A 50,503-nucleotide genomic window follows, 5' to 3' on the forward strand; every position below is an offset into this window, starting at 1 on the left:
GCTCTGGCGGCCATGGCCGCCCGCGCGGAAATCATTCTGGCCGCCAATTCCGAGCTGAGTTGGCAGCAGCCCTATGTCTCGGAATTCCACCGCGTGGACCCGGCGGACGCCGCCGCTCTGGAGGAGCTGGTCCGCAAGGTGGCCCCGGACGGTCTGCTCACCTATGACGAGACCCTGGTGGAGCCGGTGGCGCTGGTCGCCGCCGCGGCCGGGGTGCCGTACACCGACGTCGAGGCCGTCCGCCGCTGCAAGGACAAGAGCGCCATGCGCGCCGCGCTCGCCGAGGGCGGTCTGAGCCCGGTCCGCTTCGCGGTGGCCCGCACCCCGGAGGAGGCCGTCCGCGCGGCAGGGGAGATCGGCTATCCCGTGGTGCTCAAGCCGCGGGCGCTCGGCGGCAGCATAGGCGTGCTCCGGGTGGCCGACGAGAAGGAGCTGCTGGAGTCGTTCGAGGTGGCCTCCGAGGCCAATGTCGACGGCCTCACCTCCGCCCACCCGGGCGTGCTCATCGAGGAGTACCTGGACGGCCCCGAGTTCAGCGTGGACTGCGCCACCTGGCAGGGGGTGACGACCCCGCTGGTGGTCGCCGAGAAGGCGCTCGCCTTCCCCCCGTACTTCGAGGAGTTCGGCCACATCGTGCCGGCCGCCCCGCAACCCGACCTGGACGCCGCCGTCGAGCTGGTGGTCCAGGCGCACCGCGTGGTGGGCCTGGACCGGCTGGTGAGCCACAGCGAGGTCAAGCTGACCAGCCGCGGCCCCCGGATCGTGGAGATCAACGTCAGGCTCGGCGGCGACCTCATTCCCTATCTGGGGCATCTCGCCACCGGGGTCGACGTGGCCGGAGCGGCGGCGGACATCGCGGTGGGACAGGAGCCCGACCTGGGCACCGACCGCGAGCGGTTCGCGGCGGTCGCCATGATCTACCCCGAGTACGACATCCGGCTGGAGGAGGTCCGCCTGAACGGCGACCACCCCGGACTGGAGCAGTTCACCACCTTCCTGCCGGCCGGCACCGAGGTCCGGCTGCCCCCCGAGGGCTTCCTCTCCAGGATCGCCTTCGCCGTGGTCACCGCCGACACCCGGGAGGGGTGCCAGGCCCGGGTCGAGGCGGTCCGCGCCGGAGTGGAGATCTCCGGCACGCCGCTGGCAGCACGGTGAGCGCGACCCACGAGGCCGAGTCGGAGGAGGCGGGGGAGCAGCACCGGTCGGTGCTGAAGGTGGTGCTCTCCGCGCCGCGCCCGGTCTGGGTGCTGGTGGCGGGCGTCTTCATCAACCGCACCGGGTCGTTCTTCTCCACCTTCCTGGTGCTCTTCCTCAAGCAACTCGGCTTCACCGTCAAGGAGATGCCGCTGGTGCTGCTCTGCGTCGGCGCCGCGATACCGGTGGGCTCGCTGGTCGGCGGCTGGGCCGCCGACCGCTTCTCCCGCCGGGCCTCCCTGGTCGGCTCCACCGCGCTGGCGACCGGCGGGCTGGCGCTGATCGGCTTCTCGCCGAACCGGGACGTCGCCCTGGCCGGTGTCTTCGTCGCGGCGCTCTTCGCGCAGGCGTATCTGCCGGCCGCGTCCGCGCTGCTGGTGGACCACACCCAGGAGCGCGACCGGGTGCCGATCTTCGCCTTCTTCCGGCTGGCCCTCAACCTGGGCGCCGCGCTGGGCCCGGTGGTCGCCGCCCTGCTCTCCTCACACGGCCTCAAACTGCTCTTCCTGGTGAGCGCCTGCTGCTACGCCGTCTTCTCGGCGGTGCTGTGGACGGGCCTGCGGACGGGGCCGGTCAAGGACGCCGAGGGCCCGGCGAGCGCCAAGGAGGCAGAGCGGGCGGTACGCGGCCACCAGCGCACCCCGGCGGTCATGCTGGCCTTCTATGCCGCGGTCCTGGGCATCACGGTGGTCTACGTCCAGTACTCCTCCACCGTCTCCCTGGCCGTCTCCGCGGCCCACAGCACCGAGATCTACGCCACCCTGCTCACCCTCAACGGCCTGCTGGTGATCGCCGCCGAGGTGCCGCTGAGCTCCTGGACCCGCCGGCTGCCCTGGTGGATCCCGGTGACCCTGGGCACCGCCTGCATGGCGGTGGGCATCGCGGTCTCCGGGGCCTTCAAGCCCTATGCGCTGGTGGCCGTGGGCGTGGTGGTCTGGTCGGTCGGCGAGATGCTCTTCTCGCCGGTGGTCAGCAGCGCGGTCGCGGAACTCTCCCCACCCGACCGGATCGGTCGGTACCAGGGCTATCTGGCCACCGTCCAGGCGACCGCCTTCGCGCTGGGCCCTGCCCTGGGCACCTTCGTCTACGGGTACTCCACGGGAGTGCTCTGGGCCGGCTGCCTGGCCGTGGGTGCGCTGGCCTGCGGGGCCGTCGTCTTCGCCGGCCGTACGGCGCACCGGCCCGAGGAGAAGCCGATCGCTGTCGGCGCGTGATCGCGCCGTCTCTTCCGAGTCCGCCTCAGACGGCCCGCGACGCCGTCCCTCAGGAGTACGACGTGCAGACAGAGCAGCAGACCCCCGCCGTGCCCGCCCCGGGGGAGTCACCCGGAATCGTCGCCGAGTGGCTCCGGGAGGCACGGACCGGCGGGGTGCACCTGCCGGAACGCGGCGAGGTGCGGTACGTCCCCTGGTCCCAGGTCCACGACGACGTGGAGCAGCTCCACGGCCGGCTGGCCGAGCGTGGGGTACGGCCCGGTTCCCGGATCGGCATCCGGGGCCACAACAGCTATCAGTGGCTGGTGCTGGACCTGGCGCTGCTGCGGCTGGGAGCGGTACCGGTCGCGGTTCCCGTGCCGGACTTCAAGGGCACCTCCAACGCGGAGCTGACCACCCGTTACGGACTGGCCGCGGTCTTCGCCGGACCGGAGTCCCGGTCCGCCGGGGACGGGGAGTCGGTGGCCCCGCTGGAGCGGGTCCTGGAGGGGACGGACGTCACCCCGCTGAGCGACCCGCCGCCGCCGGAGGGCAAGCAGGTCCTGGTCGACCAGCGCGAGGTGTTCACCCTCGCCTTCTCCTCCGGCACCGCGGGCCGGGTCAAGTGCCTGCTGCTGGCCTGGCGCGGGGTGGAGGCGCTGGTTCAGGCGCAGAGCGCGGCGCATCCGATGCGGCCGGAGGACCGCATCATGATCGCGCTGCCGCTCTCCACCTTCCAGCAGCGGTACCTGTGCTACCTGGCGATCCGCAACGGCTGCGACATCGTCCTCACCACCGCCGCCCGCTTCGTGCAGGCGCTGCCCGCGACCCGGCCGACCTTCCTGCTGGGCCCGCCGAACTTCTACGAGTTCGTGGAGACCCGCTACCGCAACCTGGGCGCCCGGCAGCGTCTCCTGCGGGACGCCGCGGCCGGGCTGGCCGTGCTGCTGCCGCGGGAGTCCTGGCGGCGCGGCTGGCGCCGCCGGGTCTTCCGCTCCTTCCACGAGATGTACGGCGGTTCCATGCGGCTGATGATGGTGGGCTCCGCCCCCGTCCGGCCGGGGATGCTGGAGTTCTTCGCCCGTGCCGGATTCGAGCTCTACCAGATCTACGGCATGACCGAGATCGGCTATCTCACCTGGAACCGCCCGGGCGCCAACCGCATGGGCTCGGTGGGCCGGCAGGTCTACCCGGGGACCGTGGAGGTCAACGAGGCCGGCGAGGTCCTGGTGCGCCACGCCTGGCATCTGTGCATCGGCTACGAGGGCGAGTCGCCGGACGACGTGGCGCAGGTGTTCCGCGCCTCCGACACCGTCGCCACCGGGGACCTCGGCGCCTTCGACCAGGACGGCTTCCTGCACCTGAAGGGCCGTAAGAAGAACCTCATCATCACCACCGGCGGCCAGAAGCTCCAGATGGAGGATCTGGAGGCCGAACTGTGCCGGGTCAGGGGCGTCGACCAGGCCGCGCTGTTCACCGTCGACGGCGGGGGCATGGCCGTGGCAGCCTGGGTCCAGGGGGACGAGGGGGAGGCGCGCAGCGGTCTGCTGGCGCGTGTCGGCCAGATCAACTCCCGTCTGGTGGGCGACCTCAAGATCCGTGCCTTCACCCTGGTCGAGGGCACTCTGTCGGCGGACAGCCCGCTGCTCAACCGCAATCTCAAGATCAACCGTGAGGCGGTGCGGGCCGCAGTGGCCGACCGCCTGGAACCACTCGACTGACGAGGAGTCCGATTCCATGTCCCAGGGACAGCTGTCGAACAGCGCGGAACGGCCGGTGGAGGAGGTCGCCGAGCTGTGGACGGCGCTGCTGCACCGCAAGAGCGTGCCCCATGACGTCTCCTTCATCGAACTGGGTGGGGACTCCCTGCTGATCATCGCCCTGCTGGAGGAGATCGAGGGCCGCTTCGGGGTGTACCTGGAGGCCGAGGAGGTCCTGGAGGACCTCACGGTCACCGGTATCGCCACCGCGATAGCCGGCGCCCGCCAGGCCGGCTGAGCGCAGAACGCCCGAGGGCCCCTCCCCGCAGCGGGGAGGGGCCCTCGGGCGTCTGCGGAAGCGCTCCGTGGAAGCGCGTGCGGTCAGACCGGGACGCCGGCCGGTGCGGCCGGCGTCCGGGAGGCGGCCCGCAGCAGCACGGCGCACTGCTCGTCCAGGGAACGGCGGGTCGCCACCGCCTCCGGCGCCGCGGCGTCGAACCCGTGGAAGGTCCCCGGGAACTGGTGCAGCTCCACCGCGACATCGGCGGCCAGCAGCCGTACGGCGTACTGGATGCCCTCGTCGCGCAGCGGGTCGAACTCCGCGGTGAGCACATAGGCGGGCGGCAGCCCCGTGAGGTCCTCGGCGCGCGCGGGCGCGGCGTACGGGGACACCGGCTCCCGGTCGTCCGCCCCCAGGTAGTGGTTCCACATGTGCACGCTGTTCGGCTGGTTCCAGCCCGGCGTGGTGCCGAACTCCCGCATGGAGACGGTGTCCAGGGCGTCGTCGATCACCGGGTAGAGCAGCATCTGCAGCATGATCTCCGGGCCGCCCAGATCGCGTGCGGCCAGCGACACCGCGGCCGCCAGGGCGCCGCCCGCGCTGCTGCCGCCCACCGCGATCCTGCGCGGGTCCACACCCAGCTCCCCGGCGTGCTCCGCCGTCCACACCAGGGCGTCGTAGCAGTCGTGGAAGCCGTGCGGGAAGGGGTGCTCGGGGGCCAGCCGGTAGTCCACCGAGACCACCAGGACCCCGGTGCGCCGGGCGATCTCGGCGCACCGCGCGTCCTCGGTCTCCAGGTCGCCGGCCACGAAGGCGCCGCCGTGGAAGAAGACCAGCGCGGGGGAGGACGCCGCCCGGCCCACCGGGTCGTAGACCCGGACCGGGATGTCCGGTGCGCCCTCCCTGGCCGGGATCAGCCGCTCGCCGACCGTGAGGTCCTGCGGGCCGGCCTGCTTGGGACGCAGCGCCCGGGAGAGCTTGAACGCCCGCTTCAGCGAGGCGCGCACCGCCGGCGGGTCGACATAGTCGAGGTCGGGCTGGAGCGTGGCTGCCCGGACCAGGTCCGGGTCCATCCCCGGCGGAACGATGATCGTCAAGGGTCAGGCCCCTTCAGTGCCATGAGTGGTGACAGCGGAGACAGCGGTGACGGCTGCGAGACGGCGGTCCGACAGGACCGGGAACGCCTTGCGGGCCGCGGCGGTCTCCGCGGGATCGAAGTCGACCGACAGCGTCTGCGGGACGCTGCCGGCCGCGGCGAGCACCTGGCCGCGCGGGTCCACGACCATGCTGTGGCCGCCGACGGCGACACCCGCCTGCACCCCGGCGGCGTTGGCCGCGACCACCAGGGCCTGGTTCTCCACGGCCCGGGCCCGCACCAGCAGCCGCCAGTGGTCGATCCGGGCCAGCGGCCAGGCCGCGGTCAGCACGATCAGCTCGGCGCCCTGCTCCACCATGCTGCGGAACAGCTCGGGGAAGCGCAGGTCGTAGCAGGTGGCCAGGCCGACGGCGCCGAACGGCGCCGGGCTCACCACGACGGCCTCGCCCGCGGTGAGCAGTGCGGACTCCCGCGAGTCATGGCCGAAGAGGTGCATCTTGCGGTACGAGGACGCCAGCTCCCCGTCCGGGGTGAACAGCAGGCTGGTGTTGTACAGCCGCCCGGAGCCGTCCCGCTCCACGAAGGAGCCGGCGTGCAGATGCGCCCCCGCCGAGCGGGCCGCCTCGGCGAGCGCCCCGCGCAGCCTCCCGTCGAGCGGCTCGGCGGTCCCCGGGTAGTCGTCGAAGTGGAAGTAGCCGGTTGGCCAGAGCTCCGGCAGCACCACCAGGTCGGCGCCCCGGCAGGCGGCGATCTGCTCGCACACCGTCTCCACGCGCTCCCGGAGCGGAAGCGCGGGATCGGTGCCGATCTGCAGCAGGTCGATGCGCATGGTGTGCAGCCCCTTCGGGGATCCGGGTCAGCGGACGCGGCCCACGAGCAGGAACGCGTCCAGCGGCCCCAACTGGCCGCGGAAGAGCTTGTCCAGTTCGGGGTCCCCGGTCGTGGGCAGCTCCCCGTACAGCTCGTCCAGCGCGTCGTAGGCCCCGCGGACGGTCAGCGCCGGGGCGTCCAGGATGTCCTGCTGCCCCAGCCACCTGGCCAGGTGCCGGGCCGCCTCCACCACGTCGCCGGGGGCGGCGGTGGCCGGCTGCGGGTACAGCGCGTCGGGGGCGGGCAGCAGCCGGCGCATCAGCCGGTAGAAGATCGGGCTCTCGGTGCGGGCGGTGAGGTAGACCGGCTTGCCGGCCGGGCAGCCCGCCACCGACCCGCTGACCCGGGCCTGCATCAGCTGCCGCATCACCCCGCCGGACTGGCGGGTGGGGACCATCCCGGTGGAGTCCAGGTAGACCAGGGTGAAGCCGTCGTACGGGAGGACGTGGAAGCCGGTCCAGCCGACCATCCGGCCGTCCTCGTCGGCGATCAGGACGAACTCGGCAAGGCGCTCCAGATAGCCCTCCTTGCTGCGCTGCGCCCAGTACGGCGTCATGTCGGCGCCGAAGCTGCTGGTCGTCACCGGGATGAGCGCCGCGTACACCCGCTCCTGGGCCGAGTGGTTCAGTACGGCCCCGGGGCGGACGATGACGGTGGCGGTGAGGCCTGCTCCGAGATCCAGGGTCTCGCAGCCCTCGGCGGCCGAGCCGAGGATGTCCGCCACCGCCGGGAGGACGGGCTGCTGCTGGGTGGTTGTCATGGTGGGGGTTGTCCTCTCTGGCCCTGCTGCTCTGTTCCGTTCACTGATCCTGGCTGCCGAAGACGACGCCGTGCGAGGAGGCCGTGCCGCCGGCCAGCTCACCGCCGTCCACGATCAGCTGCTGGCCGGTGATGAACCGGGCCTGCGGCGACGCCAGGAAGTGGAAGGCCTCGGCGATCTCGGCCGGGTCCGCGTGCCGGCCCGCCGGAATTCTGGCGTTGACCTCCGCCAGCATCTCGTCGGTGTACTCGGCGCGCTGCATCGGCGTCATCACATAGCCGGGGCTGACACAGGCGGTGCGCACATGCGGTGAGAGCTCCAGGGCCAGGGTCCGCGCCAGGGCGAGCACGGCGGCCTTGGAGGCGTTGTAGTCCGCGTAGTAGGGGTACCCGGCGCTGCCGTTGGTGGAGGCCGTGGCGAGCAGCACCCCGCTGCGGGCCGCGACCATGTGCCGGGCGGCGGCCTGCCAGAGGCCGATGACCCCCATCAGGTTGATGTCCAGCAGTGCCCGGACGTCCTTCTCGGTCATCTCCAGGAACGTCCTGCGCAGGCTGATACCGGCGTTGGCGATGGCCACGTCGACGGAGCCGTGGGTCTCGGCCACCCGGTCGACCGCGGCGCCCACCGCGGCCCAGTCGGTGACGTCCACCTCGACCCACTCCCCCGCGCCGGCGTCCCCGGCCGGGGGACGCAGGTCGAAGTTGACGACCTGGTCCCCCGCCGAGGCGAACCGCTGCGCGGTGGCCAGACCGATTCCGGAGGAGGCGCCGGTGACCACTACGGTGCGCTTGTGCATGAATCCTTACCCGAAGATGTAGTCGAGATCTGTGGGGATCAGCTGGAAGAGCTCGGTGAGGTCCTCCCGGAAGGAGACCCCCACCGCGAGTGCGGCCCTGAGTGCGTCGAGGTGGGCGGGATCGGCGTCCCACAGCGCCCCGTGCAGACAGTCTGCCAGTTCCTCCAGCCGTGGCTCGGCCTTGTCGAGCCAATGCGCGTCGGTGGGCGGGAGGCTGATGCCCGATTCGATCAGCCAGCCTGCCGCCAGCGCCGCCGCGCCGCTGTCGGCGAAGTGGTGGTGGCGCCGTGAGAGGTAGCGCAGCAGCTCCGCGATGAACGCCTTCCCCAGCGACGGCGTGGGGAAGAAGGAGACCGCCGACAGCAGCCCCAGCACGTCCGCGTAGGTCTCCTCCAGCGTCATCTGCTCGAAGGGGGTGAGACCGGGGGCGGGACGCCCGCTGCCGTCCACCACCGACCGCCGCCAGAAGTGCGCCAGGTCGTGGCAGCGGAACCAGCGCAGCGAGGCCCGCAGGACCTCGTCGAGGTCCCCCTGGCCGGCTGCGGACGGCTGCAGCCGGCCCAGCAGCTTCAGCGAGCAGCGCTCCAGCCGGCTGGTGTGCACATTGGCGAACACCACGGTGAACTCGCTGCCGTCCACGGTGGAGCCCGGAGCCTCCAGCGGGAAGAAGTGCGCGAAGTTCTTGTGGCCGACCCGGGACTCGCCGCCCGCCAGCAGCAGATCGGCGATCTGCATGGTCGGGTTGACCTGCTGGACGGACTTCACCCCGCTGCCGAGCACCCTGGCGACGACCGGCTGGATCTCCGGCAGCCGGGCGTCGACCGCCTCGATCTCGCTCTGGAGGTCCGCCCGGGGGAGGACCACCAGCAGGGCGAGCGGCGAGTGGACGGTGTGCATCGCCCAGGTGCTGAGCGGGCCGCAGTACAGCCACGGCCGGTCCGGCTCGGGCTGGCGCAGCACGACCGGCTTCCACTCCTGGGTGAAGGCGTAGTGCAGCAGCCGGTCGGCGGCGATCCTGGCCTGGGCCACCGCCTCACGGGAGTGCTCGGCCTGCTCGGCCTCGGCGAACTGCAGCAGTTCGTGGGCCGCGGCGGTGAGCAGCGGGGAGATGCGCTGCAGGTGCAGCGCGGGGCCGACCGCCGCCGGGGCCTCCAGGGCGGCGATGCCGTCGATCAGTCCCTTGAGCCGGACCAGGTGGTGCCAGCTCCGGGGGAACTGCTCGCGCAGCCCGGCGTGGTCGGGGTCGACGTGGGTGACGGCGACCAGGGGCTGTTCCCGGTGCCAGTAGGGGCTCGCGGTCGTCGGCTGCCGGACGGGGACGCCGAGGACCGGAGTGCGGGTCAGGACTGCCTGCGGCTCGGTGGTGTTCATCAGACAGTCCGGGGAGCCTTCGCGATCGACGCTGCGGTGCCCACAGGGGCCGGCCGGGCACTGCTGCTCTCCTCGGGTGCGGACGCGGGCCGGGCGGCCGGCTCGACCGGCACCAGGCTCGCGGACCACTTGCCGCGGTTGGCGAGGAAGGCGAAGACATGGCCCAGGTACTGCACGGTGAACCAGAGCGGCAGGAAGGCGGTGAAGGCCGGTGCCGAGCCGGTCTGGACCCAGCCGACGACGCCCCAGGTGACCACGCCCACCGCGGCGGACAGCGCGACCGTGGTGGAGAGGTCGGTCTGCTGCTGGCCCCACTCGTCGGAGTCGGGCTTGCTGACGGTGCCGATGATCAGTCCGGAGAGCACCGCGCCGAGCAGACCGGCGCCGCCGGCCTTGAGCATGCCCATCGGGGTGTCGGCGGTGGCGCCGATCAGGAAGTGGTACATCGCTCCCAGGCCGAGGCCGACGACCAGGCCGGGCAGGTGCATCAGCGGCTTCCGCCAGTGCACCGGCGCGGGCATGGTGAGGTCGCTCGCGCCGCGCGGGACGCGGTAGACCGGCGGCCAGATCAGACCGGTGACGTCGACGTACGGCTGGTACGAGGCCCGGGCCAGGGTGAGCAGGCGCTTGTCGTAGAGGATGCTGCCGATGACGTTGTAGATGTTGACCACGACGGCCAGCACCAGCAGGTCGGCGGTCATCGTCGGCAGGCAGAAGAACATGCCGAAGAACGCGGTGTGCACCGGGAAGCGGATCCAGCGCCGGCTGCCGACCTTCCAGGGGATGAGCTTGGGCCCCTGGGCCCCGGCGATCTGGGCCACCAGCGTGGTCGACCCGAAGGCCAGACCGCAGTCGTACTCGAACAGGTGGAGCTGCCAGTACCAGAGCCAGGAGGCGACGGCCAGCACGAACATGACGACCATGGGGGCACCCGAGAGGTGCCAGACCACGTGGTCACCGGTGTGCTGCCACAGGGCGCCAGCGCCCAGGATGTAGGCCACGTTGCACAGCGACTCCACGGAGCGCCAGGCCAGCGCCTCCATGCCGGTCCGCGCTCTGACGACGCGCTTGACGCGCAGGGTCGCCAGCAGCGAGTGCTGCACGCCGAATCCCATGACCAGAAGACTGTCTATGACGAGTTTTGCTGTGGTTCCCATGCTGCGAAGCCCCTCATGATTAGTCCGCAGACACACAAGAAATCAGCTCGCCACGTATTGCCGTCGGCAATGCAGGCCAGCTGTACAGAACTCACTGAGACGATTTGCGGCGCCGATTACGAATATCGGACGCCCTTCCCCCGTGGGTGCCTACCCTCCGAGCACCTATGTGACCGTATCGAGACAGTGATTGACTGTCAATGGTCAACCGGTGCGCCGATCGCCCTGCACCACAGCATTCATGACCACTCATCAGCAGTCCAAACCTCGGAGTATCCCCGGTACAGTCCTCCTATGACTTCCGAGACCGATCACACGGCGCGGTTGGACCCAGAGCTCTCCCGCGCGGCGCAACTCCAGCCTTATGTGGCCTTCGGGGACCCCCTCGCCTCCCGCCGGAATTTCGCCAGGTCGGTCAAGATCTCCCGGGCCCTGCGCGGGCCGTCGCCGGTCCAGGAGCGGGTGGCCACCGAGGACCGCACCTTCACCGTCCCGGGCGAGGGGCATGAGCTCACGGTCCGGCTCTACCGGCCGGAGGGCCTGCAGACCCCCGCCCCGGTGCTGGTGTACTTCCACGGCGGGGCCTTTGTCGCCGGCGACCTGGACACCGAGCACGACCGCTGCCTGGCGCTGGCGCTGGCCGCGGACTGCCTGGTGGTCTCGGTGGACTACCGCAGGCCCCCCGAGCACCCCTTCCCGGTGCCGGGCGAGGACTGCCTGGCCGCCGTGCGCTGGGTGGCCGCCGAGGCCGCGGAGCTGGGCGCGGACGCCGCGCGGATCGCGGTGGGCGGCAGCAGCGCCGGCGGGACGCTGGCCGCGGCGGTGGCGCTGATGTGCCGCGACCGCGGCGGCCCCGACCTGGTGCTGCAGATGCTGCTGTACCCGGCGCTGGACGACCGGCTGGACAGCGGCTCCATGCGGCGCTACCCGCGCACCTCCGCCTGGCACACCGAGGACAGCCTGTACATGTGGCAGCACTACCTGGGGGCGGACCCCGCCCACCGGGAGTCCCCGTACGCGGTCCCGGCCCGCTGCACCGACCTCTCCGGTCTGGCCCCCGCCTATCTGCTGGTGGCCGAGGTGGACGCGCTGCGCGACGAGGCGGTCGCCCTGGCCGCCCGGATGCTGGAGGCGGGCGTCTCGGTGGAGCTGCACCTGTACGCGGGGACGTTCCACGGCTTCGAGGCCGCCGTGCCCCTGGCCCAGGCCTCGCAGCGGGCCCTGGCCGAGCAGGGCGCGGCGCTGCGCAGGGCCTTCGCCCGGGGGTGAGCGGCGGCCGCGCCACCGGGGGCACCGGCCGGTGCCCCCGGTGGCGCGAACCGGCCGGCGGCCCGTCAGTGGGCGGTCCAGCCCCCGTCGACGCCCAGCGCCTGGCCGGTGATGTACGACGCCTCCTCGGATGCCAGGAAGAGCACCGCGGAGGCGACCTCCTCGGGCCGGCACAACCGGCCCATCGGGATGTTGCGCAGATAGAACTCGTCCGCCGAGGGCCCGCGGTCCCGGCGGGCCTGCTCCAGCATCGGGGTGAGCACCGGCCCCGGGCAGACCGCGTTGACCCGGACGCCCCGGGCGCCGTAGTCGATCGCCGCGTTGCGGGTCAGGCCGACCACGCCGTGCTTGGCCGCGGTGTACGGGGTGGCGTTGAGGTACCCGGTGAGCCCGGCGATCGACGCCACGTTGACCACCGCCCCGGACCCCTGCCGGAGCATCACCGGGATCTGGTGCTTCATGGACAGCCAGGTGCCCTGGAGGTTGGTGTCCACGATCCGCCGCCAGTCGTCCGCGCCGAACTCGTGCAGCAGCCGCCCGGAACCGGGCACCCCGGCGTTGTTGCAGGCCACGTCCAGCCGGCCGTGGCGGGCCAGCACCGCCTCCACCAGCGCCGCCACCTCCTCCTCCGCCGTGACGTCGGCCTGCACCGCGGCCGCCTCGCCGCCGGCCGCCTCGATCAGCTTCACCGTCTCCGCGAGCGGCTCCGCCCGCCGCCCGGCGACCGTCACCAGCGCACCCTCCGCGGCGAAGGCGCAGGCCACCGCCTGCCCGATGCCGGTACCGCCACCGGTCACCAGGACCGCCCTGCCGGCGAAGCGCGCACCATTGACCATCTCTGTCCTCCGCTCGCTCACCGGGCGCTCTTGACCAGGTCTTCCACGGCCCGCCGCAGGGTGTCCGCGTCGGGCAGCACCGTGGGCTCCAGTGCGGGGCTCGCGGGGTACGGGACGCCCAGCGATCCGACCCGGACGACCGGTGCCCGCAGCTCGGCGAAGGCCGCCTCGGTGACCGCCGCCGCGATCTCCGCCGTGGGCCCGTACCGGACCCAGGCCTCCCCGGCGACCACCACCCGCCCGGTCCGCCGGGCCGAGGCCGCCAGGGTGGCCACGTCCAGCGGGCGCAGCGACCGGACGTCGATCACCTCGACGTCCAGCTGCTGCTCCGCCAGCTGCTCCGCCGCGACCAGGGCCTCGCCGACCATCCGGGAGAGCGCGATCACGGTGGCGTCCCGGCCGGGCCTGACCACCTGGGCGCGTTCCAGAGGCACCAGGTGCTCCCCCTCGGGGACCTCGCCCTCGGTGCCGTAGAGCAGCTTGTGCTCCACCAGGACCACCGGCTCGGAGGACCGCAGGGCCGAGGTGAGCAGCCCCTTGGCGTCGGCCGGGTTGCTCGGCAGCACGGTGTGGACGCCCGGCAGGTGCGCCGTCCAGGCCTCCAGCGACTTGGAGTGCTGGGGCCCGGCGTTGGCCCCCGCGCCGCCCTGGGTCCGGATCACCAGCGGCATCGACACCTGGCCGCCGTAGGCGAACGGGAACACGGCCGCGCCGTTGGCGATGGAGTCCAGCGCCAGGCAGAGGAAGTCGGTGTACATGATCTCCACGACCGGGCGCAGCCCGCTCATGGCCATGCCCACCGCCGCACCCACGATGCCGTTCTCCGAGATGGGGGTGTCCAGCACCCGGTCCGGACCGAACTGCTCCAGCAGTCCGGAGGTCACCGAGAACACCCCGCCGTAGACGCCGATGTCCTCTCCCAGCAGGACGATCCGCTCGTCCCTGAGCATCTCCCCGCGCAGTGCGTCGTTGAGCGCCTGTGCATACGTCAACCGGGTCATCGCCCGCCCTCTCCGTCCCACCGGGCGGCCAGTGCCACCAGGTCCGCCGCCTCCGGCCACGGGCTGGCCTCCGCGAAGGCCACCGCTTGGGCGATCTCCCGGGCCGCCCGTCCGTCCGCCTCGGCCAGCTCCTCGGGCCGCCGTCCACGCGCCAGCAGCCGCTCGGCGGCGAGCCGCAGCGGATCGGTGAGACCCTCGGCCTCCGCCGGGTCCTGGTAGCCGCCGCGGTCGGAGCCGGAGAAGGGGCAGTTGCGGTAGGTCACGGCCTCCACCAGGGTGGGGCCGCCCGCGGAGCGGGCCCGGCCCACGGCGCCCTGCACGGCCTCCCGGACCGCCTCCACGTCGTTGCCGTCCACCTGCACCGCGGGGATCCCGTAGCCGCCCGCCCTGCGGTGGAGCGCCGTCTGGTGCACATGGCGGTCCAGCCGCACGCTCAGCCCGTAGCGGTTGTTCTCCACCAGCACCACCACCGGCAGCCGCCACAGCGCCACCATGTTGAGGGCCTCGTTGAAGGCCCCGGAGTTGACCGCGCCGTCACCGGTGACACAGAGGGTGACCCGGCCCAGGCCCGCCCGGCGCTGCGCCAGGCCGTGGCCGACCGCGAGCAGCAGCGAGTGGCCCACGATGCCGGAGGGGCCGAGCAGTCCGTGCGCGCGGTCGGCGATCAGCATGTGGCCGCCGCGGCCCCCGCACTGGCCGTCGGCCCGGCCCATCATCTCGGCGAGGGTGCGTCCCAGGGGGAGGCCCAGGCCCACGTACTGGGCGTGCGGGCGGTGGGTGGCGGTGACCAGGTCGCCGTCCTCCAGTGCCGCGGTCGCCCCGATGCCGGCCGCCTCCTGGCCGATGCCCAGATGCATGGGCCCGCGCACCAGGCCCTGTTCCACCAGGTCCGCCAGTGCCTCGTCCAGGCAGCGCAGCAGCCGCATCCGCCGGTAGAGCTCCATGAGATCCACCGCAGGGGCCGGCCGGACGCCGGCCGGGGGCTGGATCACCGCGGTCACAGTGCCTCCTCGAGAAGACGGGTCGGTACGTGCGGAGCGGCCCTGCGCCGCAGGGGGGCCGTCAGGGCGAGACCGCCCACGGCCCCCAGCAGCCCGAGTGCCGCGCAGGTCCACCACAGGGCCCAGGGGGCCAGGGCGTACAGGGAGGCCCCCGCCAGCGGGCCGGCCAGCTGGGCGGCGGCGTACGACCAGCCGAAGGCGGCCTGGTACCGGCCCTGGGCGCGGGGAGGTGCCAGGTCGGCGACGATCGCGCCGACGAAGCTGGCCGCGCCGATCTCGCCCAGCGTCCAGACGGCGACGGTGGCCAGATACTGCGGCAGGGTGCCGGCCAGCCCGGTGGCGGCCATGCCGGCACCGAAGACCAGCCAGGACAGGGAGAGCACGGTGATCCGGTCGAAGCGCTCCAGCCAGGCCGCCAGCAGCGGCTGCGCCACCGCGATCAGCACCCCGGCGGTGAGCAGCACGGCACCGTAGGCGGTGGGGTCCAGGCCGCTGTCCCGGACGGCCAGCGGCACCCCCAGCACGATCTGCGCCGCCACCACGCCGTTCAGCAGGTTCAGCGCGATCAGGGCCAGCAGCACCCGGTCGCGCAGCACCGCCGGCGGCTGCCGCCCGGCCGTCCCGTCGGGCGCGGGCGCCTCCCCGGGGGGCCGCCGGGGCGGCAGGGCGACGGCGATCAGCAGCGCGAACGCGGCCCCGGTGGCGGCCTGGACGAGGAAGAGCGGCCGATAGCCGTGTCTCGCCAGCAGGCCCGCCAGCAGGCCCGCGAGGGCCACCCCGAGATTGACCGCCCAGTAGATCAGGCTGAAGGCCCGGGCCCGCGAGGCCGAGGGCACCACCTCGGCCACCAGCGCCGCGGCCGCCGGACGGTAGACGTCCGCCAGGACCCCCACCAGTGCGGCGGTGGCCAGCAGCATCGGCAGCCCGTCGGCCGCCCCCAGCGCCAGGATGCCCAGGGCGGCGGCGGAGGGGCCGGCCACCAGTGTGAACCGCGGTCCGCAGCGGTCGGAGAGGGCCCCGCCGAGGGGCTGGGAGAGCAGGCCGCCGAGGCCCATGGCCGCCAGCACCGTCCCGGCGTCGGCGGCGGACAGGCCCTGGTCGCGCAGGTAGAGCACCAGGAAGGGCACGGCCAGGGCGCCGATGCGGTTGACGAACTGGCCGGCGAAGACGATCCAGAAGCTCCGCGGTAAGCCGGTGAAGTACCGGACAGCGGTGGCGTGAATGCGACCCATGGTCGAAAAACTTCCCTCCGCCGGTGCCGGGGCCACCGATTTTCGGACGGCTTCCATTCCTGATCGGGACTGGTTCCTGATCGAGGCTGCTGCGCGGCCACAGGTTACAAGTGGAAGAGTTCCGGTTGAAGACCCGGGCCGGAATTGTCGCATTTGTGACGGTTGACCAACGGCCTTTCAATTGCGGACAGTTGACCATCGGTCAGTCGCATGGTGGACTCTCGGCGGACCGCCGGATTCCCTTTGGGTGATGATTTCATCGGCCATTGGCCGGGTTTTCGGACAGCGTCCCCCCGGTGTTGACCGCCGGCCCCGCCGCCAATGGAGAGGTATTAGGGTCAGTGACCGCCAGGCATGTGGTTCTCGTGGACACCTATGCGCTGTCCCAGCGGCTCGCGGCGGGCTTCATCGCCGCCGGACTGCTCCCGGTACGGGTCCAGAGCACCCCCGAGGTGCCACGCCTCTACCAGGGGAAGCCGGACCCCAACCGCTATGCGGCCGACCTGGTGTACGACGGCGACCTCGAGGCCCTGGCACGCGATGTGGCGCGGTTCGAGCCGATCGCCGTCCTGGCCGGCGGGGAGCTCGGGGTGGAGCTCGCGGACGCCCTGAGCGAGCGGCTGTCCGCCACCCTGGGGACACCCACCAACGGCACCGCGCTCAGCACGGCCCGCCGCGACAAGTACGCCATGATCGAGCGCATCAAGGCCTGCGGGCTGCGCGGCGCCGAACAGCTCCTGGTCCAGGACGAGGACCAGCTGGTGGAGTGGCACCGCAAGCTCGGCGGCCGGGCGATCCTCAAACCGCTGCGCAGCGCCGCCAACGACGGGGTCCGCTGGTGCGACACCCCCGAGGACTCGGTACGCGCCTACCGCGCCCTCGCCGGGCGCGAGAACATCTTCTCCGAGCCCGGGGACGGCGTCGTCGCCCAGGAGTACCTGGTGGGCGCCGAGTACCTGCTCAACACCGTCAGCCGGGACGGCCGCCACCATGTCTGCGACCTCTGGAAGACCCACCGGATCAGCGCCAACGGCGTCCGCGACCTGGTGGTGGCCTGCCATCTGCTGCCGCGCCGCGGCGAGGTGCAGCAGCAGCTGGTGGACTACGGCTTCCAGGTCCTGGACGCGCTGGGCATCCTGCACGGCCCCGCCCATGTGGAGATCAAGCTGACCCCGCAGGGCCCCTGTGTGGTCGAGGTCGGAGCCCGGGTCTCCGGGCTGGACCTGCCGGGCCTCACCCACCAGGCCACCGGCGAGTCCCAGGTGGAGTGGACCGTCGACGCCTACGGCGACCCCGAGCGCTTCCTCGCCCGCCACGAGGAGGACTACCGGATCGGGCGCAGCGTGGCCTGGGCCGGCATGGTCTCCTCCGCCCGCGGCACGCTCCGCGGCTACCGGGGGCTGGAGGAGGTCCGGGCGCTGGAGAGCGTCCAGGAGGTACGGCTGCTGGTCGGGCCCGGCGAACGGCTGGAACCCACCGTCGACGACTCCACCTACCCGGTCGCGCTCACCCTGGCCCACGAGGTGGACGAGGTGCTGCTGCGCGACCTGGGAACCCTGCGGTACCTGGACGGCGCGGGCTTCTACGACCTGCACCCCGACGGCCCTCCCGCTCCGCAGCAGCGGTAGCCGGGCGCGGTCCCGCTCAGCGCGCCGTGGGCCCGTCGCCGCGACCGGCCGCGGCGAGCGCCCGGATCGCCTGCGCGGCGATGACGGCGTGGCCGCGCATCGAGGGGTGGATGCCGTCCGGACCGTAGAGGCCGCGGTCGCCCTCGGCGGGGTGGCCGGCCATCTCCACCAGGACGGCCCCGTGCCGCTGGGCGACCGCGCGCAGACGCTCGTTGAGCGCGGCCACCCGCGGCCGCAGCACCGACTCGCCGGACCGGCCCAGGGTGAAGTCCAGCAGGGTGAAGAGCAGCGGCCGGGCCCCCGCCGCGCACAGCGGGGCGACGGTCTCCTCCAGCGCCTGCTCGGTCAGCTCCGGCCGGAACCCCCGGGCCAGCAGGTCGTTCCCGCCCGCCAGCACGCAGGCCAGGTCCGGGCCGAAGGCCAGGGCCTCGGAGAGCTGCTGGTCCCGTACCTGGGCCGCCCGCAGCCCGTGCCGCCCCAGGTTGCGGTACGCCACGTCCGGCCGCACCCTGCGCATGGCGTCCCGCACCCGCTCCGCCCAGGGGCGGTCGCGATAACCGGGCGACGGCGCCCCGGTCCCCTCCGCGAGACTGTCGCCGAGCACCGCGAACCGCCGCCACGGCAGGCCGTCCAGCAGGGCGTCGGCGCCGCCGGGCGGCAGGCAGTGCGGATCGTGGAGTTCACCGTCCGGCATCAGCGGAAGTACTCAGCGTTGCGCGCCGCGGCCGACGCCCACTGCGCGGGCAGCTCGTCCTCGGGATAGCACGCGTCCACGGGGCAGACGAAGGCGCAGGAGGTGCAGTCGATGCACTCGCTGGGGTTGATGTACAGCTGCTCGGCCGTGCCGAAGTCCGGTGACCCGGGCACCGGTTGGATGCAGTCCACCGGGCAGACGGAGACACAGGAGGCGTCCTTCACCCCGGTGCACTGGTCGGAGATCACATACGTCACAGTCGTCGGTCCTTGTCCGGTCGCAGGGCCACCACCGTGCCCAGATAGCCGTGCGCCACCCGCAGTTCGCGCCGCAGCCAGGCGCTGCCGTGGCCGGGGGCGGCATGGGAGATGCCCCGCAGTCCGGTGCCCCGGGCCTTGGCGAGCGCCTCCCGGGTGGTCCAGATGCGGTACCAGCGCTGCAGCTCCCGGCCCTGCGGGGCGCGGCGCAGCAGTTCCTGCTCCGCCGGGTCGAAGACCCGCCGGGCGATCGCGTCCAGGTGGCTCCTCGCGGTCAGCGCCTCCAGGTCCACGCCCACCCGGATCCCGCGGCCGACGGCGAGCGCCGCGTACCCGCCGGAGTGCGAGAGGTTGAAGTCGAGCCCGTGACGGCCCGGTGCGCCCGCGAGGGCGGGCCGGCCGCAGGCGTCCCGGTGCAGCGCCAAACGGCGCGGCGTCGTACCGCACCGCCTGGCGAGGACCGTCCGCAGCAGCGCCCGGCCGGCGGCGAAGTGCCCCGCGGAGACCGGGTCGGCCATCCCCGCGGCCTGCTCCAGCTCCTCCTCGGGCAGCGCGTCCGCCACCCGGAGCCCGCCGGCCGGCGGGCCGGCGGCGATCCCCGCCACCCAGGTCGTCAGCGGGCGGCCGAAGGCGGTGCACTCCGCCGTCCGCAGCGGCCGCAGCACCAGGCCGGTGAGTGCGTCCTTCGTGGTCACCGCGGCTCCGCGGCCGGGGCGCCCAGCAGCCGCTCCCTGATCCGGGCCAGGGTGCGGAAGTCCTCCCGGGCGATCACGTCCAGGTCGAACTCCCGGCCCGTGGTCGCCTCCAGCAGGGCGAGCAGCGCCATGAAGCCGAGAGAGTCCAGCACACCGGAGTCGACCAGGTCCAACTCCGGTGGCACCGAGGCCAGTTCCGGCCGTCTGGCCATCAGGAACTGCACCACCAGATCGTCGGCGTCGGTCACCGGACGCCCCCTTCCGCCGGCCGCGCGGCCAGGCGTCGCAGTGTCGTGGCGGTACGCGGCGCCGACTCCGCACCGTCGCACCAGTGCCGGGAGGGCCGGCCGTCCGCGGGCAGCGCGGTCGGCAGCAGCCGGTTGAGGCGGGAGCCCATGCAGGCGGCGGCGAGCGCCGGGTGCGGCTCGGCCGCGTACCGGGTGAGCCGGGCGAAGACCGGGTCGATCTGCTTGACCTCCCCGTCGTCGTCCTCCACCTCCACCCAGGCGTGCTCCAGGTCCAGCAGGCCGAGGATCCAGCCGCGCCGGGTGCGCACCCGGTAGCCGGCGGCGCGGAACTCCCCCTCCAGGAAGAGCGAGGCGGAGATGCACGGCGCCACCCCCGCGGCGAACAGCCGCGGATGGTCCGCCTGGAGCGGCTCCGGGATGCGCAGCCACCGGTAGTCCCTGGCCATGAAGTCGGCGACGATGCCCCGCAGCCGCGGCGAGACCAGCTCCAGGCTCCGGCCCGTGGTACGGACCTGGCCCTCGATCCGGGCCGGGCCCGGGCCGGTGCTGCGCAGCACCGCGTCGTCCACGGTGGCGCCGGGCGGCCGGGCGTCCAGTGTGAGCAGCGCCCCGCCGGCCGCCTCCGGCACGGGCAGAGCGTGCTCCCAGACCGGGTCGGCGCCGCAGCCGCCGGGCCGGGCGCACTCCTGGACGAAGCAGAAGCTCCACTCGGCGTCGCCGGTCCAGGCCGCGGCGCCGCCGTGCATCCAGCGCAGCGAGTAGCGCAGCGCGACCTCGGGCAGCGACTGCCCGGACCCGGCCGCCAGGGCCAGATTGAACAGGTCGAACCAGTCGAACCGCTGCTCGCCCGCGACGCTGCCGACGGGCAGTCCCGCCGCGACCAGCCGGTCCAGCACACCCTCCGGGCAGCGCAGGGTGGCCAGGGCGGCGGCCCGGTCGGCCCCCTCGTCGCGGTACGGCTCGGGGATCAGGAACAGCCCGTCCAGGGCGTCCAGCCAAGCCCCCGCCGAGGCCGTCATGCCGGGGGTGCGGACGGCTCGGCCGTACCGATGACCAGCGCCTCCACCTGGGCGACCGTGGTGAGGTCGGTGGCCTGGTCGTCGTCGAGCGCGGTGAGGTCGAACTCCTCCTCCAGCGCGACCGCCAGCTCCAGGAAGGTCACCGAGTCATAGCCCAGGTCCTCCACCAGCCGGTCGGCCGGGGAGCCGACCGCGGCGCCGGTCGGCGACATCCTGGAGATGATCCCGTGTATCCGCGCGGTGATGTCCGTGGTGCCCAACAGGAGCCTCCCTGGCTCAGACGTGTGCCCGGGGGGTCAGCAGACCCAGCCCGGCGGCCTTCGGTACGGGGTGCGGCGCATCCCAGCGCTGCTCGTAGACGGCGAACGCCCGGGTGAAGGCGCGCTCCCAGGCGCGCTCGGCCTCGTCCCGCAGCGCGTCCAGCCCGATCAGGGCCAGCTGGCGGAGCATCCGGTTCCTGGCGACCGACCACTGCTCGTCCAACTGCCCCGCGTGGTGCGCCAGCGCGGCCCGGATCACCGGGGTCACGGCCTTGCGGCCCGGGTTCACCAGGACCTCGACCGCCTGCTCCAGGGCGCCCAGATAGGTCTGCCCGATCACCTCGGCGAAGCCGTTCTGCACCCCGCGCCGGGCTGCCGTCTGACCGTACGTCAGATGCCGGGTCTCGTCGCGTGCCACGTTGGACAGGCCCTCCTCCAGGGCCGCAAGGCCCCCGACGGCCCGGACGAACTCCCGCAGCCGCTTGAGGCTGGGCGCCGCGATGACCCCCTCGGTCACCAGGTGGTACTGCACCACTCCGGCGTGCCACACCGCCGGGTCCCCGCCGCTCTCCCGCACCCGGCGGGTGGCGTCGCGGAGCACCGGCTCGAAGATCTGCCCATAGGCCGACAACAGGCTCAGCTCGCTGTCCGGCTGCTCCAGCTCGGCGGGGTCGACACCCACCGGGCCCAGCAGGTACTGCTTGAAGAACTGGACGTGGCGCCCCTCGTCGGCGAGCTGGGTGCAGAGGTAGATCCGGTCCTCCTCGGTGGGGGAGTGGTCCACCAGAGAACTCAGCGTCTGGGTGACGCAGACCTCCCCGATCTCCAGCTCCGCGAGGGCGACCAGCAGCTCCCTGCGGGTGACCGGTCTGAGCGTCTCCCACCGGGACGCGTCACGTCCCACCTCCACCCGGGCCACGCTCCACTGCTGCGACTCCCAGCGGTCGTAGAGGTCCCGCGGGCTGGGCAGGGTCACCATCGCTGTCATGCGCCGGCCTCCTGGGCGGTGTCATCGGGTGCCATCGGTGCCACCCGCCTGCTGCGGTTGGTGCGGTTCGTCCTGCGGCCGTACCGGCAGCACGCCGTGCAGGACCCGCCAGCGGCCGGCCGCCTCCGTGCCGCCCATCAGCTGTTCCCACATGGCGCGGCGGCGGGGTTTGCCGCTGGAGGTCCGGATGACGGAGCCGCGCGGGCCGCCGACCACCAGGGTCTGCGCCGCGCCGAAGGTCAGCGCCTTGACCTGCTCGGCGGCCTGCTCGCTCCAGAGCGGGTCGACGCGGCCCTCGGCGAAGACCACGCAGTGGTCGGTGCCGTCCACCACGCCGAAGGCGACCGCGCAGGGGACGGCCCGGTGGGCGGGGTTCCGGGCCAGCTCCGCCTCCACGTCCTCCGCGTGGACACTGGCGCCGCGGATCTTCATCGACTCGCCGATCCGTCCCACCACGAAGAGCTCGCCGTCCAGCGCGAAGCCGGCGTCCCCGGTGCGGAAGCCGGCCGGGTCCAGCGGGGTCAGCCGGTCGGCGGCCACCAGATAGCCGCGGGCCAGCGACGTCCCGGTGAGGGCGATCTCGCCGAAGCAGCCGTCCGGAACGAGCCGCCCCTCCTCGTCCACGACCGCCGCCCCGGAGCCGGGGACCGCGGTGCCGCAGCCGGTGAGCCAGCCCCCGCCGCCGACCCGGTCGACCCCCAGGACGCCCTGCTCGGCCACCGCCACCGGCCCGCCGACCGGCAGGGCGGTGGACTCGACCCTGACCACCCGGCCGCCGGCGCCGACCGGGGTGCCGGTCGCCACGACGGTGTTCTCCGCCAGCCCGTAGGCGGGCACCAGGGTGCGGTGGCTGAAGCCGTGCGGGCCCAGCAGTGAGCTGAAGTCGGCGGCCGCGGCCGGGTCGATGCGCTCCGCACCGACGATGGCCACCCGCCAGCGGGAGAAGTCCAGGCCGTCGAGCTGCTCCGGGGACAGCCGCCGGGCCGCGTAGGAGTAGCCGAAACTGGGGGCGGTGGTGAGGGTGGCGCCGTGCCGGCCGAAGCACTCGATCCAGCGCAGCGGCGAGCGGATGAACTGGGAGGGTCTCAGCAGCCAGGTGTCGGTGCCGGTGGTGATCGGCATCATCATCCCGCCGACCAGGCCCATGTCGTGATGGAGCGGCAGCCAGCTGGCGAAGGCGTCCTCACCGGTCCACCGCAGCCACTCGCGGATGGCCGACAGATTGGCGGCGAAGCTGCCCCGGGTCACCCAGACGCCCTTGGGGTTGCCGGTGGACCCGGAGGTGAACTGGAGCAGCGCCAGGTCCTCCGGGGCCCGCGGCACCGGCTCGAAGGGGACGGGCGGACCGTCCAGGTCGGCGGGCGACAGCGTTCGGAAGGTGCCGCCGGACGCCCGGGCGGCGGTCAGCACCACCTCGGCGAGCTCCGGGTCGGCCAGCACCAGCGCCGGCCGGGCGGTTGCCAGGACCCGGCCCAGGTGGGCGGTGTACCGGTCGAGGCCGCGCAGCGCCGCGGGGGTGGCCAGCGGCGCGGGTGCGGCACCGGCCGCCAGTACGCCCATGAAGGCGGTGACAAAATCCCTGGGTTCGCCGAGGACCAACGAGACAATGTCGCCGGGACGTACCCCGGCGGCCGCAAGTCCTGCGGCGGTCCGCTGGACGTCCCGGGAAAGTTCCGAATAGGGGCAGAAGCTCCAGCCGGCGTCGCCGGCGGCGAAATGTATACCGCGGTGCTCTTGTGCGCCTTGCAGCCAGTCGAGCAGCACAGAATCTCCAGTGGGTGTCTTTCACCGGGGATGGGTGAAGCGAAAGGCAATGCAGATGGACGACCGTGGAACGATGGCCTTGCGGATCGGCCGGTGAACGGCTGATCCTTCATCATCTACGCACATGCGCTGGGCACTTAGCAAGGGGTGACGTCCGGTCCGTGGACAGCGGGGCGAGGCCGGAGCAGGCGGTCCGGCCCGTTCCGGACAGCGGAGCAGGTCCCCCGGGGAGAGGCCGAGAAGGCATCTGGCGCAGTCGGCTTTCGTCGCCTAGGATCACTTCCCGGTGCCGCCCGGACATGGGCGGCCCGTTATGTGAAACGCCACGAACGAGCGTCTCCGGGCGGTCTGGCCCGTGCGGTGACGTCGATTTGCCGACGCTTCACCAGGAGGAGTGTTGCACCCTCTGGCCGGAACTGCTGAATGAACCGGGACTCCGTATTTCTGGAAGCTCCGCGATACGTACTCGGTGAAATGGAGACCGCTCACCGGGACCTGCCGGAACTGCCCCGCCGGGCACGTGAACTGAGGATGCTGCCGGACGCCTCCCTGTGGGGCTGGGGATCGGTCCACCGGACGGCGGGGGCGGTCGAGGCGCTGGCGGTGGCGAGCGGCAGGGAGACCCTGCGGACGGCCGGCCTCCGCCCGGCCGAGGTGGACGCCCTGGTGCTCTGCTCCACCCGGTTCCCCGACTCCGTCGACACCCACGGCCGCTTCGCGGCGCGCATCATGGCCGGCCTCGGCATCGGTGACGCCGCCTTCTTCGGCGTCACCCTCAACAGATGCGCCAATCTGCTGGCCGGCCTGTGGATCGCACACGCCCTGGCCACCGCCGGGGCCCACCGCTGCATCCTGGTCGTCACCGCCGACCGGGCGCCCACGGAGGAGGCCCGGATCACCGACTTCGCCCTCTTCAGCGACGGCGCCGCAAGCTGCCTGGTCACCCGCGCCCGGGTCGCCCAGGAGGGCTGGCGCATCCTCGCCGGGGCCGCCGCGCAGGACACCGCGTTGCTCGACCGGTCCGACGAGATCAGCTCCGACCTGGCCCGCCAGGTCAACGACAGCCTGCTGCAGCCGCTGTCGCTGCGGGTGGAGGAGCTCGCCGGGCTCTTCCCCACCAACCTCTACCGCCCGATCACCCTGATGAAGGAGCGGCAGGCCGGGTTCCGCACCGAGCAGATCTACACCGACAACATCGAGCGGGTCGGGCACTGCTTCGCCGCCGACCCGCTGATCAACCTGGTGGACCGGACCGGTCCCGGCGGGCCGCGGGACGGCGACCACTATCTGCTCGCCGCCAGTGTGCCCGGATCCCGGATCGGCGTGCTGCTGCAGGGGACCGCCGCCCAGTAAGCCACCGCAGGAAGCGCCGCAGCGACGAGAAGGGATGGGGAACTCCATGACTGCAAGCCCGTCCTCCGGGCTGCCGCCCGACACGATCGACCCCCTGCCGCCGACCCGGCCGGGACGCTTCGAGTTCAGCCCCGGGGCCGCCCCCCAGGCTGCGGCGCTGCTGGCACTGCCCGCCGCCGACCGCTACCGGAGGCTGCTCGCCGACCAGGAGTCGGAGCCGGCCCTGCTGGCCGCCCTGCGTACCGTGGACGCCTTCCTGGCCGGGGCGCCGCAGCCCCCGCGGCCGGGCACCGCGGCGGCCGCGCCGCCCACCGCCGACGGCATCGCCGCGGAGGTGCTCGCCGTCCGCGAGGAACTCTCGGCCACCCTCGGCGAACTCGCCGCGGCCCCCGCCGGGACCAGGACGGCGGTGCTGCGCCAGCGCGCCCCCGTCGCCCTGCTGGGCGGCTGCTGGCTGGACACCCTCTCGCAGCCCGCCACCCAGCCCACCACGGTGGTCAACCGGCTCTTCACCCACCACTTCCGGCTCAAGGGGGAGGGTGAGCCGCAGCGCAGCGCCGAGCAGCGCCGCCGCCGGGCCCTGGAGGACCTGGGCGTCCTCCTGCCGCCGCTCAACTCCGAGGCGTTCCTGCGGGAGACCCAGGCCCGCCCGCTGACGGCACTGCACGGCTCCTTCTATCTGGCGCTGTCCCGGTTCCCGGCGAGCTTCCTGCCGGAGGTCGCCGGGGTCCACTACGCCTTCCATGCGCTCGGCGTGGACGACCTGCTGCTCGGCACGCCCCCGGTGCTCGACGAGCCGCTGCTGCGCGGCGCGCTGGCCGACTGCCTCGCCGCCCTGGTGGGCGAGGGCGGCGGCGCGGCCGGGCGGCTGCACACGGCCGTACGCCTGTGCCTGGCCCTGGAGCGGGAACACGTCGCCCTGCTGGCCGGTCTGGCGGACCGCCGGCGGCGGCTGACGCTGGACCAGCGGGTCGGCCGGATCCTCGGGCGGCACGCGCCGTACGCGGGGGAGCAGCACCGCCGGGTGCGGCTCGGCGGGCGCCCGCTCAGCGAGGCGATGGAGTCCTGCGCGGCCGACCCCGGGACGCTGGTGGCGCTGCTGAAGGGCTCGCCGCAGCTGCGCCGGCGTCCCGACGGCGGATACCCCTTCCTGGACGCCATCGCCTTCGGTGGCCCGATGTTCGGCATCTTCGACCGGGAGGAGGCGGCCACCCTGCGCCAGTGGGCCGAGACCGCCGACCGCGGTACCGGGCCCGCCGTCACCGAGACGGCCGGGCCTGCCACCGACGAGGCGGCCGCCGATGAGGCAGCCACCGACGAGCCCGCCGAGTCCGCGGCCGCCGCCGACCGCTGGAGTGCGGCCCTGACCGCCCACCGCGCGGCCGGGGAGGTGCTCGCCGACCCCGGCACCCCCGGCGACCGGGCGCTGCTGCGCCGGCTGGTGGACATCGAGCACTTCCCGGGCACCCTGCCGCTGGCCAGGCAGCGGGCCCTGGAGACGCTGGACGCCGCCGAGATCCTCTTCGAGCACGGCGCCCGCGGCCGCTGCACCGACGCCGAGTGGTTCGACTACACCCCGGAGCGGCTGATCGAGCGGGTGGAGCGGATCTACTGGGACAAACTGGTGGGCTCCTGCCGCCCGGTGGCACGGATGCCCGACCGCGAGCAGGTGGTGGCCGGGCGGCGGCGCGCCGCACTGTCGCACCTGGTGGACGGCGCATGGGCGTACCGGACCGGCAACGCCGGGCGCTTCGACCGGCCGGCCGACGGGATGCTGTTCGCCATCTACGCCGACGAGATGGGGCGCGGCGACCCGCGCAAGAACCATCTCACCCTGATCCGTCAGGTGCTGGCCGACATGGGGATCGGGCTGCCGCACATCCGCGAGGAGGCCTTCGTCGAGCAGGTCGAACTCCCCGACGACAGCTATCCGTTCGCCATCCACCAGCTCTGCCTGGCCCTCTTCCCGGACACCCTCTACAACGAGATCCTCGGGTTCAACCTCGGAGCCGAGATGTTCGGGCTGGGGGAGCTGGGCCTGCAGCAGATCGAGAAGCTGCGGCACCACGGCTTCGACGCCTGCTACGAGCAGGCCCATCTGTCCATCGACAACATGTCGGCGGGCCATGCCCGGCAGGCCGCCGACCTGGTCGTCGCCCACCTGGACACGGTGCGCCGCACCTCGGGCGCCGCCGCGGTGCAGCAGGAGTGGCGGCGGGTGTGGCGCGGCTACGCCTCGTTCGCCCTCTTCGCCGAGCACCGGCTGGTACGCGTCCTGACGGCCCGGACGCAGGGGAGTCCACGCTGATGCCGCCCACCGCCGCACCCGGCGCGACCGCCGGCCGCCTGGACCCGGAGATCCTCCGGCTCCCCTTCTACGAACCGCACCATCTGGGCCTGGCCCGGCGGATCAGCCGCTGGTGCGAGGAGCTGAAACCCGCACCGGACGGTGAGGACCCCCGGGAGACCGGCCGGCGGCTGCTGCGGGCGCTCGGTGACGCGGGACTGCTTGCCCATCTGGACCCGGACGCCGCCGAGGAGGTGCGCCGGGACGGCGACTTCCGCGGCCTGTGCCTGGTGCGCGAGGCGCTGGCCCGCACCGACGACCTGGCCGACTTCGCCTTCTCCGTCCAGGTCCTGGCCGCCCTGCCCATCCTGCGGTACGGCACCGCCGAGCAGCGCCGCCGCCATCTGCCGGGCATGGCCGCCGGCCGTACCAGCGGCTCCTTCGCCGTCTCGGAGGAGCAGGCCGGTTCCGACCTGGCCGCGCTGGCGCTGCGGGCCGAGCGGGTGGAGGGCGGATACCTGCTGGACGGGGCAAAGACCTGGGTCGCCTGCGGCAGCACCGCCGATCTGCACTGTGTGCTCGCCAGGACCGGGGAGGGCCCGGGACTGCTGGGCCTGACCGCCTTCCTGGTCCCCGCGGACCTGCCCGGACTGCACACCGAGCAGGTGGCGCTGACCGCCCCCCGGTCCCTCGCCACGCTCTCCTTCGACCGCTGCCCGGTCCCGGAGAGCAGTGTGCTCGGCCGGCCCGGCGGCGGGGCGGTGATCGCCCTGGACACCCTGGCCCGAGCCCGGATGACGGTGGGCGCCGCGGCCCTCGGCTTCGCCCGGTGCGCCAGGGACGCCGCACTGACCAGGGCCCGGTCCCGGCCGATGCAGGGCGGCCGGCTCTTCGACCTGGACACCGTGAAGGCCGGCTTCGCCGACACCGAGGTCAAGCTGAACGCGGCCGCGCTGCTGGTCGCCCGTGCCGCCTGGGAGGCGGACCGGGCCGCGCCGGGCTTCGCCAGGCACTCCAGCATCGCCAAGCTCTATGCGACCGAGGCCGCACAGCAGGTGGTGGACGCCTGCGTCCAGGTCTTCGGCGCCGCCGGCCTGGTCAGCGGCAGCCTCCCGGAGTCGCTGTACCGGCAGATCCGCTCACTGAGGATCTACGAGGGCGCCTCGGAGGTGCAGCGGGCGATCATCGCCGAAGTGCTCGCCCCCGCCGGTCCGGCCCACCCGAGGGAAGGACGCTGACGATGACCGCGCACCACCGGACGCGTCGCGGCCGGCCGCACTTCCACTGCCTGGGCATCGGCGTGGGACCCGCCAACCTCAGCCTGGCCTCGCTGATGCACCCGCACAGCTCCCGGATCTCCCATCTCTTCCTGGACCGCAAGCCGAGCTTCGGCTGGCACGACGGGCAGCAGATCCCCGGCGCGGTCCTCCAGGTGTCGCCGCTGAAGGACCTGGTGACCCTGGCGGACCCCACCAACCCCTTCTCCTTCCTGGCCTACCTGCACGAACAGGGCCGGATCTACCACTACATCAACGCCCAGTTCGACGCCGTGCCGCGCCAGGAGTTCCGCAACTACCTGGAGTGGGCCAGCCACCGCAACAGCAACATCGTGTTCGGCGAGGAGGTGCTCTCGGTGACGTTCGACGGGGCCTCGGGCGGGGCCTTCGTGGTGCACACCGGCAGCCGGACGCTGTCCGCCGACAACCTGGCGATCGGGGTCGGCAGCACCCCCTGGGTCCCGCCGTTCGCCGAGCCGCAGCTGGGGACGAGCCAGTTCCATGTCAGCCGGTTCCGCGAACTGGCGGGCGACCTGACGGCCCGGCGGGTGGTGGTGGTCGGCGGCGGGCAGTCCGGCGCGGAGGCGTTCCTCGACCTGATCTCCCGGCCCGAGGCCGAGCTGCCCCGGCAGGTCTCCTGGGTCTCCAGACGCCGCAACTTCCTGCCGATCGACGACTCCCCCTTCACCAACGACTTCTTCATGCCCTGCCACTCCGAGTACTTCTTCGGACTGGACCGGCCCACCCGCACCGCCTTCAACAGCCGGCACGTGCTGGCCAGCGACGGCATCACCGAGTCCACCCTGCGCAGCATCTACCAGCAGGTGTACGTCCACCGCTTCACCGGGGAGGCCAAGGACCTCACCTCCTTCCACCCCAACCGCGAGGTCACCGCCGTCACCGGCAGCGACGCCGAGGGCTGGCGCATCCGCCTGGCGCACAACGACGCGGCCGGCGCCGCCGAATGGCTGGAGGCCGACGTGGTGGTGTGGGCGACCGGTCTGCGGCCCGGCCCCATGGACTTCCTCGACCCGATCGCCGGACGGCTGGAACGCGACGGCGACGAGTACCGGATCGACCGGGACTTCGCCGTCCGCTGGGACGGGCCGCCCGACCGCAGTCTCTTCCTGCAGAACGCCGCCCGCGGCCAGCGCGGCCTCGCCGACCCCAACCTCAGCCTCAGCGCCTGGCGCAGCATGCGCATCCTGGACCGGCTGCGCGGCACCCACACCCCCGACCAGCTGCCCTCCTTCATCAGCTGGGGGCCGGAGAGCCCCGCCGGGACGCCCGGGGAGGACCGATGACCGCGGACCGCGCCGACATCGCCGTCGTCGGCGCCGGGATCATCGGCTGCATGGTCGCCCGTGAGGCCGGCGCCCGGGAGCCCGCCGCCTCCGTGGTGCTGCTCGACCGGGACTCGGCGGGACAGGGCGCCAGCCGCCGCTCGGCCGGACTGCACATCCCCCGCGGTGCCACCCCCCGGGTCAGGCGGATGACCCGCCACAGCCAGGCGTACTACGAGCGGCTGCTCGACGAGGAGCCCGCGCTGCCCATCCGCCCGCTGCAGATGCGGGTGGTCACCCGGGAGGCCGACGCCGACCGGATCCGCGCCGACTATCTCGACCCCGGCGGCCCCGCCCCCGTCGGCGAACCGCCGGGCGATCCGCTGCGCCTGCCCGCCGGGTACACCGCATGGCACACCGGCGGCAGCCAGTACGCCGACGTCCCGGCGCTGGTGCAGCGGCTGACGGCCCGGCTGCGGCCGGGCGTCGCGGTCCGCGAGGGGGTGGCGGTGCTGCGGGTCGTACCGCAGCGCGACGGCGTCCTGCTGCACCTCAGCACCGGCGGGACGCTGTCCGCGGGCCGGGTGGTGCTCGCCCCCGGGCCGTGGACCGCCGCCCCGGCCTGGCGGGACGCCGTCGCACCCGAGGGGGTGCGGGTCAAGAAGGTGGTGGCACTCCACATCGACCTGCCCTGCTCGGCGGCGGACCCGGTGACCGTCCTGCACGACGAGGACGCCTTCCTGCTGCCGCTGCACCACCGCAACCACTGGCTGTTCAGCTACACCTGCCGGGAGTGGGACGTCGACCCGGACGCCCTCGCACCCGGCCCGTCCCCCGGCCATCTGGCGCAGGCGCGGGAACTGCTGCGCCGCTACGCCCCCGCGGCGGCCGAGCGCTGCACCGCGGGCCGGGTCTTCTGCGACGCCTACAGCCCAGGCCGCGAGCCGCTGGTCCGGTCCGTGGGCGGCGACACCCGCCTGGTGTTCGCCGGCGCGGCAGGCGGCTCCGGCTACCGCCTGGCCCCGGCCATCGCGTCGGAGGCCGCCGACCTGCTCGAACCGAGTACGGCACTGAGGAGCCACACGTGACCCACTCCAGCCACGACGCCGGCGCCCGTCACCCGGGGCAGCCGGCCGACGACCCCGGCCGCAGCCTCGACGAGCGGCCGGTGCTGGTCTTCTCCACACCCCCCACCCCCAACGGCGACCTGCACCTCGGCCATCTCTCCGGGCCGTACCTGGGCGCCGACGTCTTCGTCCGCTTCCAGCGGATGCACGGAGTGGACGCCTGGCACCTCACCGGCAGCGACGACTACCAGAGCTATGTCGTCGACACGGCGGCCCTGGAGGGCGGTTCACCGGCGGAGACGGCCGCGCGCTACAGCGCGGAGATCCTGGCGACGCTGCGGCTGATGGACATCGAGCCGGACCAGTACACCGCCACCGGCACCGCGGAGGGCTACCCCGACGGGCTGCGCCGCTTCTTCAGCCGCATCGTGGACTCCGGCAGGCCCGCACTCGCCGAGGGCCCCGCGCTCTTCGACGAGGACAGCGGCCGCTACCTCTACGAGGTGGACGTCGCGGGGCTCTGCCCGTGGTGCGGCCAGTCCACGGGCGGCAACATCTGCGAGGACTGCGGCGAGCCCAACTCCTGCGCCGACATCCACCACGCCCGCGCCACCCGCTCCCCGCACGCGCCCCGCAGGGGCACCGCGGTGCGCTGGTCCCTGCCGCTGCACGAGTCCGCGGAGGACGTCGCCGCGCACCACCGGCTCGGCCGGGTGCCGGCCAGGCTGCGGGAGCTGGCCGAGCGGATCTTCCGCCGCGACCGGGTGGACATCGCCCTCAGCCACCCCGCGCGCTGGGGCGTCCCGGCGGCCGAGCCGGGGACCGACGGCCAGGTGATCTGGGTGTGGCCGGAGATGGCCTACGGCTTCCTGTACGGCATCCAGACGCTGGGCCGCCGGCTGGGCCGTGACTGGTCGGCGGACCGACCCCGACAGGACTGGAAGATCGTCCACTTCTTCGGCTACGACAACAGCTTCTACCACGCGGTCCTCTACCCGGCGCTCTACCGGCTGGCGTTCCCGCAGTGGAACCCGGACATCGACTACCACCCCAACGAGTTCTACCTGCTCGACGGTGAGAAGTTCTCCACCAGCCGCCGCCACGCCGTGTGGGGCAAGGAGATCCTCAGCCCCGAGAGCGTGGACGCGGTGCGCTACCACCTCTCCCTGACCCGCCCCGAGGGGCGGCGCACCAACTTCAGCCGCGGCGCCTATGACGCCTCCCTGCGGGACACCCTGATCGGCCGCTGGCAGGCCTGGCTGAACGACCTCGGCACCCGGATCGACACCCGCCACGGTGGAGAGGCCCCGGACGCCGGGGTGTGGACCCCCGAGCACCGGGCCTTCCTGGACCGCCTGCGGCACCGGCTGGCCGAGGTCACCGGCGCCCTCGGCCAGGACGGCTTCTCGCTCAACCTGGCGGCGGAGGCGCTGACCGGCATCGTGGCGGACGCCCAGCGTTTCCACCGCACCGAGGGGCGGCTCGCCGACTCCCCGGCCCTGGCCGACGAGTCCCGTACCGCGGTGGCCCTGGAACTGGCCGCGGCACAGCTGCTCGCCCGCTGCGCCACTCCGCTGATGCCGCGGTTCGCCGGACGTCTGGCGGCCGCGCTGGGGGCCGCGGCGCCGGTGGAGTGGCCGCGTGCCGTGGAACTGGTCAAGCCGGGCACCCGGATCACCCTCGCGGACCAGGAGTTCTTCACCCCGGCGGTGGCGGCCCGGTGACCCCCGTTGCCGAGCGGCCCGGCACCGACTCCCTGATCAACCGGATCGCCGCCGGCCTCCCGCCCGCCGCCGGCCGGATCCGCTGGGTGAGCCTGGGCGCCACCGAGTCGATGGAGCTGGCCGAACTGGCCGAGCAGGCCGGCCGGCTGGCGGCCAGGCTGCACGAACTCGGGGTCGGCCCGGGCGACCGGATCGGCATCCTGGCCGCCAACAGCCCCGCCTGGGTGCTGCTGGACCTCGCGGCGCTGCGGCTGGGCGCGGTGACCGCGGGCCTGGAACCGCACAAGTTCCGCGCCCCCGACGAGCTCTGCGCCCGCTACGGCCTCACCCTGCTCTTCACCGACCAGCCGTCGGACCACCCGGCGGTCCGGTCCATGGCCGAGGTCGCCCGGCTGGTGGAGAAGGGCGGCCCGCAGCCCGGGCTGCCCGTGGCCCACTATCCGCCGGACGCCCCCACCACCCTCAAGTTCACCTCCGGCAGCAGCGGCCGGCCCAAGGCGCTGGCGGCCACGGCGGGCAGCATCGACCTGTCGCTGGGGGCCGTCCAGCAGCTCTTCGGACACGGCCCGGGGGACGACCTCTTCGTCTTCCTGCCGCTGTCGCTGCTGCAGCAGCGGTACTGGGTGTACTCCGCGCTGCTCTTCGGCCACGACATCACCGTCTCCACCTACGAGGCGGCCTTCCCGGCACTTGCCAGGGTCCAGCCGACGGTGGTGATGGGCGTGCCCGGGTTCTACGAGACCGCCCGGGCGCACATCGAGGCGCAGGCCGCCCATGACGGTACGTCAGCAGACGAGCCCGGCGACCGGCTTCGCGACGCGGCGCGGCGGCTCTTCGGCAACCGGATCCGCTATCTGTGGACGGGGTCGGCGCCCGCCGCCCCCGCGACGCTGGACTTCTTCACCTCGCTGGGCATGCCGCTCTTCGAGGGCTACGGCCTCAACGAGACCTGCATCGTCAGCAAGAACCACCCCGGCGCCCACCGGCCGGGCAGCGTCGGCCAGGTGCTCCCCGGCAAGGAGGTGCTCTTCGACGAGCAGGGGGTGATCAGCGTACGCAGCGCCCAGCCGGTGGCCCGGCGCTACGAGTACGCCGCACCCGGCGACTCCGAGCGCACCTTCGGTCCGGACGGCACGGTGCGCACCGGCGACGTCGGCTACCTCGACCAGGACGGCTTCCTCTTCGTCCAGGGCCGCCACGACGACGTGATCGTGCTGGACAACGGACGCAAGGTCATGGTCCGCCCGATCGAGGAGTTCCTGCGCGCCGATCCGGCCGTCGAGCAGTGCGTCCTGTTCTGCGTCGACCAGACACGGCTGGTCGTGGTGGTGGCGCCGGCCACGGACCCGGCCGACGAGCAGGCCGTCGCGGAGCGGGTGGCGCTCGCCAACCGCACCTTCGACCACGACGAGCGGATCAGCCGGTTCATCGTCGCCCCGGAGGGCTTCAGCATCGGCAACGGCCTGCTCACCTCCCAGTTCAAGCCCAGACGGAGCCGGATCCGGGAGGCCTTCCGGCAGCAGATCGACGACCCCGACGGAGGAGCACATGCACGCTGACGCAGAGCGCGCGGCGCGCGGCAGCCTGGCCCGCGTCCTGGCCACCGGGATCAGCCCCGAGGACCTGGAGCCGGACGCCGACATGGCGGAACGCTACGGCCTGACCTCGCTCAACAAGGTCCTCTTCATGATGTCGGTCTGCGACGAGGCGGGCGTGGACCTCTCCTGCTTCACAGAGCACGACATCGCCCGGCTGCGCACCCTGCGCGAGGTCGCCGACGCCCTCGCGCCCCACTGCGGAAAGGCGGTCTGAGATGGGCTGGCTGGACATCGCACCGGCGGTGCTGGAGAACGACCGGGTGCTGCTGCGGCCGGTCACCCCCGAGGACCGGGAGTCGCTGCACGCCATCGCCATGGACGAGGCGATCTGGCGCTACTTCGTCTCCCGGGTGGAGACCGACGCCGACTACGAGGCGTTCTTCGCGGCCGGCCTCGCGGACGCGGCCGCCGGGCGGCGGGTGGTCTTCCACATCACCGACAAGGCCACCGGACGGGCCGCAGGCAGCATGAGCTTCGGCAACCTGGCCGAGGCGGACGGACGGCTGGAGATCGGCTGGTCCTGGCTGGGCCGGGAGTTCCGCGGCCGGGGCGTCAACCACTGGGCCAAGTACCTGCTGCTGGAGCACGCCTTCGAACGGCTGGGGGCGCTGCGGGTCGAGTTCAAGACCGATGTGCTCAACGAGCAGGCGCGCCGAGGCCTGCGCAACATCGGCGCCGTGGAGGAGGGCGTGCTCCGCAGCTTCAACCCGATGCCCGGCGGCCGGCGGCGGGACGCGGTCTTCTACAGCATCCTGGCCCAGGAGTGGCCGCAGGTGCGACAGCGACTGTCGGCGGGTCCCGGTGCGAGGACCGCCGGGAACGCCCGGTGACGGTGCAGCCGCAGGCCCCGCTGCTGCGGCTGGCGGGGGAGCCGTACACCCTGGGGCGACTGCACGGCGAGGCCCGGGCGGCCGCGCTGCGGGCCTTCCTGGACGACGCCCTCGGCCGGCTGAACCATCTGCTGCCCGCCCCGGTGACCATGGCCGACCTGCTGCCGCGGGTGGCCGCCTACCGGGCCGAGGTGGCGGCGTCCTTCCCGGAACTGGCCGAGGAGGTGCGGGGGCTGGCCGACGGCGCGGGCATCGGCGAGGAGCAGGGGTGGCTGCTGCAGCTGCGGCGGGAGTTCCTCGGGTACCTCAAGATCCCCACCCTGGGCGACTGCACCACCTGGGCCAGGTCCGGGGCGGCGGCCGGCGGCAACCCGGTGCTGGCGCAGACCGTGGACCTGAACGGCGACCTGGACGACCAGATCGCCGTGCTGGAGATCGCTCCCGCCGGCTCCCCCCGCAGGGTGCTGATGCTGAGCTTCGCCGGCCTGCTGGGCTACCTCGGCGTCAACAGCGACGGGCTGGCGGTGGGGATCAACCTGGTGCTGGGCGGCGACTGGCGTCCCGGGCTGCCGCCCTATCTCGCGGTCCGGCACCTGCTGGAGAACGCCTCCGACGTGGCGTCGGCCTGCCGGCTGATCGAGAAGCTCGACCTGGCCAGCTCCCGCTCCTTCAGCCTCTGCGACGCCGGGACCACCGCCTTCGCCGAGGTGCTGGAGGGCCGGGTACGGGTGGTGGAGTCGGCGCACCATGTGCACACCAACCACTATCTGCATCCCGAGCTGGCGCCCTCCGACGAGCTCAACGTCTTCGCCCGGACCTCCTCGCTGCGGCGGCTGGGCGCCTGCGAGGCGGGGCTGGCCGCGCTCCCGGCCGCGGCCGGGCCGGAGGAGTGCTTCGGGCTGCTCTCGGCGCCCCCGGTCTGCGTCCCCGACGAGGGCGACATCCGCCGGGAGCGGACCGTGGCGGCCGCGGTGATGCTGCCCGCCCGGCGGGAGCTGCACCTGCGGCCGGGCAACCCGGCGCACAGCGGAACCCTGGTCTTCACCCTGGACTGACAGCGCGTCACCACGCCCAGAGAACGGAGCAGCCCGGTGGGCACACGGACCCCGACCCGGATCCCGGCCGAACTCCAGGAACGCTTCCGGGCGGTCGGCCTGGACCTCCCCGCCGTCTTCGCGGCCGAGCACCTGACCTCGTCGATGGGCATGCACATCGTCGCGGCCTCCCCGGAGGAGGTGGTCGCCACCCTGCCGGTCGCCGGCAACACCGGGCCGGACGGCGCACTGCACCCCGGCGCCTGCGCCATTCTGGCGGAGACCACCGGGTCGATCGGCGCGCTGCTGTACGCGGGCCCTGAGCGGGTGGCGCTGGGTGTGGACCTCAGCACCACCCGGCACCGCGGCGTCCGTACCGGGCTGGTCACCGCGGTGGCGACCCCGGTGGGGTGCGGCAGTACCGTCGCCACCTACCGGATCGCGGTCACCGACGAGGAGGACCGGCGGATCTGCTCCGCCCGGCTCACCTGCCTGCTGCGGCCGGCCCCGGCCGCAGGTCCAGCGACTTCGCGATGATGGTCCGCATGATCTCGCTGGTGCCGCCGTAGATCCGGTGCACCCGGTTGTCGGCGTACAGGCGCGCGATGGGGTACTCCCGCATGTAGCCGTAGCCGCCGTGCAGCTGCAGACAGCGGTCGATCACCCGGGCCGCGGTCTCGGTGCAGAACAGCTTGGCCCCGGCCGCCTCGGCGGCCGTCAGCTCGCCGGCGTCGTACGCCTCCAGCGCCCGGTCCGCCACCGCCTCCAGCGCCGCCACGTCCGAGGCGCAGTCGGCCAGGACGAAACGGGTGTTCTGGAAGTCGGACACCCGCTGGGAGAAGACCGTGCGGTCCCTGACGTACTCGACGGTGAAGCGCAGCGCCGCCGCGGCCTGCGCATGGGAGCTCACCGCGATGGAGAGACGCTCCCTGGGCAGGTTCTCCGAGAGGTAGGAGAAGGCCTCGCTCTCCCGCCCCAGCAGGTCCCCGGCCGGCACCCGCACATCGGTGAAGGACAGCTCCACGGTGTCCGACGCCCGCAGGCCGATCTTCTCCAGCTTGCGGCCCACCGAGAAACCGGGGCTGGAGGTGTCCACCACCAGAATCGACAGGCCCGCCCGCCGGTCCCCGGAGGGTGCGGGGGAGGTCCGGCAGACCACCAGCACCCGGTCGGCCACCAGGCCGCCGGTGATGAAGGTCTTGGCCCCGTTCAGCAGATAGTGGCCGCCGTCCGCGGACAGCTCCGCGCGGGTCCTGATGCCCGCGAGGTCCGAGCCGGTCCCGGGCTCGGTCATGGCGATGGCGGTCATCAGCCGGCCGGAGACGAAGCCCGGCAGCCACCGCCTGCGCTGCTCCTCGTCGGCGTACCGCAGCAGATAGGGCAGGATCAGCTCGGCGTGCACCACGCTGCTGCCCAGGCTGACGCCCGCACGGGCGGTCTCCTCGGCGAGCACCGCGTGGTACTTGTAGCTGGCGATGCCGGCGCCGCCGAACTCCTCCGGCGCCTCGATGCCGAAGACCCCGAGCTCGCCCAGGCGCAGGAAGAACTCCCGCGGAGGGTGGCCGGCCCGCTCCCACTCCGGGTGGGCGGGGACCACCTCCTCGGCCAGGAACCTGCGGACGATACCGCGGAACACCTCGTGGTCCTCGGTGAAGACGCCACGGCGCACAGCTGTGCCCTCCGTCCAGGAGCCGACCCGCCGCCAGCCAACATACCCGGCGGGCACCGCCCGGACGGGGGCTTCAGAGCAGCACGATGGTGATCGTGGAGCCCTTGGGCTTCTGGTCGCCGCCGCCGGGGGACTGGTTGCGCACCGTGGGGCTGCCGAACGGGTTCAGCCGCACCGCACGCACCTGGAAACCCGCCTGCTGGAGAAGGGCGGTGGCCTCCTCCTCGGAGTGGCCGCGGACGTCCGGCACCGGGAAGAGCTGGGGGCCCTTGGAGACCGTCAGGGTCACGGTGGCGCCGGGGCCGGCCCGCTCCGCGGGGTTCTGCGAGGCGACGGAGCCGGCCTCCACCGTGTCGGAGAAGACCTGGTCGGGGCTGATCCGTACGGCGAAGCCCTGGTCGGTCAGGTCCTGCTGGGCCTCGTCCACCGGCTCGCCCACCACCTGAGGCACCGGCAGAGGTGCCGGACCCTTGCTGACCACCAGGGAGACCGGGGTCTCCCGGGCCAGGCGGCTGCCCACCGAGGGACGGGCGCTGATCACCGAGCCCTGCGGGATGGCGTCGCTGAAGTCCGCGGTGGTGGTGCCGGGGGCCAGCCCGGCGTCGGTGAGCAGCTTGCGTGCGGCCTCCAGCGACTTGCCGGCCACGGCCGGCACCGCGATCCGCTCCGGGCCCCTGGAGAGCACCACCGTGACCGGGTCGTCCTTGCGGGCACGGGAACCCGGGCCGGGGTCGCTCTCGATCACCTGGCCCGGCGGCACCGTCTCGGAGAAGGACTCGGTGAAGTCGGCCGTCAGCCCCGCCGAGTCCAGCCGGGCCGCCGCCGCCTGCCGGGTGAGACCCAGCACGCTCGGCGTGGTGGTGTACAGCGCACCGGACAGCAGCCAGGTCGCCAGCCCCACCACCACCGCCAGCGCGGTCAGCGCCGCCACCGTCACCAGCCCCCGCCGGGACCGCCGCGGCGCGGGCTCGGCGAAGACGGCGGGCTCGTCGTACGGCCGGCTCTGCGGCATCACCAGGTCGCTGGGCAGCTCCAGCACACTGGTGCGCTCCGGTGCGTCCCCGGCCGGGACGGCCGGCAGCATGGTGGTGGCCTCGCTGGTGGAGTACTGCGGGGTGGACCGGGTGGAGGCGGGCGGCTCGGCGTCCAGCTGCGCGGGGGTCAGCGAGCGGCGCAGCCGCTGCAGGGCGGCCAGCAGCTCCACGGCGTCGTACGGACGGCGGCCGGGGTCGCGGGCGGTGGCGCCGGCCACCACCGTGTCCAGCTCGCCGGGCAGCCCGGGGACGGCCAGCGACGGCGGTGGCACATCCTCGTTGAGATGCCGGTAGATGACCTGGGTGGGGGAGTCCCCGGAGTGCGGTTTGCGGCCGGTGAGCATCTCGTAGAGCACGATGCCGCAGGCGTAGACGTCCGAACGGGGGTCGGCGGGCTGCTGCCGGATCTGCTCGGGCGAGAGATAGGAGACGCTGCCGATCACCGTGCGCATCGGGGTGGAGCCGGTGGAGGCCGTGTCCGCCGAGACGGTGCGGACCAGGCCGAAGTCGGCGACCTTCACCAGGCCGCCCTCGGTGATCAGGACGTTCTCCGGCTTGACGTCGCGGTGCACCAGCCCGGCCCGGTGGGCGGCGCCCAACGCCGCCAGCACCGGCTCCAGGATGTCCAGGGCCGCCCGGATGGACAGGGCGCCCCGGTCGCGCAGCACGTCCCGCAGGGTGCAGCCGGGCACGTACTCCATCGCCAGGAAGACACAGGAGCCGTCGGCGCCCTGGTCGAAGACATTGACCACATTGGGGTGCGCCAGCCGGGCGACGGCCTTGGCCTCGCGGATGAAGCGGCTGGTGAACTCGGAGTCCGCGGCCAGCGCCGGATGCATCACCTTCAGCGCCAGCACGCGGTCCAGCCGGGTGTCCGTACCCCGGTAGACGGTGGCCATGCCGCCCACCGCGAGACGCTGCTCGACCCGGTAGCGGCCGTCGAGCAGCGCTCCGATGAGCGGGTCGTGCAACGTCGTGTCCACGAAGGGAGTCTAAGGGCGGCCGCCCCCGCAGGGGCCCGGAGCGGACAGCCGGAACCCCCTCGCGGGTGACCTGTGACGGTTCCGTTTCAGAAGGCGGGCATCTCCCGGTGGTCCAGCTGCGCACGGCCCTCCAGCGGGGAGGAGGCCTCCGCATGGAAGCGGCGCGGAATACGTCCCGCACGCCGGGCCATCCGCCCCGCCTCCACCGCCCGGCGCATCGCGTCGGCCATCAGCGCCGGGTCCTGGGCGCGGGTGACGGCCGAGGCCAGCATCACCGCGTCGCAGCCCAGCTCCATGGCGAAGGCGGCGTCCGAGGCGGTGCCCGCGCCCGCGTCCAGGATCACCGGCACCCCGGCGTTCTCCACGATCAGCTGGAAGTTGTGCGGATTGCGGATGCCCAGCCCGGAGCCGATCGGCGAACCCAGCGGCATCACCGCGGCGCAGCCGACGTCCTCCAGCTTCCGGGCCAGCACCGGGTCGTCATTGGTGTACGGCAGCACGGTGAAGCCGTCGTCGACCAGGATCTCGGCGGCGTCCAGCAGCTCCACCGGGTCCGGCAGCAGGGTGCGCTCATCCGCGACCACCTCCAGCTTCACCCAGTCGGTGCCCAGCGCCTCCCGCGCCAGCCGCGCCGTGAGCACCGCCTCGCCCGCGGTGAAGCAGCCCGCGGTGTTGGGCAGCACCCGGATGGAGTTGCGGGCCAGCACCTCCAGCACGGAGCCCTTCACGGTGGGGTCGACCCGGCGCATCGCCACCGTGGTCAGCTCGGTGCCGGAGAGCTTCAGCGCCTGCTCCAGCACCTCCAGGCTGGGGGCGCCGCCGGTGCCCATGATCAGCCGGGAGCCGAAGGGCGTACCGGCGATGGTGAGGATGTCGTCGGCCATGGTTCAGCCTCCCTGGACCGCGGTGAGGATCTCGATCCGGTCGTCCGCCGCGAGCGCGGTCTCCCCCCATGCGCTGCGCGGCACCACCGCCTCGTTGACGGCCGCCGCGACCCCGGCGGGGGCGCTGCTCAACTGGGCCACCACGTCGGCCAGGGTCGCTCCGCCGGGGACGCTGCGGGGCTCGCCGTTCACGGAGAGGGCGATCTGCGCGGGGTGGTGTGCGGTGGTCATCGCAGTGCCTCCTGAGCGGCGGTGCGGGTGAAACGGGTGGGCAGGAAGGGGACGCCGAGCTCCGGCAGCCGACCGGCCGCCAGGTACTCGGCGACCAGGTCGCCGGTGACGGGGGCCAGCAGCACCCCGTTGCGGAAGTGGCCGGTGGCGGCGACCAGGCCGTCCAGCGCGGTGGGCCCCAGCAGCGGGGCGTTGTCCGGTGAGCCCGGACGCAGGCCGGCGGAGGTCTCCACCAGCGGCAGCTCGGTGATGCCGGGGATCAGCTCATGGGCGTCGCGCAGCAGCTCGTAGACGCCGCCCGCGGTCACCGTGGTGTCATGGCCGAGCTCCTCCATGGTGGCCCCCACCACCAGCTCGCCGTCCTCGCGCGGCACCAGGTAGATGTGGCAGCCACGGACCACCGCCCGGACGTTGCGGGAGAGGAACGGGGCGTAGACGGGGGGTATGCGCAGTCGCAGCACCTGGCCCTTCACCGGCCGCACCGGCGGCAGCACCCCCTCGGGCAGCCCCGGCAGCAGATGGCTGCGGCTGCCGGCCGCCACCACCACCTGGTCCGCGGCCAGCTCCCGGCCGCCCTCGGCGACCGCCCCGGTCGCCCGGCCGTGCTCCACCGTGAGCCGCTCGGCGCGGGCCGCCACCAGATCCACCCCGGCCCGCCGGCACGCCTCCAGCAGGGCCGCGCCGACCCTGCGGCCGTCGACCTGGTGGTCGTCCTCCACCAGCAGGGCGCCGCGTACCGAGGGAGCCAGCATGGGCTCCAGCCGGCGGGTCTCGCGGCCGGTGAGCCAGCGCGAGGTGAGGCCCAGCCGCTGGTGGAAGGCGTAGAGGTCCTGAAGCTCCGCCCGGTCGTCCGCGTCCAGCGCCACCGCGAGGGTGCCGCAGGCCCGGTAGCCGGTGGGCAGGCCGGAGGCCTGCTCCAGCTCCGCGGCGAAGTCCGCGTAACGGGCGTTGGAGGCCATGCCCAGACGCAGCAGCGGCTCCTCGCCGTACTGCAGCTCGGTCACCGGGGCGAGCATCCCGGCAGCCACCTGGGCGGCCCCGTGCCCCGGGTCCGGGTCCAGCACGGCGACGCCGAGCCCGCGCTGCGCCGTACGCCAGGCGACGGCCAGCCCGATGATGCCGCCGCCGACGACCAGGACGTCGGTATGGGTGCGTAGCAAGGCTGCGACTCTCCCTTCGCCGGCATGACCCGGATCAGGTTCGGACGGTCGGAGGCCGCCGCAGCCTCCCTCTCAGCCCGGTGCGCCAGGCTCCCGTGTGTACGCCCACAGCCTATCTCCGCCCGGCGGCCGCCCCCAGGGCCGGTCCCCGGGTGCGGCCGCCGGCTCAGGCGAGGATCTTCGCCTTGGCCCGCTCGTACTCCTCCGCGGACAGGTCGCCGCGGGCTTTGAGCTCGGACAGCTTGTGCAGCTGGTCGGCGCTGCTCGGGGCCGCCGCCGTCTCCCTGATGTACGAGTCCACGGCCTTCTGCTGCTCCCTCGCCGCGTGCTGCTCCCGGCTGCTCATGCCCCTGCCGCGGACGATCAGGTAGACCAGCACCCCCAGGTACGGCAGCACGATCACCGCGATCATCCAGGCCGCCTTTGCCCAGCCGCTGAGCGAGTCGTCCCGGAAGAGGTCCGTGATCACCCGGAACAGCAGGAAGAACCAGAGCACCCAGACGAAGAGCCACAGCATCGTCAGGAAGAGCCCCAGCAGGGGGTAGTTCCCGTCCACGGCCAGCTGGGTCGGAGAGTAGTTGTCCATGATCCGAGTGGAACCGCTGCGACGACCCCCCGCATCCGCCGGACGGCCCCCACTGAGCCGTTAGATTGAGCCGGTGGCAGAACTGAGCAGCGACGGGCGGATCGTGATCGTGGGCGCGGGGGTGGCCGGCGCGCAGACCGCCGCCGCCCTGCGGGAGCACGGCTGGACGGGCGGGCTGACGCTGCTCGGCGACGAGCCGCACCCGCCGTACGACCGGCCGCCGCTCTCCAAGGACGTCCTGCTGGGCAAGGCCGACAGCACGGCCTTCGACCTCGACTGGGCGGCACTCGGCGTGGAGTTGCTCACCGGCCGGCGCGCCCTGCGGCTGGAGGGCGCCGAGCAGACCGTGATCACCGACGCCGGGCCGGTGCGCTACGACCGCCTGGTCGCCGCCACCGGAGCCTCGGCCGTGCCGCTGCCCGGCGCGCTGGGCGTCCCGGGGGTGCATCTGCTGCGGACCGTGGACGACGCCCTGGCTCTGCGCGCCGCACTGCGTCCCGGCGCCCGGGTGGTGATCGTCGGCGCCGGCTGGATCGGCGCGGAGACCGCCACCGCCGCCCGGGCGCTCGGCTGCACGGCCACCGTGGTGGAGGCCGGCCCCGAACCGCTGCCCGGCGCCCTGCCCGCCGAACTCGGCCGCCTCACCCGGGACTGGTACGCCGCCGCCGGGGTGGAGCTGCGCACCGGCGCCGCCGTCGCCGAGGTCGAACCCACCGCCGTCCACCTCGCCGACGGCACCCGGCTGGACGCCGACACGGTGGTCGTCGGCGTCGGGGCCCGGCCCGCCACCGGGTGGCTCGGCGACTCCGGGGTGACCCTGGAGGACCACGGCGCGGTGCTCGCCGACGACAGGCTGCGCACCACCCTGCCCGGTGTCCACGCGGTCGGCGACTGCGCCTCCTTCCCCTCCGGGCGCTTCGGCGCCCGGCTCACCGTCCAGCACTGGGACAACGCCCTGCACGGTGCCCGCACCGTCGCCGCGGACCTGCTCGGCGGGGACGCGGCGCCGTACGACCCGGTGCCGTACTTCTGGTCCGAGCAGTTCGGCCGCATGGTCCAGTACGCGGGCCACCACCTCGCCGCCGACCGGCTGCTGTGGCGCGGCGCCCCGGAGGACGCGGGCTGGACGGTGCTGTGGCTGCGCGGCGAGGTCCCGGTCGCCCTGCTGGCCGTGGACCGCCCGCGCGACCTCGCCCAGGGCCGCCGGCTGATCGAGCGCGCCGTCCCGCTGGACGCGGCCGCGGCGGCCGATCCCGCCGTTCCCCTGAAGTCGGCGGCCCGCTGAAGTCCGCGGCCCGCTCAGGTCCGCGGCCCGCTGAACGGACCGGCCGCGGACCCCGGCCGCAGGGCCGTGCGGGGCGGCCGCGACACTGGAACGGCGGCGGCGGTTACCCATCGGGGCCCGGCTGATGGCAGTCTGGATGCGTGAGCGAGATCGATCCCAAGATTGAAGCCCTGGTCCCGGCCTGGCTGTACCTGCCCGACATCTCCGAGCAGTGGGGTGTGGAGGTCACCCGGGTCCGCCAGATGGTCAAGGAGGGCGACCTGATCGCGGTCCGCCGCGGGGAGAACAACGCCCTCCAGGTCCCCGCCGCCTTCATCGGGGAGGAGAAGCCGGTCAAAGGTCTGATCGGGACCCTGACCGTGCTCAGGGACAGCGGGTTCAGCGACGAGGAGGCCCTGGAGTGGCTCTTCACCGAGGACCCCACCCTGCCCGGCACCCCCGTCCAGGCGCTGCGGGAGAACCGCGGCACCGAGGTCAAGCGCCGCGCCCAGGCGATGGCGGTCTGACGCGGTGACGGACCCCGTACGGGCGCGGCTCGCCGACGCCCGCCTCTACCTGTGCACCGACGCCCGCCGGACGCAGGGCGACCTCCCCGAGTTCCTGGACGCCGTGCTGGCGGGCGGCGTGGACATCGTCCAGCTGCGCGACAAGGCGCTGGAGGCTGCGGAGGAGCTGGAGATCCTCCAGGTCTTCGCCGACGCCTGCCGCCGCCACGGCAGGATGCTCTCGGTGAACGACCGCGCCGACGTGGCGCACGCCGCCCGCCCCGACGTCCTCCACCTCGGCCAGGGCGACCTGCCGGTGCGGTACGCACGGGCCGTCGTAGGCGACGGCATGGTCATCGGACGGTCCACCCATGCCGAGGCGGAGGTGGACGCGGCCGTGGCGGAGCCCGGCGTGGACTACTTCTGCACCGGCCCGGTGTGGCCCACCCCCACCAAGCCAGGCCGCCACGCCCCGGGGCTGGGCCTGGTGGAGTACGCGGCGAAGCTGCAGCCCGCCCGGCCCTGGTTCGCGATCGGCGGCATCGACGCCGGCAACCTCGACCAGGTGCTGGAGGCGGGCGCCCGGCGGGTCGTGGTGGTCCGGGCGATCACCGCGGCGGACGACCCCGGCGCCGCCGCCGCGGACCTGGCCCGCCGGCTGCGCGAGCTCTGACGCCGCACACCGTGCGGCGGTACGTCCCCGTCCGTACCGGTCGCTTCGTACCGGTCGTTCAGTACCGCCGCACGGTGGCGGCCGAGGCCAGTGCCCGCAGCGCGTCCCGCGCCGGCCCCTCGGCCAGCGGGACGGCCTCCAGCGCCGCGAGCGCCTCCGTCAGCAGGGCGTCGATCCGCTGCTCCACCCGCTCCGGGGCGCCGCTGCGGGCGATGATCCCGCGCAGCCGCTCCACCTCCGCGGGCGCCAGGTCGGGCGCGCCCAGCCGCTCGTCCAGCAGCCGGGCGTCGGCGGGGGAGCAGGACTCCATGGCCAGCGCCACCAGCAGGGTCCGCTTGCCCTCCCGCAGGTCGTCGCCGGCCGGTTTGCCGGTCACCGCGGGGTCGCCGAAGACCCCCAGCTGGTCGTCCCGCAGCTGGAAGGCCTCGCCCAGCGGCAGGCCGAAGGCCCCGTAGGCGTCCACCAGGGCCGGTCCGGCGCCCGCCAGCACCGCGCCCACCTGCAGCGGACGCTCCACCGTGTACTTGGCGGACTTGTAGCGGACCACGTCCAGCGCCCGCTCCGCGGCGCCCTCGCCCAGGGAGTCGCCCGCCACCGGCTCCAGGACGTCCAGGTACTGCCCGGCCATCACCTCGGTCCGCATCAGGTCGAAGAGCGGCTTGGCGGCCAGTACCGCCGCCGGGTCCAGACCGCAGCGCAGGAACAGCTCGTCGCACCAGCAGAGCAGCATGTCGCCCAGCAGCACCGCCGCCGACGTCCCGTACTGGGCCCGGTCGCCGCGCCAGCCGCCGGCCCGGTGCAGCATCTCGAAGCGGCGGTGCACCGAGGGCACCCCGCGGCGGGTGTCGCTGCGGTCCATCAGGTCGTCGTGCACCAGCGCGCTGGCCTGCAGCAACTCCAGGGCGGCGGCCGCGGCGACGATCCCGTCCGCGCCCGCCCCGCCGCCGGCGCCGCGCCAGCCCCAGTAGCAGAACGCCGGGCGCAGCCGCTTGCCGCCGTCCAGCAGGAAGTCGCGCAGCGCCGTGGAGGCCTCCGACAGCTGCGGGGAGATGGTCGCCAGCAGCCCCTCCTGCCGGCGCAGGAACTCCTCCAGCGCCCGGTTGACGCGCAGCCGCAGCCCCTCCCGGTCCACGGGGTTGGCGGTGTCGACGGCGGCGGGCAGGGTCACGGTGCGGCTCCGGTGCGAATGGGTGGAACGCCAGCCTAACCGGACAGGGCGGCGAGCCGTGCGGGCGCCCTTCGGCTGCGATGTCTCACGACGTGGACGTGACCTGCCCCAGGTGTCCGGATCGCGGATAACCTGCACGTATGGCACTGGGCATCCCCTCCACCAGAACGGACCGCGCGGCCACCGTTCGCGACCTGCTGGCGGCGGGGCACCGCTCCTTCTCCTTCGAGTTCATGCCGCCCCGCTCCGAACAGGCCGAGCGCAGGCTCTGGGACGCCATACGGCGGCTGGAGCCGCTGGCCCCCAACTTCGTCTGCATGACCTACGGAGCCGGCGGCAAGTCCCGCGACCGCACCGTCGACATGGTGGGCCGGATCGCGGCCGAGACCACCCTCACCCCGGTCGCGCACCTCACCGCGGTCGGCCACTCGGTCGCCGAGCTGCGCAACATCATCGGCCACTACGCCGACGAGGGCGTCCGCAACGTCCTCGCGGTGCGGGGCGACCCGCCCGGCGACCCCATGGGCGAGTGGGTGCGGCACCCGGAGGGCGTCAGCTATGCCGCCGAGCTGGTGGAGCTGATCAAGGGGATCGGTGACTTCTGCGTCGGCGTCGCGGCCTTCCCCGAGATGCACCCCAGGTCGGAGACCTGGGAGGAGGACATCCGGCACTTCGTGTCCAAGGTCCGTGCCGGGGCCGACTACGCCATCACCCAGATGTTCTTCCATGTGGAGGACTATCTGCGGCTGCGCGACCGGGTCGCCGCGGCCGGCTGCGACGTGCCGATCATCCCGGAGATCATGCCGGTGACCAACGTCAAGCAGATCGACTTCTTCGCCAAGCTCAGCAACGCGGCCTTCCCGGCGGCGCTCGCCGAGCGGGTGAAGGCGGTCGCCGACGACCCGGCGGCGGTCCGCGAGGTCGGTGTGGAGTACGCCACCGGGATGGCGGAGCGCCTGCTGGCCGAGGACGCGCCAGGGCTGCACTTCATCACGCTCAACCACTCCACGGCCACGCTGGAGATCTACCAGAACCTGGGCCTGCACGAGCGGGTCTGACGATCCCGCCGCAAAGACTCCGGTCGGCTGCGGCCATCCGGGTGCGGCGGCGCGGTACGCTCGCCCGACACACGCGCACGGCGCGGATTGGCCGGGCGGTGCGGTGCCGGGCCGGCGACTGGAGGTTTGAGTGGGCGTCGGGTACATGCTGCTGTACGCCGCATTCGTGGTCGTGGCGCTCTGGCTGGTCGCCGAACTGTTGCTGCAGAACAAGGCGCCGCTGGTCTGGCGGGCCCTGGCGCTGGCCGGGTTCCTCGGCGTGGTCGCCGGGATGCAGCTGGGGTCGGTCGCGGTCATCGGACTGGGAGCGGCCGCCTTCGCGGTCGGCCAGACCTTCGTCACCCTCTCGGTGAAGCGCGGCTACGACGCCGGCTGGTCGCTGCGGCGCCCCGACGGCTCCCTCCCCGGACCGCTGGCCCGCGTCCCGCTGCTGGGCGGCGAGGGCGAGCCGGACGAGGAACTGCCGGAGCCGGTCGGCGAGGTGGGCCCGGTCGAGGGCTGGGAGGAGGCCTACGCGGACGAGCCGGCCGACGGCCCGCACACGCCTCCGCCGGCCGCCGACCCGCAGCAGGTCTACGAGATGCAGCCGCTGCACGAGGACGACTCCGACGGCTACGGGGTCTACACCGGCGCCACCGCCACCCAGCAGGGCTACCACGACGCCTCCGGCTACGGGGGCTACCAGCAGCAGGACCCCTACGCCGCGGCCTACCAGGGCGGCTGGGACCAGACCCAGTACGGCGCCGCCGCCTACCAGGGCTACCAGGACGCCTCCGGCTACGGGGGCTACCAGCAGCAGGACCCCTACGCCGCGGCCTACCAGGGCGGCTGGGACCAGACCCAGTACACCCAGAACTGGGACCCGGCCCAGCAGCAGACCGGCTACACCGACTGGTCGCAGCAGCAGCACCAGGCCTACGGGGACTACGCGGCCCAGCAGCAGCACCAGCAGCAGCACCCCGACACCTGGCAGCCCTCCGCCTGAGGCCCGCGGGGCGCGGGTGCCCGGGGGCGCGGCGGGCCTGCTCAGAGGGCCGAGCGGGATCTGCCGGTCAAGGGGTGCCGATCAGGGGGTGCCGATCAGGGGGTGCCGATCAGGGCGGCGGTGACGGCGGCGGACATCCCCGCACGCGGCAGCCCGCCGCCGGGGTGGGCGGACCCTCCGGCCAGATGGAGGCCGGGCAGCGGCGATCGGTTGGCGGCGGCCAGCCAGGCGCCTCCGGCGCCGGCCAGCGCCGGACCGGGGACGGAGCCGCCGGGGGCGCAGGTCTCCCGCTCGGTGTCGGCGGGCGTGCGCACCTGCCGCCACAGCAGCCGCTCCCGCAGCCCGGGAACGGCCGCCTCCGCCTGGGCAACGACATGGTCGGCGTACGTATCGGCGACACCGGGGGCGTCCCAGTCGACCTCCCCGTGGCGCGGCACGGTCACCGTCAGGGTGACCGTCTCATGGCCGTCGTCCGGCCGCAGTGAGGGGTCGTCCGGGCGCAGCACCTGCACCGTGGGCCGCTCGCAGAGCCGGCCGGGGCCCCCGCCGGCGGGGAAGAGCGCCGCCAGCTCGTCCCCCGGGTCGGCCGCGTGGATCACGGTGCGGTGCACGGTGCCGTCCGGGCGGGCGCCGCGCAGCGCCAGCAGCACCGTGAGGCGTCCGGGACGCGCCGGCGGCAGCGCCGGCCACTCGTCCTGCCCGTCCCACTCCACCAGGCGCTGCCCGTAGAGGGCCCGTACGTCGGCGGTGGAGACCACCAGGTCGGCCTCGATCCGGCTGCCGTCGGAAAGCTCCACCCCGGCCGCGCGGCCGTCCTTCACCACCACCTCGGAGACCGTGGCGTGGAACAGGAACTCCACCCGCCGCTGCTCGCAGCGCGCGTACACGGCGTCGGCCAGCGCCCGCATCCCGCCGGTCACGTACCAGACGCCGAAGGTCTGCTCCATGTACGGCACCACGGTCAGGCTCGCCGGGGCGGTGCGCGGGTCGAATCCGAAGCGGAGCGCGTACTCGCAGAGCAGCGCGGTGGGCCCCGGCTGCCCGGCCAGTTCACGGCGGGCCACCTCGGCGAGGGTCCGCGGTCCGCCGCGGGCCAGCCGGGCCAGGCCGCGGCGCGGTGCGGCCGGGTAGGGATCGGTGTGCAGGGCGGCGGTGGAGCCGGTGAGGGGCTCCTCCAGCAGGGGGCGGCGGGTGGCCTCCCAGACCTGCCGGGCCCGGTCCAGCACCGCTCCCCACCGTTCGCCCGCGCCGGGGCCGAAGGCGCCGTCCAGGGCGCGCACCACCCCGGCCCGGGAGGCGTTGGGCAGGGCCAGCTCGGTGCCGTCCGGCAGCAGATGGCGGCTCTCCGGGTCGACCGGGGAGAGCTCGACCAGGTCCTCCAGCCGCTCCTTGCCGGTCTTCAGGGCCAGATCGCGGTAGACGGCCGGCAGGGTGAGCAGCGTCGGCCCGGTGTCGAAGGCGAAGCCGTCCCGGCGGTACCGGCCCAGCATGCCGCCGTGGGTCCCGGAAGCCTCGCACACCAGCACCCGGTGTCCCACCGTGGCCAGCCGCGACGCCACCGCCAGCCCGCTGATGCCCGCACCGACGACCACGATCCTTGCCATGGTCGGGATCCTAACGGCGCCGCTCAGAGGACCGCCGGGTGGGCGGCACCGGCCCGCTGGGCGCGGCGCTCACGGCGGCGCCGCAGGAAGCGGCGGATCCGGGAGACGGCGAAGAGGACCAGCAGTACGCCCAGCAGCATCAGCACACCGGCGACCGAGGCGGCGGCCACCGGGTGGAAGATCGCCAGGGTGACGATCCCGGCGACGGACAGGTCCTCCAGCAGGCTGATCACGATGTTGCTGAAGGGCTCCGGGGAGGTGTTGACCGCCATCCGCAGGGAGGCCTTGGTGAGATGGCTGACCAGGGCGCTGCCGCCGCCCATCGCGCCGGCCGCGATGGCGCCCAGCGAGCCGTGGGCGTGCCCGGCGAGCAGGGCCCCGACGGTGGCTCCGGCCACCGGGCGGATCACGGTGTGGACGGCGTCCCAGGCGGTGTCCACCAGCGGGATCTTGTCGGCCACCGCCTCGCAGAGGAAGAGCAGCCCGGCGGCGACCAGCACATCGGTGCGCTCCAGGGCGGGCGGCACCGAGTCGGCCCCGCCGAAGCGGCCGAAGAGCCCGAGCAGCAGCACCACCGCATAGGCGTTGATCCCGCTCGCCCATCCGCTGGTGAAGATCATCGGGATGACCGACACATCCGCCTCCTGCTCCCCGTCGTGGCACCGCCCGCGGTGCCGCCTGCACAGCGTAGGCGAGCGGGAGACGCGCCAGGGTTGCGGCGCGGTTCCACGCCGTGGGCGGTTCGGGAGATCTGAGTACCGGTACTCAGACGTACTCGGCCGACGCTTTGAGTACCCGAACGGATATCCCCCGGGCCGCCGCGGACGGGAGAGTGGTGCGCACCGGGACGGCGGGGCCCAGGCGGCACCGGCACCCGGAGCGTGACGGACGCCGCCGGCCGGGAGGGGGCCGCGGGGGACGCCGGGGCTCCACGGG

General features: G+C 73.6%; 49 protein-coding genes and 1 riboswitch. Of the genes, 22 read left to right on the forward strand and 27 right to left on the reverse strand.

Annotated features, from left to right (window positions below):
- From AOK09_RS23505 to AOK09_RS23520, 4 genes are all read left to right on the forward strand, one after another.
- Window positions 1-1,155: ATP-grasp domain-containing protein (locus tag AOK09_RS23505; protein WP_107101427.1), on the forward strand; the 1,155-nt coding region annotated here is incomplete at its 5' end.
- On the forward strand, window positions 1,152-2,408 hold the full coding sequence (locus AOK09_RS23510; protein WP_055589223.1) for an MFS transporter: 1,257 nt from the start codon (window positions 1,152-1,154) through the stop codon (window positions 2,406-2,408). The genes AOK09_RS23505 and AOK09_RS23510, both read left to right, overlap by 4 nt.
- 62 nt (window positions 2,409-2,470) lie before the next feature.
- Complete coding sequence (locus tag AOK09_RS23515) at window positions 2,471-4,108, forward strand: AMP-binding protein (RefSeq protein WP_055589224.1); 1,638 nt, start codon at window positions 2,471-2,473, stop codon at window positions 4,106-4,108.
- A gap of 16 nt (window positions 4,109-4,124) precedes the next feature.
- Window positions 4,125-4,385, forward strand: coding sequence for a phosphopantetheine-binding protein (locus tag AOK09_RS23520; RefSeq protein ID WP_055589225.1), 261 nt, complete (start codon window positions 4,125-4,127; stop codon window positions 4,383-4,385).
- A gap of 83 nt (window positions 4,386-4,468) precedes the next feature.
- Here AOK09_RS23520 and AOK09_RS23525 read toward each other — a convergent pair whose 3' ends face one another.
- Genes AOK09_RS23525 through AOK09_RS23550 form a run of 6 tightly spaced genes read right to left on the reverse strand, consistent with a single transcriptional unit; the run spans window position 4,469 to window position 10,417 of the window.
- A complete protein-coding gene (locus AOK09_RS23525) occupies window positions 4,469-5,464 on the reverse strand; it encodes an alpha/beta hydrolase (RefSeq protein ID WP_245687444.1) in 996 nt (331 codons plus the stop codon).
- A gap of 3 nt (window positions 5,465-5,467) precedes the next feature.
- Window positions 5,468-6,292, reverse strand: coding sequence for a carbon-nitrogen family hydrolase (locus AOK09_RS23530; RefSeq protein ID WP_055589227.1), 825 nt, complete (start codon window positions 6,290-6,292; stop codon window positions 5,468-5,470).
- Between the two features lie 27 nt (window positions 6,293-6,319).
- On the reverse strand, window positions 6,320-7,093 hold the full coding sequence (locus AOK09_RS23535; RefSeq protein WP_055589228.1) for a GNAT family N-acetyltransferase: 774 nt from the start codon (window positions 7,091-7,093) through the stop codon (window positions 6,320-6,322).
- 40 nt (window positions 7,094-7,133) lie between these two features.
- Complete coding sequence (locus AOK09_RS23540; protein ID WP_055589229.1) at window positions 7,134-7,889, reverse strand: SDR family NAD(P)-dependent oxidoreductase; 756 nt, start codon at window positions 7,887-7,889, stop codon at window positions 7,134-7,136.
- Window positions 7,890-7,895: 6 nt separating this feature from the next.
- A complete protein-coding gene (locus AOK09_RS23545) occupies window positions 7,896-9,260 on the reverse strand; it encodes a hypothetical protein (protein WP_055589230.1) in 1,365 nt (454 codons plus the stop codon).
- Window positions 9,260-10,417, reverse strand: coding sequence for a hypothetical protein (locus AOK09_RS23550; RefSeq protein ID WP_157876007.1), 1,158 nt, complete (start codon window positions 10,415-10,417; stop codon window positions 9,260-9,262). The genes AOK09_RS23545 and AOK09_RS23550 overlap by 1 nt, the downstream gene beginning before the upstream one ends.
- Before the next feature lie 294 nt (window positions 10,418-10,711).
- On the opposite strand from AOK09_RS23550, the gene AOK09_RS23555 reads away from it, so the two are divergent.
- Window positions 10,712-11,686 carry an alpha/beta hydrolase gene (locus AOK09_RS23555; protein ID WP_063796043.1) on the forward strand — a complete coding sequence of 325 codons (975 nt, stop codon included), beginning with the start codon at window positions 10,712-10,714 and terminating at the stop codon, window positions 11,684-11,686.
- Window positions 11,687-11,751: 65 nt separating this feature from the next.
- On the opposite strand, the gene AOK09_RS23560 is transcribed toward AOK09_RS23555, so the two are convergent.
- The 4 genes from AOK09_RS23560 to AOK09_RS23575 are packed head-to-tail and all read right to left on the reverse strand — an operon-like array spanning window position 11,752 to window position 15,756.
- On the reverse strand, window positions 11,752-12,522 hold the full coding sequence (locus AOK09_RS23560) for an SDR family NAD(P)-dependent oxidoreductase (protein ID WP_055589233.1): 771 nt from the start codon (window positions 12,520-12,522) through the stop codon (window positions 11,752-11,754).
- A 17-nt stretch (window positions 12,523-12,539) separates the two neighbouring features.
- Entirely contained in the window at window positions 12,540-13,523 is a 984-nt protein-coding gene (locus AOK09_RS23565) for an alpha-ketoacid dehydrogenase subunit beta (protein WP_055589264.1), read from the reverse strand.
- A complete protein-coding gene (locus AOK09_RS23570; RefSeq protein ID WP_217698471.1) occupies window positions 13,520-14,524 on the reverse strand; it encodes a thiamine pyrophosphate-dependent dehydrogenase E1 component subunit alpha in 1,005 nt (334 codons plus the stop codon). The genes AOK09_RS23565 and AOK09_RS23570 overlap by 4 nt, the downstream gene beginning before the upstream one ends.
- Window positions 14,521-15,756: an MFS transporter gene (locus AOK09_RS23575; protein ID WP_055589234.1), complete on the reverse strand. Its 1,236-nt coding sequence runs from the start codon at window positions 15,754-15,756 to the stop codon at window positions 14,521-14,523. Before AOK09_RS23575 ends, AOK09_RS23570 begins: the two co-directional genes overlap by 4 nt.
- 341 nt (window positions 15,757-16,097) lie before the next feature.
- Between AOK09_RS23575 and AOK09_RS23580 the strand changes: the two genes are divergently transcribed.
- The gene (locus AOK09_RS23580; RefSeq protein WP_063796044.1) at window positions 16,098-17,384 is read left to right on the forward strand and encodes an ATP-grasp domain-containing protein; all 1,287 of its coding nucleotides are present in this window, start codon (window positions 16,098-16,100) and stop codon (window positions 17,382-17,384) included.
- Window positions 17,385-17,400: 16 nt separating this feature from the next.
- Here the strand turns inward: AOK09_RS23580 and AOK09_RS23585 are convergent, their stop codons facing one another.
- The 8 genes from AOK09_RS23585 to AOK09_RS23620 are packed head-to-tail and all read right to left on the reverse strand — an operon-like array spanning window position 17,401 to window position 23,309.
- Window positions 17,401-18,078, reverse strand: a complete 678-nt coding sequence (locus AOK09_RS23585) for an SGNH/GDSL hydrolase family protein (RefSeq protein WP_055589235.1) — start codon at window positions 18,076-18,078, stop codon at window positions 17,401-17,403.
- Window positions 18,078-18,335 carry an indolepyruvate ferredoxin oxidoreductase subunit alpha gene (locus AOK09_RS23590; RefSeq protein WP_055589236.1) on the reverse strand — a complete coding sequence of 86 codons (258 nt, stop codon included), beginning with the start codon at window positions 18,333-18,335 and terminating at the stop codon, window positions 18,078-18,080. Before AOK09_RS23590 ends, AOK09_RS23585 begins: the two co-directional genes overlap by 1 nt.
- Window positions 18,332-19,030, reverse strand: a complete 699-nt coding sequence (locus AOK09_RS23595; protein WP_055589237.1) for a 4'-phosphopantetheinyl transferase family protein — start codon at window positions 19,028-19,030, stop codon at window positions 18,332-18,334. Before AOK09_RS23595 ends, AOK09_RS23590 begins: the two co-directional genes overlap by 4 nt.
- Entirely contained in the window at window positions 19,027-19,278 is a 252-nt protein-coding gene (locus AOK09_RS23600; protein WP_055589238.1) for a phosphopantetheine-binding protein, read from the reverse strand. Before AOK09_RS23600 ends, AOK09_RS23595 begins: the two co-directional genes overlap by 4 nt.
- Window positions 19,275-20,297: a hypothetical protein gene (locus AOK09_RS23605; protein ID WP_055589239.1), complete on the reverse strand. Its 1,023-nt coding sequence runs from the start codon at window positions 20,295-20,297 to the stop codon at window positions 19,275-19,277. The genes AOK09_RS23600 and AOK09_RS23605 overlap by 4 nt, the downstream gene beginning before the upstream one ends.
- Window positions 20,294-20,557: an acyl carrier protein gene (locus tag AOK09_RS23610; protein ID WP_055589240.1), complete on the reverse strand. Its 264-nt coding sequence runs from the start codon at window positions 20,555-20,557 to the stop codon at window positions 20,294-20,296. The genes AOK09_RS23605 and AOK09_RS23610 overlap by 4 nt, the downstream gene beginning before the upstream one ends.
- A gap of 16 nt (window positions 20,558-20,573) precedes the next feature.
- Complete coding sequence (locus AOK09_RS23615) at window positions 20,574-21,545, reverse strand: ferritin family protein (protein WP_055589241.1); 972 nt, start codon at window positions 21,543-21,545, stop codon at window positions 20,574-20,576.
- A 21-nt stretch (window positions 21,546-21,566) separates the two neighbouring features.
- Window positions 21,567-23,309 carry an AMP-binding protein gene (locus AOK09_RS23620; RefSeq protein WP_079063361.1) on the reverse strand — a complete coding sequence of 581 codons (1,743 nt, stop codon included), beginning with the start codon at window positions 23,307-23,309 and terminating at the stop codon, window positions 21,567-21,569.
- A 474-nt stretch (window positions 23,310-23,783) separates the two neighbouring features.
- Here AOK09_RS23620 and AOK09_RS23625 point away from each other — a divergent pair, with 474 nt between their 5' ends.
- From AOK09_RS23625 to AOK09_RS23675, 11 genes are read left to right on the forward strand one after another with little or no spacing between them, the layout of a single operon-like run.
- On the forward strand, window positions 23,784-24,662 hold the full coding sequence (locus AOK09_RS23625) for a beta-ketoacyl-[acyl-carrier-protein] synthase family protein (RefSeq protein WP_245687445.1): 879 nt from the start codon (window positions 23,784-23,786) through the stop codon (window positions 24,660-24,662).
- A gap of 46 nt (window positions 24,663-24,708) precedes the next feature.
- Entirely contained in the window at window positions 24,709-26,970 is a 2,262-nt protein-coding gene (locus tag AOK09_RS23630; protein WP_055589266.1) for an iron-containing redox enzyme family protein, read from the forward strand.
- Window positions 26,970-28,187 (forward strand): acyl-CoA dehydrogenase family protein, encoded by a 1,218-nt coding sequence (locus AOK09_RS23635; protein WP_055589244.1) that lies wholly within the window; start codon window positions 26,970-26,972, stop codon window positions 28,185-28,187. Before AOK09_RS23630 ends, AOK09_RS23635 begins: the two co-directional genes overlap by 1 nt.
- Window positions 28,188-28,189: 2 nt before the next feature.
- Window positions 28,190-29,530 (forward strand): lysine N(6)-hydroxylase/L-ornithine N(5)-oxygenase family protein, encoded by a 1,341-nt coding sequence (locus AOK09_RS23640; protein WP_055589245.1) that lies wholly within the window; start codon window positions 28,190-28,192, stop codon window positions 29,528-29,530.
- On the forward strand, window positions 29,527-30,597 hold the full coding sequence (locus tag AOK09_RS41375; RefSeq protein ID WP_055589246.1) for an NAD(P)/FAD-dependent oxidoreductase: 1,071 nt from the start codon (window positions 29,527-29,529) through the stop codon (window positions 30,595-30,597). The genes AOK09_RS23640 and AOK09_RS41375 overlap by 4 nt, the downstream gene beginning before the upstream one ends.
- A complete protein-coding gene (locus tag AOK09_RS23650; protein WP_055589247.1) occupies window positions 30,594-32,300 on the forward strand; it encodes a class I tRNA ligase family protein in 1,707 nt (568 codons plus the stop codon). Before AOK09_RS41375 ends, AOK09_RS23650 begins: the two co-directional genes overlap by 4 nt.
- On the forward strand, window positions 32,297-33,859 hold the full coding sequence (locus tag AOK09_RS23655; protein ID WP_245687446.1) for an AMP-binding protein: 1,563 nt from the start codon (window positions 32,297-32,299) through the stop codon (window positions 33,857-33,859). The genes AOK09_RS23650 and AOK09_RS23655 overlap by 4 nt, the downstream gene beginning before the upstream one ends.
- The gene (locus tag AOK09_RS23660; RefSeq protein WP_055589248.1) at window positions 33,849-34,112 is read left to right on the forward strand and encodes an acyl carrier protein; all 264 of its coding nucleotides are present in this window, start codon (window positions 33,849-33,851) and stop codon (window positions 34,110-34,112) included. Before AOK09_RS23655 ends, AOK09_RS23660 begins: the two co-directional genes overlap by 11 nt.
- A 1-nt stretch (window position 34,113) precedes the next feature.
- A complete protein-coding gene (locus tag AOK09_RS23665; protein ID WP_055589249.1) occupies window positions 34,114-34,728 on the forward strand; it encodes a GNAT family N-acetyltransferase in 615 nt (204 codons plus the stop codon).
- The gene (locus tag AOK09_RS23670) at window positions 34,725-35,783 is read left to right on the forward strand and encodes a C45 family autoproteolytic acyltransferase/hydolase (RefSeq protein WP_055589250.1); all 1,059 of its coding nucleotides are present in this window, start codon (window positions 34,725-34,727) and stop codon (window positions 35,781-35,783) included. The genes AOK09_RS23665 and AOK09_RS23670 overlap by 4 nt, the downstream gene beginning before the upstream one ends.
- Before the next feature lie 36 nt (window positions 35,784-35,819).
- Window positions 35,820-36,299, forward strand: coding sequence for a PaaI family thioesterase (locus AOK09_RS23675; protein WP_055589251.1), 480 nt, complete (start codon window positions 35,820-35,822; stop codon window positions 36,297-36,299).
- Here AOK09_RS23675 and AOK09_RS23680 read toward each other — a convergent pair.
- The 6 genes from AOK09_RS23680 to AOK09_RS23705 all read right to left on the reverse strand — a co-directional run bounded on the left by AOK09_RS23680 (window position 36,247) and on the right by AOK09_RS23705 (window position 42,309).
- Window positions 36,247-37,431: an acyl-CoA dehydrogenase family protein gene (locus AOK09_RS23680; RefSeq protein WP_055589252.1), complete on the reverse strand. Its 1,185-nt coding sequence runs from the start codon at window positions 37,429-37,431 to the stop codon at window positions 36,247-36,249. The two genes, AOK09_RS23675 and AOK09_RS23680, sit on opposite strands and share 53 nt — an antisense overlap.
- A gap of 73 nt (window positions 37,432-37,504) precedes the next feature.
- Complete coding sequence (pknB, locus tag AOK09_RS23685) at window positions 37,505-39,448, reverse strand: Stk1 family PASTA domain-containing Ser/Thr kinase (protein ID WP_079063362.1); 1,944 nt, start codon at window positions 39,446-39,448, stop codon at window positions 37,505-37,507.
- An 86-nt stretch (window positions 39,449-39,534) separates the two neighbouring features.
- A complete protein-coding gene (locus AOK09_RS23690; protein WP_055589253.1) occupies window positions 39,535-40,332 on the reverse strand; it encodes a thiazole synthase in 798 nt (265 codons plus the stop codon).
- A gap of 3 nt (window positions 40,333-40,335) precedes the next feature.
- A complete protein-coding gene (thiS, locus tag AOK09_RS23695; protein ID WP_175609335.1) occupies window positions 40,336-40,563 on the reverse strand; it encodes a sulfur carrier protein ThiS in 228 nt (75 codons plus the stop codon).
- Window positions 40,560-41,723 (reverse strand): glycine oxidase ThiO, encoded by a 1,164-nt coding sequence (thiO, locus tag AOK09_RS23700; protein WP_055589254.1) that lies wholly within the window; start codon window positions 41,721-41,723, stop codon window positions 40,560-40,562. The genes thiS and thiO overlap by 4 nt, the downstream gene beginning before the upstream one ends.
- Window positions 41,718-41,830, reverse strand: a riboswitch (TPP riboswitch). Its footprint overlaps the gene before it by 6 nt.
- A 59-nt stretch (window positions 41,831-41,889) precedes the next feature.
- Window positions 41,890-42,309, reverse strand: a complete 420-nt coding sequence (locus tag AOK09_RS23705) for an SHOCT domain-containing protein (RefSeq protein WP_055589255.1) — start codon at window positions 42,307-42,309, stop codon at window positions 41,890-41,892.
- Window positions 42,310-42,373: 64 nt separating this feature from the next.
- Here AOK09_RS23705 and AOK09_RS23710 point away from each other — a divergent pair, with 64 nt between their 5' ends.
- The 3 genes from AOK09_RS23710 to thiE all read left to right on the forward strand — a co-directional run bounded on the left by AOK09_RS23710 (window position 42,374) and on the right by thiE (window position 44,752).
- Window positions 42,374-43,594, forward strand: a complete 1,221-nt coding sequence (locus tag AOK09_RS23710) for an NAD(P)/FAD-dependent oxidoreductase (protein ID WP_245687447.1) — start codon at window positions 42,374-42,376, stop codon at window positions 43,592-43,594.
- Window positions 43,595-43,734: 140 nt separating this feature from the next.
- Window positions 43,735-44,100, forward strand: a complete 366-nt coding sequence (locus tag AOK09_RS23715; RefSeq protein ID WP_055589256.1) for an Rv2175c family DNA-binding protein — start codon at window positions 43,735-43,737, stop codon at window positions 44,098-44,100.
- Window positions 44,101-44,104: 4 nt separating this feature from the next.
- A complete protein-coding gene (thiE, locus tag AOK09_RS23720) occupies window positions 44,105-44,752 on the forward strand; it encodes a thiamine phosphate synthase (protein WP_055589257.1) in 648 nt (215 codons plus the stop codon).
- Between the two features lie 58 nt (window positions 44,753-44,810).
- Here the strand turns inward: thiE and AOK09_RS23725 are convergent, their stop codons facing one another.
- Window positions 44,811-45,920 (reverse strand): polyprenyl synthetase family protein, encoded by a 1,110-nt coding sequence (locus tag AOK09_RS23725; RefSeq protein WP_055589258.1) that lies wholly within the window; start codon window positions 45,918-45,920, stop codon window positions 44,811-44,813.
- A gap of 140 nt (window positions 45,921-46,060) precedes the next feature.
- Between AOK09_RS23725 and metF the strand changes: the two genes are divergently transcribed.
- On the forward strand, window positions 46,061-46,978 hold the full coding sequence (metF, locus tag AOK09_RS23730; protein ID WP_055589259.1) for a methylenetetrahydrofolate reductase [NAD(P)H]: 918 nt from the start codon (window positions 46,061-46,063) through the stop codon (window positions 46,976-46,978).
- A 130-nt stretch (window positions 46,979-47,108) separates the two neighbouring features.
- On the forward strand, window positions 47,109-47,963 hold the full coding sequence (locus tag AOK09_RS23735) for a hypothetical protein (protein ID WP_055589260.1): 855 nt from the start codon (window positions 47,109-47,111) through the stop codon (window positions 47,961-47,963).
- 95 nt (window positions 47,964-48,058) lie between these two features.
- Here AOK09_RS23735 and AOK09_RS23740 read toward each other — a convergent pair whose 3' ends face one another.
- Window positions 48,059-49,567, reverse strand: a complete 1,509-nt coding sequence (locus tag AOK09_RS23740) for a phytoene desaturase family protein (RefSeq protein ID WP_055589261.1) — start codon at window positions 49,565-49,567, stop codon at window positions 48,059-48,061.
- A 23-nt stretch (window positions 49,568-49,590) separates the two neighbouring features.
- A complete protein-coding gene (locus AOK09_RS23745; RefSeq protein ID WP_055589262.1) occupies window positions 49,591-50,202 on the reverse strand; it encodes a DUF4126 domain-containing protein in 612 nt (203 codons plus the stop codon).
- Window positions 50,203-50,503: the final 301 nt, after the last annotated feature.

The organism is Peterkaempfera griseoplana (assembly GCF_001418575.1).
Taxonomy (GTDB): domain Bacteria; phylum Actinomycetota; class Actinomycetes; order Streptomycetales; family Streptomycetaceae; genus Peterkaempfera; species Peterkaempfera griseoplana.

Coding starts and splice junctions, on each gene's coding strand:
- AOK09_RS23660 (WP_055589248.1), top strand. CDS start 33,849: ATGCACGCTGACGCAGAGCGCGCGGCGCGCGGCAGCCTGGCCCGCGTC.
- metF (WP_055589259.1), top strand. CDS start 46,061: ATGGCACTGGGCATCCCCTCCACCAGAACGGACCGCGCGGCCACCGTT.
- AOK09_RS23560 (WP_055589233.1), bottom strand. CDS start 12,522: ATGGTCAATGGTGCGCGCTTCGCCGGCAGGGCGGTCCTGGTGACCGGT.
- AOK09_RS23530 (WP_055589227.1), bottom strand. CDS start 6,292: ATGCGCATCGACCTGCTGCAGATCGGCACCGATCCCGCGCTTCCGCTC.
- AOK09_RS23585 (WP_055589235.1), bottom strand. CDS start 18,078: ATGCCGGACGGTGAACTCCACGATCCGCACTGCCTGCCGCCCGGCGGC.
- AOK09_RS23640 (WP_055589245.1), top strand. CDS start 28,190: ATGACCGCGCACCACCGGACGCGTCGCGGCCGGCCGCACTTCCACTGC.
- AOK09_RS23540 (WP_055589229.1), bottom strand. CDS start 7,889: ATGCACAAGCGCACCGTAGTGGTCACCGGCGCCTCCTCCGGAATCGGT.
- AOK09_RS23635 (WP_055589244.1), top strand. CDS start 26,970: ATGCCGCCCACCGCCGCACCCGGCGCGACCGCCGGCCGCCTGGACCCG.
- thiS (WP_175609335.1), bottom strand. CDS start 40,563: ATGACCACCGCACACCACCCCGCGCAGATCGCCCTCTCCGTGAACGGC.
- AOK09_RS23625 (WP_245687445.1), top strand. CDS start 23,784: ATGGAGACCGCTCACCGGGACCTGCCGGAACTGCCCCGCCGGGCACGT.
- AOK09_RS23605 (WP_055589239.1), bottom strand. CDS start 20,297: ATGACGGCCTCGGCGGGGGCTTGGCTGGACGCCCTGGACGGGCTGTTC.
- AOK09_RS23555 (WP_063796043.1), top strand. CDS start 10,712: ATGACTTCCGAGACCGATCACACGGCGCGGTTGGACCCAGAGCTCTCC.
- AOK09_RS23740 (WP_055589261.1), bottom strand. CDS start 49,567: ATGGCAAGGATCGTGGTCGTCGGTGCGGGCATCAGCGGGCTGGCGGTG.
- AOK09_RS23615 (WP_055589241.1), bottom strand. CDS start 21,545: ATGACAGCGATGGTGACCCTGCCCAGCCCGCGGGACCTCTACGACCGC.
- AOK09_RS23545 (WP_055589230.1), bottom strand. CDS start 9,260: ATGAACACCACCGAGCCGCAGGCAGTCCTGACCCGCACTCCGGTCCTC.
- AOK09_RS23520 (WP_055589225.1), top strand. CDS start 4,125: ATGTCCCAGGGACAGCTGTCGAACAGCGCGGAACGGCCGGTGGAGGAG.
- AOK09_RS23565 (WP_055589264.1), bottom strand. CDS start 13,523: ATGACCCGGTTGACGTATGCACAGGCGCTCAACGACGCACTGCGCGGG.
- AOK09_RS23705 (WP_055589255.1), bottom strand. CDS start 42,309: ATGGACAACTACTCTCCGACCCAGCTGGCCGTGGACGGGAACTACCCC.
- AOK09_RS23690 (WP_055589253.1), bottom strand. CDS start 40,332: ATGGCCGACGACATCCTCACCATCGCCGGTACGCCCTTCGGCTCCCGG.
- AOK09_RS23550 (WP_157876007.1), bottom strand. CDS start 10,417: ATGGGAACCACAGCAAAACTCGTCATAGACAGTCTTCTGGTCATGGGA.
- AOK09_RS23630 (WP_055589266.1), top strand. CDS start 24,709: ATGACTGCAAGCCCGTCCTCCGGGCTGCCGCCCGACACGATCGACCCC.
- AOK09_RS23665 (WP_055589249.1), top strand. CDS start 34,114: ATGGGCTGGCTGGACATCGCACCGGCGGTGCTGGAGAACGACCGGGTG.
- AOK09_RS23535 (WP_055589228.1), bottom strand. CDS start 7,093: ATGACAACCACCCAGCAGCAGCCCGTCCTCCCGGCGGTGGCGGACATC.
- AOK09_RS41375 (WP_055589246.1), top strand. CDS start 29,527: ATGACCGCGGACCGCGCCGACATCGCCGTCGTCGGCGCCGGGATCATC.
- AOK09_RS23575 (WP_055589234.1), bottom strand. CDS start 15,756: ATGGGTCGCATTCACGCCACCGCTGTCCGGTACTTCACCGGCTTACCG.